A 57671-nucleotide genomic window follows, 5' to 3' on the forward strand; every position below is an offset into this window, starting at 1 on the left:
TGCTCTTCCTCACCGACGGCACCTTCGCCGGCTCCCTCGAACACGGCACGGCCGAACAGATCGCGGCCCACATGACCACCCTCACCTCCCGTACCGCCCACGTCGGCGCCCTGGCGGGTGCGGCGGCATGATCCTCCCCAATGGACTCGCCCGTGCGGCCGTCCGCTTCAGGCCCGCGTCGTTCGCCGGCACCTTCGTCGCGCTGATGATGGCGGCACTGATCGTCACGGCCTGCGGCATCCTGCTCGAGACCGGCCTGCGCGCGTCGGTGCCGCCCGAGCGCTACGCGAAGGTGCCGGTCGTCGCGGCGGCCGACCAGTACGAGTACGTCGTCACGGGCAGTGGCGAGGACCGTGAAGAAGAAGCGGTGCCGCTTCCGGACACCGCGCGGGTGGACGCCGGGCTGGTGGCCGAGGCTGCCGAGGCATCGGGTGCGGCCACCGCCGTCGCGGACTTCACCTTCCCGGTGCGCGCAGCACACGCAGACGCGGGCGCTCCTCCCCGTGACCGTGACGTGCCCGTTCCGGGTGGTGTCCTCACCGCGCACGGATGGGGCTCGCACACCTTCACCGGAACCGCCCTGACCACCGGATCCGCGCCCCACCGCGGCGACGTCGTGCTGGACGCCGGCACGGCCGAAGCCGCGCGGGTCACCGTCGGCGACACCGTCGCACTGGAGACCCTCGCCGGGCAGCGAGACTTCCACGTCTCGGGCGTCGCCGAAGCCGGCCCCGGGGACACCGCCCGGAACGCGGGCAGCACAGGCGGCATCGTCTGGTTCACGGACGCCCAGGCCCCCGCGCTCGCCGGCCACCCCGGCAAGGCCGATGCCATCGCCGTGCTGGCGAAGCACGGCACCGCTGCCGACGCACTGGCCGACTCGGTGGAGAAGGCCCTGGCCGGCTCGGGAGCCCAGGTGCACCTGGGCGACGACCGCGGCGCCATCGAGGACCCGGGTCTCGGCTACGCCAAAGACACGCTCTTCGGAATCGGCGGCTCCTTCGGCGGCATAGCCGCCATCGTCGCGGTCTTCACCGCGGCCGGAACCGTGGCCCTGTCCGTGTCCCAGCGCGCCCGTGAATTCGCGCTGCTGCGCGCCGTCGGCGCCACCCCGCGGCAGATCCGCCGCGCGGTCGCCTCCGAAGCACTGCTCGTCGCGCCACTGGCCGGAATCATCGGCTGCCTGCCCGGCATCGCCCTCGCGCACTGGTGGTTCGGCCAGTTGCAGGACCGCGGTGCCGTGCCGGAAGCGGTGCGGCTGCACGTCTCCGGGTTCCCGCTGCTGGCCGCCGTCGGCATCGGGCTGCTCACCGCGCTCGGTGCCGGCTGGATGGCCGGGCGCAGGCCCGCGAGGATCAAGCCGGGGCAGGCGCTGTCGGAAGCGTCGGTGGAGCGGCTGCGGCCCGGCGTGATCCGTACCGTGCTGGGCGTCGGCGCCCTCGTCGGCGGCGCGATCCTCACCGGTGTGTCCGCCAACGCCGCCGGGGACGACGCGGCCGGCGCCGCCCTCGGCGTCGTCATGCTCTTCATGCTCGCCGTCGCCCTGCTCGGCCCCCTGCTGGCTCGACTGTGCGCGGGCCTCTTCGGCCTGCCGCTGCGTGGCGCCGGTCCGGCCGCCGAATTGGCGGCCGCCAACTCCCGTACCCATGCCCGCCGTCTCGCCTCCGCGATCACCCCGATCGTGCTCGCCATGGCCTTCGCCTCGACGCTCGTCTTCATGCACACGAGCGAGAACCACATCGCGGACAAGCAACTGCGCGCGGGCATCACCGCGGCCCACGTAGTGACCGACCCGGCCGGACTCCCCGTGGACGCCGCGGTGCGCGCCGCACGCGCGCCGGGTGTGGACACGGCGGTCAGCCTGCTCCGTACGCAGGTGCTCGTACCGGTCGGCTCCGGGGAGTTCAAGGCGCTGCAGGGCGCGGCGACCCAGGGCGTCACCGGCTCCGGCGCCGAGCTCGCGAGGGTGCAGGACCTGGACGTACGCGAAGGCAGCCTCGACCGGCTCGGCAACGGCCGCATCGCCATCGACACGACCCTGGCGACGTCGGCGCACGCCGAGGTCGGCGACCGGCTCCCGCTCTACCTCCCTGATGGCACCGAGGCCGGCCCCGAGATCGTCGCCGTCTACGGCCGCGGCCTCGGCCTCGCCACAGTGACCATGGACCGGGCCTCCCTGGCCGGGCACGTCACCTCGGGCTTCGACAGCACGCTGCTCGTACGCGGCGGCTCGGCGAAGTCGCTCACCGCCCTGGGCACGGTCACCGACGCCTCCGGCTACGCGACCGAGCAGAGCCTCGACGCGAAACTGGGCGCATGGTCCAACTACATGATGGCCGCGGTCCTCGGCGGCTTCGCCGCCATCGCCGCACTCAACACCCTGGTGATGACGGTCCTCGACCGCCGCGGCGAGCTGGGCACCCTGCGCCTCGTCGGAGCCACCCGGCGCCAGGTGCTGCGGATGCTCCGCTGGGAGAGCCTGCTGGTCTCCGCGGCAGGCGTTGTCCTCGGCTCCGCGATCGCGGCGGCCACGCTGATCCCGATGATGCGCGGCATGACCGGCGAGGCGCCTTACGTGCCCCCACTGCTGTACGGATCCTTCGCAGCGGCTGCCGGCGGCCTGGCCCTGCTCGCGGTCACCCTGCCGGCACGGGCGGCGCTGCGCCGCTGGTCGTAGCGCAGGCTCACGGGGCGGAAGCCGGCATCACGCCGCTCCGCCCCGTACGACGCCGTAGGTGCTGCGCTGCGCCACCGGAGGCAGGCGTGCAGGACCGGATTCCCCCATCCTCAGCCTGGGCTCACTTCTGATGATGCCCTTCGGCGTGCCGGAGAACTCCGGCGGCACGGGAACTGGCCAGCCAACTGGGGAACTCACCCAGCAACTGGTCGTAGAGGGCGGTGTCGGAGAGCGCGCGCGGGTCGTGTCCCGCATGGAAGAACCCCGCGTTGTCCACGACGCGCCTGCCGGGAACTGCAAGATCGTCAAGCTTGTGCAGGAACGCGAACTCGTTGTCGTCCGGATTGCCGAATCCCACGAACTGCCAGAACAGCGGAAGTTTCGCAGCCTTGCAGACATAGCGTTCGGCCGCGAGCCGGCTCGTCGGTCCGCCATCCGTCTGAAAGATCACCAACGCCGGATCGCGGCTGCCGGAGTCCAGATAGTGGTCGATCACTTCATCCATGGCCCAGTGGTAGTTCGTCCGTCCCATGTGGCCCAGGTTCTGGTGCAGCTTCTCGATGCGGCCCTCGTACCGGTTCAGGCTCACGTCACTGATGCCGTCGACGTCGGTCGAGAAGAACACCACCGGTACGACACCGTCGTCGTCCAGATGCGCGGACAGCCCCAGCACCTGCTCCGCCAGGTGCTGTACGGTCCCGTCCCGGTAGTACGGGCGCATGGAACCCGACCGGTCCAGCACCAGGTACACCGCAGCCCGCACCCCTTCCAGGGCACGTTTGCGCAGACTCACTGCCGCGCTCTTGTACAGACTGACCATCCCGGGGGCCGTCGCCTCCACCTTGGCCAAGCTGATGGCCGAGCCGGTCTCCGGTCGCGCGCCTGTGCTGCTCATTTCGTTGTCCCCCCAGTGCTCCCAGGATCCGGCGGCGGCCGGTGCTCCGGTCGATCAGCGGCGGCCGCTCGCCAGGCACCGATACCACCACCCGTCTACGCCGACCCCGCCCTCTACTCTTCGACGGCGACACCCAGTTCCGCGGCCACGGTGGTGAGGGCCGCTCCCAGAGGCAGTGCGATGCGGGCGACGGCGTGCCGGTCGCCCCGGGTCAGGTCCCGGTTCACGATCAGTACGGGCTTTCCGGCCTGGGCCGCGTAGCGGACGAACCGGAGCCCGGACATCACTGTCAGCGAGGAGCCCAGGACCAGCAGCGAGGCCGCGTCACGGACCAGTTCGCGGCAGTGCTGTACGCGCTGCGTGGGCACCGCTTCGCCGAAGAACACCACGTCCGGTTTGAGGATGCCGCCGCAGACCGCGCAGGGCACCACGTGGAAGTCCCCGACCTGCTCGTCGGTGAGATCGGCGTCACCGTCCGGGTTGATCGCGGCAGCCACCGGGTCGAAGGAGGCATTGGCCTCGTCCAGTCGCCGGGCGAGTTCGCGGCGCGGGAGGGGGGTGCCGCAGGAAAGACAGACGACCCGTTCCAGACTTCCGTGGAGTTCCACGACGTCCCCGCTGCCAGCGGCCTGATGCAGACCGTCGACGTTCTGGGTGATCACACCCGAGAGCAGCCCATGCCGCTCGAACGCGGCCACCGCCCGGTGACCGGCGTTGGGGCGGGCGCGCCCGAAGGTACGCCAGCCGAGGTGGCTGCGCGCCCAGTACCTGCGGCGGGCCTGGGCGTCGGCGGTGAAGTCCTGGTAGGTCATCGGGGTGTGCCGGCTGAGACTCCCGCCCTCGCCCCGGTAGTCGGGGATCCCGGACTCCGTGGAGATACCCGCCCCGCTGAGCACCAGCACACCGCCGATGCTCAGCGCATCGGCGACCGGCTCCAGGTCCGTGATGGCGGGGGGCAGCTCCTCGGTGGGGGCCCAGCTCAGAGTGGGGCGCATGCGCATGCCTCCAGAGTACGGAACGGGCGGGCCTCGTACGGGTCCGGCTCCAGGCCCGGGAGGCCGCGCCGATCCGGTCGGAGGCTGGGCCCGGCGCTGCGCCGACCGCCCCGCCATCCGGTCCCCGAAGCGGCGCGCCTCGGCCGCGGCGGCAGCCGGGGGAGGAGGATCGGCGGGGCGGTGGCTTCGTAGTCGGCCGCCCGAGACAGCCCACCGCGCGGAGAGGCCCGGTCATGAAACCGTTGAACGGCCCGCTGTTCCCGTCCCTCGCCGCCGAGGCGCCGGGATCCACCGAGGAGGGCGCGCCCGGCGTCGGACGGGAGGCGGCGTGACCGCCGCTTCGCGCGGGGGCGCGCCCGGCGACGGCCGCTACGGCGAGGCGTACTTCCGTCCCGAACAGGCGGGGGAGGGCGAGCGCATCGACTTCGGGGCCCTCGCCTATGACGACATCACCATGGAGCGCCTCCGGGAGATCGGTGTGGGACCGGGATGGCGCTGCCTCGACGTCGGTGCCGGCACGGGCACGGTCTCCCGCCGGCTGCTGGACGAGGCCGGAGTGGCGAGCGTGCTCGCCGTGGACCGTGACGTTCGGTTTCTCGTGGAGCGGAGCGTGCCCGGGCTCGACGTACTGGAGGCGGACATCACCGCCCCGGGCTTCGTTTCCGGCCGTTTCCGGCTCGTCCACGCGCGCTTCGTTCTGATGCACCTGCCCGAGCGCGAACGCCTGATCGCGGCTTTGGCCGCACTGGTCGCCCCCGGCGGTGTGCTGGTGCTCAGCGACGCGGTCGACCTGACGAGCGACCGGGCGCCCGGCACGCCGTACACCGCGGTGATGAGGGCGATGTGGCAGGGGCTGGGGACCGCGATCGGCACCGATGTCACCTGGGTCCTGTCGTACCCGCAGTTGCTGCGCGGGGCGGGGCTCAGGGCCGTCGGCGCCGAGATCCATGTTCCGCCGCTGCTGCCGGGGAGTGCCATCAGCCGGTTCTGGGCGGACACGTGGGAGCGCGGCAGAGCGGCGATGCTCGCCACCGAGCTGGTCGACGATGCGGCCATCGACAGGGCGGTCCGGTATCTGGGGTCTGATGACTGCGCCGCGTTGTCGGCCGGAATGCTCACCGTCTGGGGACGGAAACCTGAGGACGGTGCGAAATGAGCGGCCCGCCAGGGCTTCGGGCCGTCGCCTTCCCCGCGCACGGGGCCGGGGTGTGCCGCCTGCGGGCGGGGGTAGGCGACACGACGTCCGGAGCCCAGATGCCGTGAAACAGGAGGATGGCCATGGCGGTACCGAAGGCGAGTGTGCTGGTGCTGGACTGTGCGGAGCCGGAAGAACTGGCCGACTTCTATGCCGCGTTCCTCAACGCGGAAGTCCATGCCGGCCACGAGCCCGACACCGTCGAGGTCGTGGGGCAGGCAGGAGTGCGTCTCGCGATCCGCAGGGACCACGGTTTCGCGCCGCCGAGTTGGCCGCGACCGGATGACTCCCAGCAGGCTCATCTGCTGATCCTGGTGGCGCGTGAGGACATCGACGAGGCGGAGCGCGAGGCGATCGGTCTCGGCGCGCGTCCTCTGGACACGAAGAACAACGGGGGTGTCCGTGACACCCGCCTCTATTCCGATCCCGCCGGACACCCGTTCACGTTGGCCACAACCGGCTGACCCGCCGGACTGGCCGTACGTTCCGCTGTGCGGGCCGGTCTCCTGCCGTCCCGCCAACGTCTTACGCAGCACGCATGAATCCGCGAACCTTACGAAGGAGCCCTGATGTCCTCCTCGATAGTCGAGACAGTCGATATGAAGGCCCCCGTGGCAATCAGCTGGGCCCTGTGGAGCGATGTGACCCAGTGGCCCAAGTTCCTGAGCCATGTCCAGCGCGTCGATCCGCTGGACGAGCGCCGGTTCGCCTGGCAGCTCGCCCTGCCGGGGGTCGACAAGAACTTCGTCGCCGAACTCACCGAAGTCGTGCCGCAGGACCGGATCGCCTGGAAGACGACGGAGGGTGTCCACCACGCCGGTGTTGTCACCTTCCATCGGCTGGACGACGAGTCGAGTCGGTTGACCCTGCAGATCGAATACGACCCCCAGGGATTCGTCGAGTACCTGGGAGCCCTCACCAATCTCGACTCGGTCCTCGCCAACTACGACCTCGGTGAGTTCCAGAAGCTGGCCGAGCGGACCGCCGCGGGCGGAGTGCGCTGAGCGTCTCCGGACGAGAGGGCGGCGCTCCTGGGGTGCGGAGCAGGACCGGGGCAGGTGCCGACGCCCGCCGGTGGGCGGGCGTCGGCACCTGCCCCCGCTCCCCGGTGCTTACCGTGCCCGGTCCGTCGTCGTCGGCCGGCGGGACAGGCCTGTCGCGTCCCGTACGTTCTTGAGCGGACGCAGCCGGTACGTGTACGCGTAGTCCCGGTCGGCGAGCAGCTTGTACGCGTCATGCGTGTGCGCGCCCCAGCTGTTGTCGCCACCGACGCCCATCTGCCGGTGGTTGACCCGCAGGATGACCTCGTCGCGGGGCGTGAGCTGGTAGTCGTGGCGGGCTCCGACGGAGAGGTCTTCCGGTGTGAAGTGGGAGGCGTTCACCTCCAGGAGCCCGTCGCCGCTGACGAGCAGGCCGCGGCCGTGCCGGTCGGTGAGCGCCGCCCAGCGTACGTCGGTCCTGTTCCCGTTCTCCTGCGGCCGCAAGTACGGACTCCACTGCCCGGCAACGGTGCCGGACCAGCGTCCCACGTCCGTACCGTCCTTGCGGTCCCAGTGGTTCTCCTCGGGGCCGCGGCCGTAGTAGTGAAGCTGGTCCAGGGCCGCGGGAAGGCGCAGGATCGTGCCGATCTCGGGGATGTAGGGAAGGGCCGGAGCACCCGGAGCGAGGGTGTTGTCGACCTTGATCTCGCCGTTGCCGAAGATGGTGAGGGTCGTGGTGTACGCGGAGGCGGTGCTCGTCGGCAGTGTCCCCCGGACCGCGACCTCGACCGCACGTCCCTGGAGTGCGCGCACCGTCACATCGGTCACGGTGCGCCGGGCGCCCGCGTCGCGCCAGGTCTGGTTGCGGGTGTGCTGACCGTTGCCGTGATCGTTGTCGGTCGGGGCGCGCCAGAAATTGGGCACCGGGCCGGAATCGAGGAGCTTCGTGCCGCCCGCCTCGTACGACGTGATGACGCCGGTCGACCTGTCGATGACGACCTCGAAGCCGTTGCCGGTGACGGTGACGTCCGTGTCACTGATCCGGTGCGACAGTTTCGGCACCTCGGCCAGTGGTACGGGCGCGGTAGCGGGGCCGGCGCCGGCGAGGGGCAGTTGCACTCGCGCCACCTCGAAGCCCTCATCGGCCCACGGCGTGCGTTCCCTGGTCGTGAAGGACAGCTGGAGGAAGTGTTCGACCCCGGCGGCAGCGTTGCCGGGCAGTTCCACGGGCAGCGTGATGGTCTTCTCCGCCATCGGCGGAACGTCGAGTTGATCGCGGCCGATTCTGCCGCGCCGCACCGTCTCGCCGTCGGCGGAGAGTTCCCAGGTGCCGTTGTACGTCCGCAGGTTGGTGAAGAGGTTCTCGTTCGTCAGGGTGATCTCGCCGGGCGCGGCCCCGTCCGCGCGGGCCGCGCGGATCGTCTGGTAGATCCGTTTGACCTCTGCGGCCTTGCCGGTGTGGCGGCGGTCGGGCAGGACGATGCCGTCCCCGGCGAACGCGCCGTCGTTGGGGTTGTCACCCCAGTCGCCGCCGTAGGCGAAGAACGTCCGGGCCCGGGCCTTCTTCTGCTCGTACCGGGCCGTCCGGGCGTCGAACCAGAAGCGCACGTCGTCGTCCCCGGGGCCACGCCCGTCGTCTGCGAGTTCGGCGGGCGTCAGGGCACGCGCGTACACACGGGCTCGGCGGATCGTGCCGCTGAACTCCCGGGTCGGGTTCTCGACCTCCCCGGCGAGCGAAAGCGACGCGGTGTTGCTGCTGGGCCGCCCTGGGGCGCTCCTCGTGGCCCTGGCCTCGCCGTCCACGTACAGGGTCAGGGTTCCCGCGTCCGCGTCGAAGACGCCCGCGACATGGTGTTCCTCGCCCGTCCAGCCGTCGGCCGGGGTCGTCCAGGAGGCCGCGACCCACTGCCCGTCCGCGTAGATGTAGAACTCCAGGCCGTCGTCGGACTGCTTCAGCGCGTACTGGGTGTCGCCCTTCGCCAGGATCGGCTGGTGGAAGCCGCGGACGTGCGGGGTCAGCCAGGCCTCGAGGGTGAGCGAGCCGGTCAGGTCGAGCCGGTCGTCACGCGCGAAGACGGTGGCGCCGCTCACGCCGTGCGCGCGGTCGAACGAGCCCGAGGGGTTGATGACCTCGCCCTTCAGGCCGGCGGGTCCGGTCTCGGTGAGGAGCTTGCGCGTCGGCGTGGGCCAGGTGAGCGCCTGGTCTGCGAAGTCCCAGATCCAGCCGCCCTGCAGAACGTCGTAGCGCCGGATGAGGTCCCAGTACTCGCTGAAATTGCCGGTCGAGTTCCCCATCGAGTGGGCGTACTCGATCATCACGTACGGGCGGGTGTCGGAGGTGTCCTTCGCCCGGGCCTCCACCCGGCTCGGCGACTCGTACATGCGGGAGCGGATGTCGCTGGTGGCGGGGCCGTCGTCGCCCTCGTACTGGATGACGCGAGTCGGATCGTAGGAGCGGATCCAGTCATGCATGGCGCGGAACGCGGAGCCGGAGCCGGCCTCGTTGCCCAGCGACCAGATGACGACACCGGCGTGGTTCTTGTCGCGGTGGACCATGTTCCGCGCCCGGTCTACGCACGCCCTGGTCCAGTCGGCCCGGTCGGCCGGGTACTGGTCGCGGATGCCGTGCGTCTCGAGATTGGTCTCGTCGACGAGATAGAGGCCGTACTCGTCGGCGAGTTCGAGCCAGAGCGGGTTGTTGGGGTAGTGAGAGGTGCGGACCGAATTGATGTTCAGCCGCTTGATGAGCGCGATGTCGTCGACCAGGTCGGCGCGGCTGAGAGCCGATCCGCGTTCCGGGTGCATCTCGTGACGGTTGGTGCCGCGGAAGGTGACCGGCTTCCCGTTGATGCGCATCAGCCCGTCCGTGAGCGCGAACTCACGCAGACCGACCCGGTGCGAGAGCACCTCGACGACTTTGCCCGAGGGATCGCGGAGCTGGAGGACGGCGGTGTACAGGTACGGGTCCTCGGCGGACCACAGGCGCGGTGAGGGAACGGACCTGGCGCCCCTGACGGTCACCTCACCACCGGCCGGTGAGGCGCGCTGGGCCAGCGGACGCGCCCACACCGCGTGCCCGTAGGCGTCGTACAGCTGTGTCTCGACCGTGTACGCCGCCTCGCCGGCGTCGCCCGCGTAGTCCCGTACCTGCGCGGTGACCGACAGCTCGGCGGTGGTGTACCCGTCGCCGAGCGGGGTGTCGAGCTTGAAGTCCCGCAGGTGGACGCCGGGCGTCGAGTACAGATACACCGACCGGAAGATGCCGCTCAGCCGGATCATGTCCTGGTCCTGGAGCCAGTCGCCGTCGGAGTAGCGGTAGACCTCGACGGCGATCTGGTTGGTGCCGTCCTTGAGGTACGGGGTGATGTCGTACTCGGCCGGGGTGTACGAGTCCTCGTGGTACCCGGTCAGGTGGCCGTTGATCCACACGTAGTGGGCGGCCTTGACTCCCTCGAAGTGCAGGAACGTGCGCCGGCCCGCCCAGCTCTTCGGCACGGTGAAGGTGCGCCGGTACTGGCCGACGGGGTTGTACCGGGTTGGTGCGGCCGGCGGCTGGGCGTCCTCGCCGAGGCCGTTGGGCCCCCACCACGGGTAGGTGATGTTGACGTAGACCGGATAGTCGTGGCCGTGCAGCTGCCAGGCCGAGGGGACCGGGGTGTTCTCCCAGCCGGAGTCGTCGAGGTCGGTGCGGTAGAAGTCCGCCATCTTGTCGGCGGGCCGGTCCACGTACGCGAACTTCCATGGTCCGTCGAGACTCTGCCGCCATGGGGACGTGGTGCGGTCGGCGGCGAGAGCCTGCTTGAGGTTCGCGTACGGCATGAGTGTGGTGTGCGCCGGCTCGGTGCCGAGCCGGAAGACGTCGATGTGTCCGTTCCACTCGTCGCCGCCGGCCGGGACGTCGCCGGCTGCGCCGAACGCGCGGGAGAGCGGCGGGGCGCCGGACAGGGCGAGGCCGCCGAGTACGGCGGCGCCTGCCTCGAGGAGACGGCGGCGGCTCACGTATCCGTGATGCGGGTGGGAGTGGGGGGACGAGTTCGGGTGGGCCATAGCAGGGCCTTCCTAGTGCGCCAGGATGTGCAACGGGTGTGACGGGGACACCTGTTGAGACGCGCCCACCCTAGAAAGGGAACACAACCACCACAATGACAACGTCAGATTTTGTTGTTTTCTGACGGCTGGGTGCCCTGGGTCGGACCGGACCGCCCGGCGCCGCCTCGACCGCTTCGGCCACGGTGGCAGCAACGGCCCGGTCACCGCCCGCAACTCGGCGTCCATGATCCACGGTCGAGTTCCATGCCAGGCGAATGGCCGAATCGGAACATGGGCGATACCCGGCCGGGCGGGCAGGACGGATGACGGCAAGGGCGGCCCTCCGCAGGAGCAGGAGCTGCCCGGGCCGAGGTCCGGTCACGACAGCGGGCGTGCCGACGGGCCGGAATGCGCCAGGGCGCCCACTGGTAAACTGGGGGCACGCTTCACAACCGTTGGGGCCCGTACCGAGAGGTACGGGCCCCGGCGCGTTCCGGGCGCCAGGCCGAGGAAGGTTCCCCCATGAACGCGAAGCAGCCCGCCCCGAAGGGCGAACGCACCACACCGCAGACGGCTGCCCCTGAGCTGCTCCCGGTCGAGTCCTTCGAGGCGCTGGGGCTGCCGTCGGAGCTGACCGCGACGATGGCCCGACTCGGTGTGACGGAACCTTTCCCGATCCAGGCGGCGACCCTGCCCCACGCGCTGGCCGGCCGTGACGTCCTCGGCCGTGCGCGGACCGGCTCCGGCAAGACGCTTGCCTTCGGGCTCGCGCTGCTGACGCGGACGGCGGGTATGCGCGCGGAGTCGAAGCGGCCGCTCGCACTGGTCCTGGTGCCGACCCGGGAGCTGGCGCAGCAGGTGAGCGACGCGCTGGCACCGTACGCACAGGCGCTGAACGTGCGGCTGGCGACGGTGGTGGGCGGGCTGGCGATCAACCGGCAGGCGGCGCTGCTGCGGGCCGGCGCCGAAGTGGTCGTGGCGACGCCGGGGCGGCTCGCCGACCTGGTATCGCGTCGGTTCTGTGATCTGCAGCAGGTGCGGATCACGGTGCTCGACGAGGCGGACCAGATGTGTGACCTGGGGTTTCTGCCGCAGGTCTCGGAAATCCTGGACCAGGTCCGCTCCGACGGCCAGCGGCTGCTGTTCTCGGCCACGCTCGACCGTCATGTCGACCAGTTGGTGCAGAACTACCTGCACGAGCCGGCAGTGGCCTCGCTCGACCGCGTGGCGGGCTCGGTCACCACGATGGAACACCACGTTCTGAACATTCATCCCGCAGACAAGTACGCGACCGCGACCGAGATCGCCGCGCGGGACGGCCGGGTCCTGATGTTCCTGGACACCAAGGCCGGCGTGGACCAGTTCACCCGCCATCTGCGGGCCAGCGGTGTACGGGCTGCCGCCCTGCACAGCGGGAAGTCGCAGCCGCAGCGCACACACACGCTCGCCCAGTTCAAGGACGGCGAGATCACCGTGCTGGTGGCCACCAACGTCGCGGCGCGGGGCATTCACATCGAGGCCCTCGACCTCGTGGTCAACGTCGACCCGCCGGCCGACGCGAAGGACTACCTGCACCGTGGCGGGCGTACGGCCCGCGCCGGGGAGTCGGGGAACGTGGTCACCCTGGTGACTCCGAACCAGCGGCGGGACGTCAACCGGATCATGAGCGAAGCCCGGATCCGGCCGACCGTCACGCAGGTGCGCTCCGGCGAGGAGAAGCTGACCGCCATCACCGGAGCGAAGCGCCCGCCGATCGAAGGCAAGGGCACCGGCAATGCCCCGTTCCGAGGTATGGGCACCCGGCCCGGCCGCCCCAAGGAGTCCCGCAAGGCGACCGACGCCCGCAAGACAGCGGAAGCACGCGCGGCGGCCCGGGTGCGCAAGGGCCGTTGACCCGGACGGCGTGCCGGGGTACGGGGCCGAGCACTGCCTCCACACGGTGGAGCGCGGCGATCCGCTGCGGCCGAGCAGGACATCAGCGGCTGCCGGAAGAGCCGGTCAAGCGATGTCTCGTTCCCTCGGCCCCGGCGGAGAAACCCGCGATTTCGGATGCATGAGAAGAGGTGGTCAGGGCACTCGATGTCCTGGAGGTTGATTCCTATGGTTCCCCTGCTTCTCGTTCTCCTGCTCGCGCTCGTTCTCTTCGGTGCCGGATTCGCACTGAAGGCCTTGTGGATCGTGGCTGTGATCGTGCTGGCTGTCTGGCTGCTCGGCTTCGTCATGCGTTCCGCCGGAGCGGGCGGCCGCCGTGGTCGCTGGTACCGCTGGTAGTCGTCGACAAGTCAGCAGTGCGGGGTGGGGGCGCCCCCCGGGGGGGGCCCCCCCCCCCGGGGGGGCCCCCCCCGCCGGGCGGGGGGGGGGGGGGCCCCCCCCCCCCGCCCCCCCCCCCCCCCCCCACGTCTGCGCGGCGGCGCAGCCGCAGGGGTGCGTACACGGCGAGGGCTACGACGAACGCGACGTAGTAGGCGAGGTCCGCGCCGTGCAGTGCCGCAGCCACCGGTCCCACGTACAGGCTCGTGTCCATGAACGGCACCGCCGCGCCGAAAGCGACGACGAACGCCACGAGAGCGGGCCACGACGGCTGTGGACGGTCGCTCTCGGAAGTCAGCTCGAACGGTGCTTTCCCCCTTTCCCTGGCGCGTGCGAACCAGTCGACGGCCACCACCGCCACGAAACCGGGGATCCAGTAGCCGACGAACAGCAGCACGTTCTGGAAGCGCGCCGTCGTGTCCGCGGCGTGCATCCACAGCACCAGTGGGAAGCCGAGTACGGCAGACAGGGCCGCCGCCGCCGGCCGGGGGATCGGCACCCCGGCCGTCTGCAGGGCCAACGAGCCGCTGTAGTCGTTCATCGCATTGCTGCACAGTGCGGCCAGCGCGACGGCCAGCAGCCCGAACGCGCCGAGCGCGCCGCCCCCCAGCAGTTCGTCGACCCCCTTCGCGGTCTGGTCGGTGAAGGCCGATGCCCCCCACAGCCCGAGCGCCTGCACGGCCACGAAGGAGACCGAGATGCCGAGAAGCGCGTACCAGAACATGCGGGGGCGGGAAGCGGACCGTGGCAGATACCGACTGAAATCGCTGGCGTAGGGGGCCCAGGACAGGGCGAGGCTGAGCGCGATGGTGCTGGTGAGCACGAAAGCGCCGGCGCGGTCGGCGCCGTGCACCGTCCCGGTCGTGGTCGGGTGGACGCCGTGGAGGAGTCTGACGGCCAGCGCGGCGAAGGCCGCGGCCAGCACGAAGGTCATGATCTTCTGCAGTCGGTGTATCGCCTCGTAGCCGAGCACACCGAGTACGCCTTGCCCCAGCATCATCGCGAGTACGCCCAGCCAGAACGGCCACCCGAACAGGCGAGCCAGCGCGTCCCCGCCGAAGAGGCCGATGAGCGCGTCCCACGCGATCGACGACAGCCACTGCAGCACGCCCGGCACGGCAACGGCCCGGCCGAAAGCGAGGCGGGCCAGCGGCAGTTGCCCTGCCCCCGTGAGACCGCCCCAGGTCCCGAGGTACGCGGTGGGAACGGCGCCCACGAGGGTGCCGAGCACCACAGCCACCAGCGCCGTGGTGAAGTCGAGCCCGAGAACGATGCCGATCGTGCCGGTGAAGACGCCCGTCATGGTGAGGTTCGGAGCGAACCAGACGGTGAACAGCCGCCCTGGACCGCCGTAGCGGTGCGAGTCCGGCACGGGGGCGATCCCGCGGGTCTCGATGCGCAGGTGGCCGACGCCGGAGGGAGCCCGTCCCTCGAAAACGGACGGGGGGCGGGTGACCGCCGGGCCGCTCGGCGCAGGTGGAAACGACATGAATGACATCCCTCCGCCAGTGCTAACTGGTTCAGGTTCGACGGGTGTGATCTCAGCCCCGCTGGTCGGGGCACCCCGTGTCGGATTGCGTCGGCAAGGCTAACCCACGCGTGCGGGCCCGGACGACAGGGCTCCGCCCCTTCGCTGACGGCCGGCTCCTGGCGTGCTGATGAGCCTGGTTGAGCTATGTGGGTGCTGCGAGAGGCTGCCGTGGGGAGGCGGCGCGGCCGCCGAAGCCGGCCACGCGACCGACTCCCGCGGCGCGACGACGCGAGTGCCGCGGGCCGTGACCGTCAGCCCGGGGAGGTGGGCCGGTGGCCGGGGGGCACGGTGATCTCCACGGTGGAGGTGACCCGGACGACCGAAGGGTCGCGGGGCGCCGAACCGAACCCGAAGGTGACCGGCGGGTCCACGGGAGCGAGTACGCCGAGATCCCGCCCGCCGAGGATGGCGGTCGCCGCTCGAACACGGTGCAGGTCCCGGGCCCCGTACCACTCGCGGCGGTCCGGACCCGCGCTCCCCAGCGTACGGACACCCGGCAGCAGGCGGGCCGGTACGTCGCAGACGGCGGCCCAGGAGCGGCTGCGGGCCAGGGGCGCGGGCACCGCGCACAGCAGTCGGCCCAGGAGTGTCCGGGAACCTGTCACGAGGTCCAGCACGAGCGGCCCCGCCCTGACGGACCAACGGTTCCCGTCACGCCTGACCTCGACCGGCACCACCTCGACGTGCTCGAACGTGTAGGTGCCCGCGACGAATTCGGCGATGTGGCGGGAGGGGGCGAGCAGACGGCGCTCTCCGTCCGGGTGCTCGATCATGACGTCGCTGAACGCCCCGAAGGGCGACCGTGGCCAGTGCCCGCATACGAGCCGTGTCCCCGAGGCCGTGCCGACGGCTCCGATCCATCCGTCGAAGTGCAACCGCTGCTTTGCCATGGCGACAGTCTGGCCTGCCCGGGCCGAGCCGGCCGGCACCGCCGCCCGCCCGGCCACGAACGAGGCAACGGACCGCGCGTGCGGTCGCACGGCCGGCGTCGGCGGAAGCCGGAGGGATGGCGGGTCCGAAGACTCCGGGCGGCCCGCCCATGGGTCACCGCTCAGGAGCGTCCTCGTTCAGTTCGGGTTCAAGGCCCTCGGCCACCGTGCTGCGGCTACGGCCGGAATCGGCGCGCCACGCCTCGAAGGCCCAGGTGGTCGACGCGACCACGGCCAGGCCGAGGAGCCAGCCGCCGACCACATCGCTGAACCAGTGGACGCCCAGGGCGACCCGGGTGAAGCCCACGCCCAGCGCCGAGAACACCGACACGCTCCAGCAGAGGTGTCTCGGCCAGCCACGGGGCACCAGCGGGAGCAGCACGAGGACCAGCACGGCGAACGAGGTGGTGGCGGTCATCGCGTGGCCGGAGGGGAAGGAGAAGCCCGGTGCCTGCGCCACCGGGTCCGCCAAGGAGGGCCTGGCCCGCTCGACCACGGTCTTGACCAGCAGCCCGGTCAGCGCGCCCGCCACAGCCGTGACGCCGGACCAGGCGGCCAGCCGCCAGGCGCGGCGCCAGAGCAGCCAGGCCGTCAGCAGGGCGACCACGACACGGAGCGTCGCCGGATCCCAGACCCAGTCCGACAGGAAGCGGAGTGTGCTCGTCCACGCAGGGTGTGCGAGGGCGGTCTCGTGCAATCGCCGCGCCGCACCCGCGTCCATGACGCGGAGCGGGCGCCATCGGCCCTCGACGAGGACGAGGAGGAGACCGAAGGGCACAGCGGAGAGCGCGGCGACGGCGACAGCGCCGAACAGCCGGACCCCGAATCTGCGGTCGGCAGCCCGAGCTCGGGGCCGACGACGCAGCGGACCGGACACTCGTACCACCACTCACGCTCCCGGATCGGGGTGGATGGGCCCCGGCCGCCGGGCACGTGCGGCTTCGAGCTGCGCGGCGAAGGACAGACCGAGGAAGAGGGCGATGGACGTCAGATAGGCCCAGAGGAGCAGCGACATGAAGGCGCTGAGCGGGCCGTAGACCGTGTCGAAGGACCCGCTGACCGAGAGGTAGAGACTCAGCAGCCACGTCAGCGCCGTCCACAGCACCAGGTAGACCGCAGCCCCGAAGGCCAGCCAGGTGTAGCCGGGTTGTTTGCGACGGGGGGAGCGGCGGAAGATCGCGCTCGCGGAGATGAGCGCGAGCAGCAGCCCGCAGGGCCAGCGCAACAGATCCCAGGAGTTCCCGGCGTCGTCGCCGAGACCGTAGACCGTCACGGCGGCGGCGGCCAGGTCGCCGCCCACCACCATCAGGATGAACCCGATGCCCAGCGGGATACCGGCAGCCAACGCCATGACCAGGCCCCGGGAGTACTTCAGGTGGAAGGGGCGGTCACGCTCCACCCCGTAGATCCGGTTGGCGCCGCGTTCGATCTGGCACATCGCCGTGGTGACGTTCACCAGGGAGAAGGCCAGACCGAACCAGAGCGTGAGCTGCGAACCCTCGCCGGCGTTCCGGCGGCTCCGGGCGAGGGCATCGTCCACCACCTCCGCGCTCGGACCCGCGGCGATGCGGTGGATGGTCAGTTCCGCCAGCCTCCCCACATCCTCCGTATGCAGCGAGGCGGACAGTCCGACGAAGGCGATGACCAGGGGTATCACCGCGAGAACGGTCTGCAGGGCGAGCGCGCGCGAGTGGCTGAAGCCGTCGGCGTAACGGAAACGGATGAAGGAGTCACGCACCAGCGGCCAGCGGCCGTAGCGGCGCAGAGCGGCCAGCGCCTCGTCGGCGGACAGTTCGTCACCCGTCATGTCCCTGGTCTGCGGAACCCGGGTCGCGGTGCCCATTCACGCACCTCCCGACGGCAGGAGCACGGTCAGGGCCCCGGGTTCGACTTCGGCCACGAGCAGCCGGCCCGGCCGTACCGGATCTCCGTCCGCCTCGCGCGGCTGCACCGAGGTGAAGCGAAGTTCGGCGCGGCGGAAGGGGAAGTACTCCACCGGGGTGCCTGTGTTCTCCCCACCGGCATGAGGGAAGCTGCCCCGCGCACGGGGGTGAGGCGGTTTCGACCGTCCGCGCAGCAGTATGCCGAGGGCGCGCAGCCAGCCGGTCGGCCCGTGCGGGTCGAAGACGGCCAGATCGAGCAGGCCGTCGTCGGGCTCCGCCGCGGGGACGAGGGCGGCGCCGCCCTGCACCCGGCCGACGTTGGCGAGGAGCACCATACGGGCGGTTCGGTGCAGTACCGGCCCGTTGTCCAGCCGGATCGATACGGACATCCGGGGGGCCCGCAGGCTGCTCACACCGGCCACCACGTACGCGGGCCAGCCCCACGCGGACTTCGCGCGGTCCCCGGTGTTCTCCAGCATCGCGGCGTCCAGTCCTGCGCCGGCCATGGCGGTGAAGCGCCTGGCCGGGAGGGAGTCGCCCTCGATCCGCCCGATGTCGATGCGGCGAGGACCGCCCGACAGTGCGGCAGCCAGGGCGTCCGCCGGTTTCAGGGGCAGGCCCAGGTTGCGGGCCAGCAGGTTGCCGGTGCCGCAGGGCACCACGGCCAGCGGAACGCCGGAGCCGGCCAGGGCGTCAGCCGCCGCCCGGACGGTTCCGTCGCCTCCGCAGACCACCACGAGCGAAGCGCCGGCCACGATCGCCGCGGCGGCCTGGCCACCGCCGGGGTCCTCGGCGGTGGTGGAGACGAACTCTGCGGCGTGATGACCGTGCTGCTCCAGGACCAGCCGCAGACTGTCGCGCTGCGCGTCGTCCGTGACGGTCGGATTGACGATGACGACGGTGTGGCCCGCAACGCGTTCGGAGCGTTCTGCCGCGGTCTCCAGCGCGACCTCCATGGCGTTCGACGGCGGGGGAGTGGGGCTGCCGTCGGCCAGGAGGTGGCGACCGACGATCAGGAGCGACAGGCTGCCGTTCAGCAGTCCGCCGATGACGTCGCTGGGGTGGTGCATCCCCCGGTAGAGGCGTGCGACCGCCACCAGCAGCGGTATGAGCAGCAGCAGCCCGCCGACCGCTTTGCGCCAGGGGCCCCGGATACGGGAGAGTGCCAGCACCGCGAGGCCGCCGTAGAGCGCCGTGGCGGCACCCGTGTGGCCCGAGGTGTAACTGGCCGTCGGCGGCGAGGCGTCGAGACGGTCCACATCGGGCCGGTCACGGTCCACGGACGTGCTGATGACCAGGAACACGAGCGCCTGGAGCGAGACGGAGACGGCGAGGAACACAGCCTCCCGCCACCTGGGCAGCCGGGGTATCAGGATCAGTCCCAGACAGGCCAGGGCGGTGATGATGACCACCGTGGCGGTGTTACCCGCCTCCGACGCGATGAGCGACACGTCGCTGAGAGACCCGTTGCGCAGGTGCTCGAAGCCCTCGTTGACACGGTCCTCGACGGTCAGTGGGTACAGTCCACCGGCGGGTCCGATGATCAGCAGGCCGAGCCCCACCATCAGCGCGGCCTGGCAGATGGTCAGCGCGCCGATCCGGGCAGCGGCCGGCCCGCGGCCACTGGTCAGGGCGGGCGACCGGCCGGGGCGGGAGAGAGCACTGGGCTCCGTGGTCCGTTGGTCCGGTCTTTCCGGCAGGGCGGTAGGCATGACGCTCCCCGTGTTCGGCACTGCGCGACGGCAGTCGGAGTCGGGCGCGGGCTCGGCCCGCCAGGTGTTCCGCCGTCTGCCCCGAAAACCGCCCGTCAGGCATGCCCGATCACACGGGGGCGGGCTGGGCCCCGATCCCCTGGGCTGTCGCCCGGTCGCCCGGGCTGTCGGCTCTCCCTGCCGGGCTGGACAGAACGTGGCCACGATGTTTCCTGCCGGCAGGTCGGCAAGGTCCGCCCCGTCTGCTCAGAATTTCCGACGTGCGAGTCCAGGTGCCGGTCGGCTCATCGTCCGGTCGGGGGCACGCTCATGGCCAGGAGCGCGGTGTCGTCGTCGAGTCCTTCGCCGAACGAGTCCAGGAGTGCGGTGAGGGCCTCGACGGCGCCGGTGGCCGAGGCGGGCGCGAGGTCCCGGGCGAAGTCCAGGAAAGCTGCGTCGCCATAGCGTTCACCTGTGTCCGGGGTACGCGCCTCGGTCAGGCCGTCGGTATACAGCAGCAGGGTGTCACCCGGACCCAGATCCACGGTGACCGTGGTGAACTGGGCGTCCACGACCACTCCGACCAACTGGCCGCCCGGCGTGGGCCGGTAGTCGGCGCTGCCGTCGGCACGCAGCAGCACGGCAGGGGGGTGCCCGCCGCCGGCCATGACGATATGGAATCCCGTGTTGTTCTCCCCGGGGGTCAGCAGACCGAAGATCACCGTGCAGAACCGCGGTTCGTCGTCCTGTGCCTGGTGGTTGAGAGCGGTGTTGAGGTTGGCGAGCACCGTCGCCGGTACGGGATCGGAGACCGCTGCGGCCCGCAGGGTGTACCGCGCCAACGACGTCACCACGGCCGCGTCAGCCCCCTTGCCGCGTACGTCTCCCATGAAGAAGCCCCAGCGGCCATCGGCCAGCGGGAAGAGATCGTAGAAATCCCCACCCACCTCGTCGGAGGAGGCGAAGTGGTAGTGCGCGGCGACGTCCAGGCCCGGAACCGGTTCGAGCGCCGGCGGGATCAGAGTGCGTTGCAGCGTCGTGGCGAGGCGTTGCAGGCGTTCGCGGTCGCGGTCCGCCTCCTGACGGGCACGCAGGAGTTCCCGCTCGTACGTACGTCTGTCCCGGGCGTCCAGGAGGGTGGTGCGGATGAGCAACGGTTCGCCGTCGCGGTCGTGCTTGACCACGGAGGTGACCAGGACGGGCAGTCGGCTGCCGTCTGCGGCCTTGAGCTCCAGCGCGATGCCGCTGATCTCGCCCTGCATGCGCAACAAGGGTGAGAAGTGCGTCTCGTGATAGAGCTTCCCCCCGATGGTCAACAGGTCGGCGAACCTCTTGTGGCCTATCAGTTCCTCCCGGCGGTAGCCGAGCCATCGCAACAGCGTTCCGTTGACCTTGGCGATCCGTCCGTCCATCAGTGTGGAGAGGTAGCCGCACGGCGCGTTCTCGTACAGGTCCTCCGCACTGTCTTCGAGCAGCGCGGAGAACGACAGCTGTGCCTGCTCGCGGTCACCTGCCGCCCACCATGCGTCGGTCTCCTCGCCGCCCGGGTGCACCGTCACGGCCCCTGCACGAAGGCGATGATCGCCTCGGCCGTCTCCTCGGGGGCGCTCAGCTGGGGGCAGTGGCCCGTCGAGTCCAGGGTGACCAGTCGGCTGTCGGGAATCTGCGCCTGGACGAAGGCACCCACCTCACGCGGGGCGATCGTGTCGCGCGCACTCTCGGCGATGAGCGTGGCCACGGTCACCTTGGCGAGATCCGCGCGGTTGTCGGAGAGAAAGGTGGCGCGCGCGAATGCACGGGCCATCTCAGGATTCGTTCGGCAGAAGCTGTTGGTCAGCTCCTCACCCAACTCGGGGCGCTCCGGGTTTCCCATGATCACCGGCGCCATCGTCGCGGACCAGCCGAGGTAGTTGCTTTCCAGCGACTCGAGCAGTTCGTCGATGTCCTGCTCGCTGAATCCGCCGTGATAGTCCCCGTCGTCGATGTACGACGGGGATGGGGTGAGAAGGACCAGCTTGTCGAAAAGCGAGGGCTCCCGCACGGCGGCAAGGACGCCGATCATGGCACTGACCGAATGCCCGACGAAGACCACCGGCCCGAGGCCGAGCTCCCGGCACATCTCGATGACATCCTCCGCATAGCCATCCAGAGTGGAGTACCGCTTGGGATCCCAGGCGGACGGGTCCGAGCGCCCAGCCCCTACGTGATCGAAGAGCACCACCCGGAAGTGCTCCTCCAACCGGGGCGCGACCAGACGCCACAGGTTCTGATCGCATCCGAACCCATGGGCCAGCATCACCACCGGTCCGCCGTCCCGGCCCGTCACCGATATGCGGTTTCTTGTCCGGACGTCCATAGGAACATCCTGACACTCCCCGCACGTGACGGCCTGCTCAGCCGGAAGGGCGGCTCTCCGGCATGCCCCCGCAGCCTCCCCGGTCGTTCGAGGTCGATTACCTGTTGGTCGAACGGACGGAAATCTGTGTCGGCCAGGCTAGACATTGGGTGGCGTCGTAGTTATGGTTTCTCTCGTAGCCAGAGAGACGGCAAGGCCCGGGCAGGGATGAACTGCCGGGCGGTACGTGCGGTAGAGGTGGCTGCGGTTCGCAGGACGGTTCGGTGGTGGAGTTCCGGAGCCAGGGTTGGTGCAGGACGGCGACGGGGCTGGCGGCCGGACCGGGTGGCCCGTGGATCAGGGGCCGCCGTGCAGCAGTATCCGCAGGTGCGGTGTGCAGTACCCAGCAGTACAGCGTCAGGTAAGTGATCGATCCCAGAGGGAAGAAACGGAGGAGCTGGGCGCCATCTGGATCGCCCGGGCGGAATGACAGAGCCCGGGTACCGCAGGACATCGATAGTGAGGTGGTCTCCGGTCAAGCAACCGCGATCCCCGCACCCCGCAGGCAACACACTCGGGCATGCGGACACGAAAAGCCGGCAGAGCATCACGTGCCGGCAGATGGTGTAGCTGTTCCTTCGGGGCCCTGGTGCCATGTGGCACCAGGGCCCCTCCACGCGTTCCACAGAGAGGTGCGATGACAGCAGATGACTCGTTCGGACGTCTCGACGACGACGACTACCCCGCTTACACCATGGGCCGGGCCGCCGAAATGCTCGGCACCACGCAGGGTTTCCTCCGTGCCATCGGCGAAGCCCGCCTGATCACCCCGCTCCGTTCCGCGGGCGGCCACCGCCGCTACTCCCGTTACCAGCTGCGCATCGCCGCGCGTGCCCGGGAACTCGTCGACCAGGGCACCCCCATCGAGGCCGCCTGCCGCATCGTCATCCTCGAGGACCAGCTCGTAGAAGCCCAGCGCATCAACGCCGAATACCGCGAGGGTGTCAGGCCGGCCGGCACGGCGAATGCCTGATCGGTGACCGGCACGTACGCCCTCCGCGTCCGCTGACCACACGGGAAGAACTACTTCGATGGCCCGATCGGCTGACGCAGGCCCCCCCGAACGGGCTCCGGTGCCGTGATCGCCGGCCCTCGACCAGTCAGAAACCGCCCTCGGCTTCTGCTGCGGGCTGTTGGCCCCACGCAGAGGCGATCGTGTCCGCGGCGATGGTCGCGGGCAGACCCGTGAGCGCCTTCAACTGAGCGGGCTCGTAGGGAGTGGGGCCGTGCCACTCCAGGATCATCACGGTGGCGTCGTCGTTGAGACGGCCGCCGTGGTAGTCCAAGTGGTGCCCGATCAGCCGCCGTAGGGTTTCCGGCACCGGGAGGCCGTCGGAGTGGTGGCGGATGAGGAAGTCGGTCAGGCCGTCGAGGCCGAATTCCTGCCCCTCGTCGTTGCGCGCTTCGGTGATGCCATCGGTGTAGAACAGCAGGCGGTCCCCGGGTTCGAGCTGGTCGCGGCGCAGGGTGCCGCGCACGCCCAGCCCGGTTCCCAGCGGAGGCGCGGGCGGGCAGGACAGATGTACGAGGGTGCGGTTGCCGCGGATGACCACCGGGGGATGGTGGCCGTAGTTCGTCCAGGTCAGTACACCCGTGGCCAAATTGAACTCGGCCATGATGCTCGTGGCGTAGCGGCTGCCCGCGAATTGTTCGGTCAGCGCCGCTCCCACACCTTCGGCTGTCTGCAAAAGACCTTCACCCTGACAACGCTGGACGCGCGCGGCGGCCAGCGCAAGATTCGCGGTCAATCCGGCGGCAGTGTCATGTCCCATGGCGTCGAAGACGGAAAGATGCATGGTCTCGCCTGCCAGGGCGTACTCGAAGGCGTCTCCGCTGACTTCGTAAGCCGGTTCCATGACGGCGCTGATCAAAAGCCGATCGGTCGCGAAGGTCCGCGGCGGCATCAGCCGCCATTCCATTTCCGCTGCCACTTTCATCTTCCGGCGGCGCACCAGCCTCGAGTACAGGTCGCTGGTTCCACGCTTGCTCTCCAGGAGCAGGGCGACGAGTCCGGCGAGTCTGTTCAGATCGTCATCCGGCTCGACCTGCGCGCCCGGCATACCGACCCGGAGTACGCCCAGGCGCTCGGTTCCGTCCAGCAGGGGCACCCACCACTGCCCCGTCGAGGAAGCAGAGGCCGGTGAGATCTTTCCGAGTTGGAAGGCTCGCCCGGCCACCGTTCCTTCAACGGCCAACTCGGCCGGCGCGTCGACCCCACCGGGGCTGATGTCGATATTCCCTGCGAGCAGACACAATTGTTCCTGCCGCAGATCTGCCACATAGATGAGCACGTGCGGCCAGCCCGCCCGACCGGCATGCGACGCGACCGTACCGGGCAGCTGCTCCAGGGTCATCAGATGGCTCGCAGCGATCAGCTCTCCCAGCACGCATGCACGCGCCACATCCGTGCCGCTCATCAACGACACCCTCCTTACGGCCCGGAGAACTACGTCACGGTCAACCATAGCCGCGGGTGGAGAACCCAGCCGAGAAGCGGACGCGGATACGAGGAAGAGTGACGGGACGCCATCACGCATGACCCGACGTGCCCGGGCAGGAGCGGGTGGGGGCCCGGCCCCGCGCGACGCCGCCGCGCGCCCGGAGTCGACAGATACGAGTGATCACGCCGACGGGCGTGGCGGGAACATGGCCCAGCGAATCGTGGCGGTCAGTGCTCGCCCGGTCGGGGCCACACAGGCCTCGGACATGCCGAAGAGCCGCGGTAGCTCCAGCGACGTACGGGCCCACCGCGGGAGGGTGGCGACGGAGTTCGCGGCAAGCACGGCATAGGGGGCGCGGGCAGCCCAGGGCAGGGGAGGGTGCAACAGGATGAAACGTGCGGCCTCGCGCGCTTCCCTTGTCGGGCGGAGTTCATCGCGGTAGGCCGCGAGGCGGGCGGCGAGTTCCTTGCGGTCACGCGGAGGATCGATGACACCGAGCGCTTCCGCCACCCGCGCAGTGTCGGCGACGTAGCCGTCGCACCCCGCCGCGTCGAGCGGATCCACGCCGTATCGCTGGTGAGCGAGCAGAAAACTCTCCACCTCGGCCACATGCACCCACCCGAGGAGGTGGGGGTCAGCGGCGCAATACGGCTCTCCGCGCGAAGTCGTTCCGCGCACCCGGCTGTGCACGGCCCGCACGCGGTCGACCGCCTGCTGTGCGTCGTCCGCTGTTCCGTATGTGGTGACGGCGAGGAAGGTACTGGTGCGCTGGAGCCGCCCCCAGGGATCCCCGCGATAACCGGAATGAGCCTCCACGGCAGCCATGGCCAACGGGTGCAGGGACTGGAGCAGAAGCGCCCGCAGTCCGCCGATGAACATGGACGCATCGCCGTGGACCGTGCGAATCGGCCGGTCCGGACCGAACCAGCGCGGGCCGGGCGCTCCGTGGATACGGGCGCGGTTCTTCGGCCCCGCCGGACCGGCGACCTGGGCGAAGATGGCGCTGCCCAGCCGCTCCCGCAGGCCGAGGACGGTACGCGTGGACGAGTCCATACGGCCAGTATGCGCGCACAGCCACTGCGGGCGGGGCGCAGCGCCCCGCCCGCAGTGGGACAGCGGCTGAGAGCGACGCTCGACCTCGCACCGCGTGGGAAGGCTTGCGCCTGCCGGGCCCCGTCAGTCTGCGAGCACCGGGCTGCCAGGTCGGGGACGGGGAAGTGCCCGGCGGGGCTTCAGCCGGACAGTCACCCCGTGGCCACAGGTCTCAGCGGCCCATCAGCCGCAGCAACCGGCTCTGCCGAACCTCCTCGGCCGGGGGCGTAGCCCCTGGGGCGGCGAAGAAGCGGTGGCTGGTGCCGGAGGCCGTGGGCGACTCCGGCAAACCGGCGTAGATGTCTGCGAGATTGTCCTCGATCCAGGCGACCAGCCCCTGATCCAGGTCCTCCGCACCGTCGACGGCTCTGGCCAGGTCCCAGGTGTGAATGACGGTGTCCGTGGTCCGGACGGTGAGAGCCTGCTCTCCCGTCACCGGGCCGAGTGGGTAGTCCAGGGTCTGCTGGAGGGCACCGGGTCCACGGAACGCAGCGGCGCACTCCCGCACCGAGCGGCGGTACGCGTCGACTGGATCGGCGCCCAGGGCATCCTCGTCCCGGAGCCGCAGGAAGTCGGCGGCCGAGCCGCCGCCGAGCAGCAGGACGTAGTTGAGGTTTCCCCGGGTCACGTGATTGACCAGGTGGCGGACGTCCCATTCCGCGCAGGGGGTGGGTGCCGTCCACTGTTCGGGCCGCACCGAGCACAGCCTGCGGGTGAATCCGGAGCCGGCCAGCAGATAGCGGTCGATGATGTCTGCGAAGCGGTATGGCATGACACCAGCGTGGGGGATGCCGGGGGCGGAGAGCTGGCGGAAAGCGGACACCGACCCCACGGGCGCCCCGACTGAGGTCCGGCAACCCGTCACGCCGTCACCACACCGAGTCCGGGGAAGCAGGCGGTGCTACGGATGTGGGCACCGGAAGTCCGCCGCGATCAGTTCAGGCCTTGGACCTGCTGGTCTTCTTGGCGGTCCGCTTCGCGGCGGGTTTGCGAACTGCGGCCGTGGCGGCCTGCTGCTCCGTCTCGGCCCCCGTCGTGGACAGGGAGCCGCCCGCGCCTTCCAGGTGGGCCCGGACGAACCACTGGAACTGCTCCAGGGAACGCAGGTGCTCGATGAGGAGATCCTCGGTGACGGGATCGATGTCGGCGGCCTTGGACGCTGCGGACCTGTGCTCCGTGATGATGCCGGTGTAGACGAGGTCCAAGGCGCCCAGGTGGGCCAGGGCGTCCGCGCGGCCGAGGCTGTAGTCGTCCCACGTCCGTTCGGCGACCAGGGCGCCGGGTGTGCCGTGGGGTTCGCCACCGAGCGCGGAAATCCGCTCCGCCGTGTCGTCCGCCATGGCCCTGACCGCGACCGTCTGAGGGTCGAGCATTTCGTGAACCGCGATGAAGTGGGGCCCCACCACGTTCCAGTGGATGTGCTTGAGGGTGAGCGCCAGGTCATTGAGAGCGTGCAGGCGCATGTTCAGGAGCGAAATGATCTGCTTACCGTCCTTGGTGCTGAGACCCGGAACGGTGTAGCGAGGGCTGCCGACTGCCATGACTCTCCTTCGTGGGATGAATTCCGTGGGATGAACGCGCGCCCTTTTGTGTGCCCTGTCGCCGACGATCCATAACCCGGATCGCGCAAGTGGAGTCAGGCTGTGCCCGCGACAACCCGTGTGCCGAATCCCCTCGCTGGGCGGCGATCCAGACTTCCCGGCCAACGCACGGGTTGATGACGTAGCCGGCTGACTTCTTCGGTGGATGAGCCCGGCCGGGAGGGCACTGTTATGCGAGAGGGGAACGCGCGTATGCCTCGGACGGCGACGGGTAGGCGGCTACTCAGCCGGTCAATGACAGGAGGTGACCCGTGGCTACAGGACCAGACACCGAAAAGCAGAGCGGGCAGAGGAGCGTCGTGGGCAGGGTGCGGATGTATCAGCCGGCCCGGACAGAGCCAAGGGCAGGGGCTGAGGCGAGCTTGGGCAAGCAGACGGAGCCGCATATCGTGCGCGGCGAAGACTGAGGAAACGCTGCAAGGGCGTCGCGTCGCGTCCTGCGCACCGGAATGGCACGGTGACCGGCGTTGGCTCCGCACTCCGTGCGGGGGACCTCTTCGCGACGACCGCCCGCAGGAATCCGTGCAGGTGCGCTTCCTCTGCAGATGCCGGACGGATTTCACCTTCCATGGCGATTCTCGCGCACGCTCGTACGGCCAACTCCTGAGTGCCCGTTGGTGGGAGTGCGTCCGCCGCGTTCAGAGCCTGCCGCACATCGGTGACGTCGGTCATGACGCACGAGGTGTACGCCGTGGCTTCGCCTCGCTGACGGAGCGCGGGGTAAAACCCGCCGCTACCGATCCAGCAGAGGCGCTCGGCGTGGACCCTTTTCGCGGGGCCCTGCGGGGCGGTGTCCCGCGAGCGTCGCCGCGGCCTGGTTGACGGGACCGCCGTCCGCTGAGGCCCGGCCTTCGCGGCCGGGCCCCGGCGGGCGTGCGCTGCCCCTCACCCCGTCGACTCATCCGGGGTGGGGTGTTCCGCGTGGGTGCCGGCATTGCGGGCGGTGCTCCGGCCCGAGCCGGCCTCATCGGGGTCGGGCCTGTCGTGCTCCGCATCCTCATCCCGATCCTCGGCATTCGGGGGGAGAACGACGTCGAGGGCGTCCTCGCCGTCCTGAGCCTGCTGGTCGGGCACGTCGGCGGGTATCGGCGGCGGACTGCCCGTCGCTCCCGTGTACGCGGTGCCCTCGGGCCTGCGGTCGGTCATGGTCGTGCTCCCGTCAGTGCGCGTCCGCCCCCGAGCGGGGCGGACTCGTGCTGCACCCCGCGTACCCCCGTCCTCCGACGCGACGCACGGCAGCTTGCCGTGCGCTCACCTGGGTCACGGGGGCGACGTAGTGGCCAGAGACAATTCCACGTCGTCCGCGAGCCGAGCGCATCCGCTCACACGATCTCTTCGGAGGTTTCAACGCCACGGCTGCGAGCGGAGCGCACAGGGCGGCGGTGGCCCTGCGGCGCAGCTCTTCCCGGCGGAATGGTGCCACGCCGGGAAGGAGGTGTGGGGGAGGGGCAGACGCCTCGCCCCGGCCGGCCTTTCGTCGCCCGGGGCGGGCGTGTCGCGCCCTGTCAGGAGAGGGTGCAGGTCACTGTCGGGACGCCGCCGGAGCCCGGCGTTCCCTGGAAGCCGAAGCTCGTGTGCGCACCGGGCGCGAGGCTTCCGTTGTACGGGGTGTTCGTGACGCCGACCGCGGGTCCGGTCTGGGTGTAGGCCGCGTTCCACATGTTCGTGACCTTCTGGCTTCCTGCCCAGGTCCAGCTCACCTTCCATGCGGCGGCGCCCGCGGTGCCCGTGTTGGTGACGGTCACGTCCACGCCGAAGCCGTTCCCCCAGTCTCCGCTGACGGTGTAGGTGGCTGTGCATCCACCGTTGCTGCCGGAGGTGCCGGCGGTGGTGGCCGGCACGGATGCGGAAGCCGCGGACGTGTTGCCCGCCGCGTCGCGCGCCCGGACGGAATATGCGTACGACGTCCCGGCCGTCAGACCGGAGTCCGTGTAACTGGTTCCGGTGGCTGTGCCGACCTTGACGGAGCCGCGGTAGACGTCGTAACCCGTCACCCCGGTGTCATCGGTCGCCGCCGTCCACGAGAGCGAGACCGAGGCGCTGGTGGTTCCGGTGACAGTGAGCCCGGCCGGAACAGAGGGGGCCTGTGTGTCGCCCCCGTCACCTCCGTCACCTCCGCCGCCGAAACCCGGGGCCTTGATGCTCGCCAGGTAGCCGTCCTTCACAGTGTCGACGGTCGCCCAGTCATCCTTGAGGATGCCCCCGGTGTCTCCGGAGTTGGGGTTCCAGGACCAGAAGGTCCAGGAGAAGCTGTCACCGCCGTACTGGCCCGTCGGCCGCAGGTACTCGGCCAACGCCTTCAGCCACTTCTGGTCGGTGACCGACTGGAGCGTGGTGCCGAACTCGCCCACCCAGACCGGCGCGATGTTCTGCTTGAAGATGTAGCCCCAGTACTTGTCCCAGACGCCGGGCATGTTGCCGGGGAAGGCCGCGTCGCTGAACCAGGGTTGCTGGGCGACACTGGTCGCGTAGTCGTGCGCCGAGTAGACCACCCGGTGCGCCACGTTCAGCTCCACCGGATACTGGCCGACGCCCATAAGGTTTCCGCCCCACCAGCCGGACACACCGTTGAAGGTCTGGACGCCCTCCACGAAGATCAGCAGCTCGGGGTTGGCGGACAGTACGGCGTTGCCGCCGCGCTGTGCTGCCAGCCGCCAGTCCTTCGTGGTGTCGCCGCAGCCCCAGCAGGCGGGATCGTGCGGTTCGTTGTGGAGGTCGATCCCGATCACGGCGTCGTTGCCGGTGTAGCGGCCGGCCAGGGCCTTGAGGTTGGCCAGCCAGGTGGCCTCCGGAACGGACGCGGTGTACCAGAGCGCCGACTGCCCTGCGGAGTCGGGCCGGTGCCGGTCCAGAATGACCTTCATGCCGACGTTGCCCGCGTGCTCCACGATCCGGTCCATCACGCCCAGCGAGTCGAGGCCCTGCAATTCGCTGTTCATGCCTGCGGAGTAGTTGATGCTCGTGGGCGCGGTGCCGGTGAAGATGTCGTCGCTGTAGGGCAGCCTGATGGTGTTGTAGCCCAGCGACTTCATCTGGTCGATCATGCTCTTGTAGTCGCGGGACCACAGGCCGTGCGGCACGTAGTTGGACGTCTCGAAACCGAACCAGTTGATACCGGCGACGCGGACCGGCCGGTTGGCGGCGTCCAGGAGCTGACGGCCGCTGGTGTGCCAGTAGCCGGCCCCCGGTGTGACGTCGGCGGCGGTCGCCGCCTGAACACCCGCGAGGGGGAGCAGGAGGGCGGCGGCGGTGATCGCGGCCGTTCTGACCGCGCGTCGGAGAACGCGGAGAGGGTGAAGCACGGTGCTGGGTCCTCTCTCGGGAGCAAGGTCCGTCGACACGCGTATGGGAGCGCTCCCAAATCCGTGTCGCGCACCCAGCCGCTGATGGTGGGAGGGATGGTGGCGTCGTGGACCATCGTCGCTTCCGGCCCGGGGCTGAACTCCGGTTGCCGGACGTGGAAGCCGATGGCTCGCGGCCCGGCGCCATAAAAGCGATAGAGCAATGGGCATGTCAATGGGCTGTGCAGTGTTCATCACTTGAAGGCGTGCTGTCCGGCCGCGCGCCGGCCCCGGCAACGGCCCGCAACAAAAACCGGGCGGCGACGAACCCGAGTCCGGCCTCGCTGCCGAGGACCGACCTGGCCGTGCGTCCTGCACGCTCGCACGACCCGCCACGGCCGTCTCCCCGGTTCTGATCCCTATCGGATGAAACGCCACCGGATACCCGTGTGGCGGAGGAGACGATTCCCCACGCTGCTCCTGTGTACAGGATGATCAAGGATCAGGGCCGGCGCCGAAGCGAGCACGGCGTCCGCGTGGGCAAGCAGAGACAGCCACCGAGCACACCGGCCTCCGTGTCACGCCCGGCGCGGGGGACGCCGCCGACACGGGCTCCCTTGTACGAGCGCGCCCGGTACTGGTTCGACAACACGTTGGCCAGGGGGGTGACCGTTCTCATCGGATGGCTTGCCGTCGCATGCCTTGCTGTCGTGGTCCCGGTGAGCGCGCTTCTGGTGTGGACGGACGACCGGGCTCCGGACACGGCACGCGCCAAGACGGCGGCGGTGTGGCGGAGCGTCGGGCAGACCCTCAGGCTGGGAGGAGAGGTCGGCTCACCGCTGCGCGTCATCCTGTCGGTCCTGCTGGCCCTGATGGCACTCTTCTACGTCTCCACCATCGTAGGTCTCATCACCACGGCGATCACCGAGGAGCTCATTGCCCTGAGACGTGGCCACTCCACGGTGCTGGAGAGCGGTCACACTGTCGTGCTCGGCTGGTCGGACCAGCTCTTCACCGTTGTGGCCGAGCTCGTCGCGGCCAACGCCAATCAGGGCCGGAGCGCCATCGCGGTCCTGGCCGACCGGGACGTGACGGAAATGGAGGAGGAACTGCGCACCGAGGTGGGGGACGCCGGCCGGACGAGGATCGTCTGCCGCAACGGACGCCCCACTGATCCGGCCGCGCTCGCGCGCGTCAGCCCGGCCACGGCGGACGTCGTCCTGATCCTGCCGCGTGACCATCCGGACGAGGACGCGGAGATCGTCAAGAACCTGTTGGCCTTGCGGACCGCGGTCGACGAGGAGAGCCGGGTGCGTACCGTGGCGGTGGTGCGAGATGCTCGATACCGCCTCGCCGCCGAACTCGCGGCCGGCCCGGACGCGGTCGTGCTCGAGATCGACGACGTGACCGCCCGGCTCGTGGCGCAGTGCGCCAGGCAGCCCGGCCTGTCCCTCGTCTACCAGGAGTTGCTCGACTTCGCCGGGGACGAGTTCTACGTCGTCGACGCCCCGGACCAGGCAGGCCGTGCTTTCGCCGAGGTGCTGAGGGCATGTCCCACGTCCAGCGTGGTCGGGGTCCTACGGGTGGACGGAACCCTTCACCTGAACCCGCCGGCCGCCTCGGTCCTGAGCCCGGGCGACCAGCTCGTCGTGATCGCCGAGGACGACGACACCACGGTCACCACCGACGAGCCCGCCGCATTCGACGAGTCGGTGATGGTGAACCGGGAAAGGACGCCGGCGCGCGCCGAACGAGTGCTTCTTCTGGGATGGAACGGCCGCGCCCGGCACATCGTCCGTCATCTCTCCGGCCATGTCGCTTCCGGTTCCGTCCTTCACGTCGTGGCCGACGGAGGTGAGAGCCTGGCGACGGAGGTACGGGCCGCCGCCGCGCAAGCCGCTCCTACGCTGAACGTCACCTTCGGTCCCGGTGACCCCACCCTTCCGGGCACGATGAGCGACGTGGACCTGTCCGCCCACGACGGCGTCATCGTGCTCGGCCCTGATCGCGGGCCCGGCCATGACTCACCGGACGACCGGACCCTGGTCACGCTGCTGCTCCTGCGTGACCGGGAGCGCACATCGGGAATCCCGGTCCGGGTGGTCACCGAGATGACCGACGACCGCAACAGAGCCCTCGCCCCCGTCGGCGTCGGCGCCGACTTCATCGTGAGCGGAAAGCTGGTCGGTCTTCTGATGGCTCAGATCTCACAGAACTGGCACCTCGCAGGCCTGTTCGCGGAACTACTGGCTCCGCACGGCAACGCGATCCACCTCAAGCCCGTCGGCGACTACGTACGTGGAGGGGAGCGGGCATCCTTCGCCACGGTCGTCGAGGCCGCCTCGCGCCGCGGGGAGTGCGCCCTCGGATACCGCAGTAGCGGCCTCGCACGCGTGGGGACCGATTACGAGGTGCGGCTCAACCCGCCCAAGGCCGAAGTCCGGTACTGGAGCGCGGACGACGAGGTGATCGTGATGGCTGAGCACTGACGTGGTGGCGGGGCACAGTCCGGTGCCACCGAGACCGGTGAACCGTACGAGGAGGCGGCCGCCCGGGAACGGGCGGCTGATGTGCTGCAAGTCGCGTGGCACGCCTGGCTCACCGAGCCGGAACGGGAGGCGCGGTCTCCACTGCCAGGTCATCGACCTGAAGGTCCACGTGCGCGTCTGCTGGGTGCCCGCTCGCGGGGGAGCGGGCGTGGATGCCGGGCAGCGGGGTATCCGGGTGTTTCTCCCGCCGCAACCTCAGTCAGCGTGACTGTCTCGTTCGTCTGCTTGCGGCCCGGAACGACAGAAGGGCTGGGACCGGATGACGTTGGCGCACGGCATATACATGGCAGCAGGCATTGGCATCCTTTTGGCCGCCGCCCTCCCTCCGGTGGTCCATCGACGTCCCTTTTCCCTGCCGATGGTGTTCCTCGTTGCGGGAGCGGCCATCGCTCTGCTGCCGCTCGACGTGCCCGTCGTGGACCCGGTACGTGACCGGGTCTGGGTCGAGCACGTGACGGAGGTCTGCGTCATCGTGTCGCTGATGGGCGCTGGGCTGGCCATCGACAGGCCGTTCGGATGGCGTGCGTGGGCAGGAGCCTGGCGCTTCCTGACCCTCGCCCTTCCGCTCACCATCGCCGCCATGGGGGTGCTGGGCTGGTGGCTCATGGACTGGCCTCCGGCGGTGGCCCTGCTGCTGGCGGCGGCGCTGTCACCCACCGATCCGGTGCTTGCCGCGGAAGTGCGGGTCGGGGAGCCCATCAGCGGTGAGGACGAGGCGGACGAAGAAGAGGTGCGCTTCACGCTGACGTCCGAGGCCGGTCTCAACGACGGTCTGGCCCTGCCGTTCGTACTCGCCGCCATAGCACTGGCGACCGCGGCCGGTGATGGCTGGTCCGCGGACTGGATCGGCCACTGGCTGCTCGTCGACGTACTGCTGAGGGCAGTCGTCGGGGTGATCGCGGGAGTGGCCGTGGGCCGCCTCCTCGGCTGGCTGTTCTTCCGCTCCCCCCGCGTTCGCCTTTCGCGACAGATGGAAGGTTTCACCGCGCTCGGCGCCACCTTCACCGCCTACGGGATCACCGAGTTGGTCCACGGATACGGTTTCCTCGCAGTGTTCGTCGCGGCCTGCACCATCCGGGCCGCCGAACGCAGCCACGGGTACCACCAAGTACTGCACGGCTTCAGTGAACAGATCGAGCGTCTGCTGACCGCTGTGCTGCTCTTCCTCCTCGGTGGCTACCTGGTCGCCGACGGTTTGTCGGTCCTCGGTCCGCGAGACGTTCTCATGGGGATCGCCCTCATCGTCGTGATCCGTCCGCTCGCCGGTGCTGCCGCCCAACTGGGGTTCCCGTCGGGGCGGCGCGAGCGAGCGGTCACGGCGCTGTTCGGCATTCGGGGGATCGGGTCGCTCTTCTACCTCGCGTACGCACTCGGGGAGGGGCCCTTCGCGCGGTATGCCGACGAGCTGTGGGCAGTGGCGGCATTCACGATCCTCGCCTCCGTGCTCCTGCACGGCACGACCGCCACGCCCGTGATCCGGTACCTGGACCAACGGCGTTCCCGGACCCCGCGGACATAGTCCCGGGTATTGGCGAGAGGGACCATACTGATGGTGACAGCCGCCTGTCCGCCGAGGGGTCACGCGCGTACCCGGTCCGGCTGGGCGGTACGTGTTTTTGTCGATGCCTTTGAGGGGGTCATCCATGACCACGGCGAAAGACCTGTTCATCATCGCCATGGATCCGGACCACTCCGTGGGACAGGGCGATCTGTCGCTCGCACTTGCGGGAGCCGAGCTGATCGATCTCGTCGGGGCGGAGGCGGTCGTGGTGGACGGCGACCACATCGTGCCGGGTGGATCCGCCGCGACGCCGGAGGACCGGCTCATGCGGGCGGCTGTGGAGGGGCTCATTCCGCGGGAGCCCTACGAGCGGATCGAGGACTGGCTGTGGCGCCGTGGCCGAGACCTCTCGGCCACGTACCGGGCGGCCCTGGAAGAGGACGGTGTGCTGACGCGGAAGCGAACAGGCCGGTTGCCCTTCGGGGCGGAACGTGTGGAACCGGCCGATACACCCGCGCGCACCCGGGCGGCCGAGCGTTGGGCGGAGAAGGAACCCGTCCTTGCCGCTCTGACCTCGGTCCTGGGCGTCGAAGACGCACGGTCCGACGACGAGCCCGGCTTCGACGACGAGGCGGTGACGACCGTGATGGCTGCCGTCCATGACGCGGTGATGGAGCTGGAAGCCGTACGTCAGAGGCGGAACATCGAGAACGCGGCCTTTGCCAACGTCTGGCGTGGGCCGTGAGCTCAGTCCGGGTGAGCCGGTGCGGCCGAGTCCGGTGGCGGGACTGACCGGCTGTCTCACGAGCTTGATCCCATCCGGTAGCCCCTTCGCCTGCTGCGAAGCCGTACGCCGGTCACCCGCCGGGCCCCCGCCCTCCGCGTGGCGTCGTCCGGCGGTCGTGCAACCAGCTCGCCGTGCGCGACGGCATGACGATCCGGTTGCGGCCCGAGGGCCACGCGGTCGTGTCCGGCACGGTGACCGACGCCAACGACGGCGAGCCGGTCACCGGCGCCACCGTCACAGTGTCGCCCGCGGCGGCACGGCCGTCGCCACCGCCGCCACCCGGGCCGACGGGGCGTACCTGACCCAGGTACCGGCGGCCGCGGCGGCCGACCACGGGTGCGGTTCGGGTGGACCAGGCGGCCGGCCGGCAAACTGGTCGTGCCGGTGGGGGAGCCCGGTGGGGGAGCGGCGCGAGCGTACGCCGACCCTCACCACGCTCGGCGCGTGCGGGCAGCAAAAGGTCTCGCTGACGTTCGACACCGCGGCCGCCAAGCCCGGCACCGTCTACTCTTCGCCGAGCCGGCGGGCGTGAAGCCGGGACAGCGTGTCTTCGACGTGACGGCCGAAGGCCTGGAGAAGGTCGCGGACGTGGACGTCCGGCTGGAGTCTGGCGGCGCCCGGACCGCGCTGTCCAGGACGTTCACGGTCAAGGTCACCGACGGCCGGCTGGAGGTGGGCTTCAAGGCGGTCACCGGCACGACGTTGGTCAACTCGATCCGGGTGACGCACCGCCCTGACCTGACGAGCTGATCCAGCACGTCGACAGGCGCACGTGGGCCCGCCCCGGCAACATTCCGTGGCGGGCCCACTGCGTCGTGCGGAGATCGTCGCCGCGTGTCGGTCGCCGAAGCCGGCGCCGAACGGGACTTCTGTGATGCCCGGTGGGAGACGGAACACCGGCCGGAGCCTGCTCAGGCATCGGCGAGGACCTGCGCGGCCGGGGCGAACTCGATACCGAGCAGTTCCTCCACCGGCGCGTACACCTCGGGCATGTACATCGTCCGGGAGAGCAGGAGGTTCTCGGCCGGGGCGACCAGGACGCTGACCTGCTTGCCGACCTCGATGTCGGCGGAGGCGAGCGGCTGCCCGGCCTCGTCGAACGTGGTGATCAGATCGGGGAACGACGCCCGGCGGGCACCTGCGACGTCGAGAGCCATGTACTCGTTGACGATGTAGAGGGTGGTGCGTGCCGCGTCGTCCAGAACCGCGACGCCGACGTCCAAGCCCTCCCGCTGCTCGCAGCGGTAGTCGCGCACCGTGCCGGTCACGGCGATCTCACCGCCGAGGTGCTGTGCGGCGCCGAGCACCCCGCCCGCCAGGAAGCGGCGGCCCAGTTCGATGGCGAAACCGATCGCGCCCGGTGCGCCGTGCCGCACCGCGTAGCCGACCTCGACGGGGTTGCGGGCGACGCCCACCCAGCCGCCCGCCTCGACGGATGCGCGCCGGACCACGTTCGACGTGGCCTCCAGACCGCCGGAGACGGAGCCCTCGACGTAGGCGTACGGCTTGCCGCCCGCGTAGCCCTGGGAGGAGAGGTAGTTCTCCTCCTGGTGCAGTCCCATCGCGCCCATCACGCTGGAGGGGTGGGCGCGGCCGTTGCAGGCCAGGTCGATGACGGGCAGGCCGGTCATCGCCGAGTGGAACCAGCCGTTGATGGTGGTCTCGGCGCCGTTCTCGTTCGTGTGGATCGCCACGAGCGGGCGCGGCAGGTCACGGCGGAGCAGTTCCAGGGCGCGCAGCAGGTGCGTGGGCAGGACCTGCGGATCGGGTGCCGCGGGGGCGCCGACCAGGGCCACCGTCGCGGTCAGGTCGTCGGCCGCGAACTCGTCGGCCGACCACAGCTCCGGCACACCGATCTGGAGCGCCAGTTCGGCGGTGCGCAGACCCCGCTCGACGAATCCGCCGCCGCCTCCGCCCAGCACGGCACCGCCGTACACGGCTGCGCGGATGTCGTCATGGGTCAACTGTCGCTTCACGGGAACTCCCAGGGTGGTTCTGTGCAGAGGGGCGAGAGGACGTACGGGCGTCCGGCTACTTGGCGGCCTTGAACACGCCGTTGCCGAACGAGTAGAGGGCGTCACCGGCGATCGCACCGCCGGCGAAGACCTCCAGGTCGTCCTTGGCCTTGGGGCCGAGGACGCGCGGGGCGAGGATGCGGACGGCGACGCCGGCGGCGACCATCCAGCCCGCCATCGGTGTGGTGATCAGCAGTCCGGTCGCGAGCAGGATGCCGAGCTGGCGCTTCGAGCCGCCGATCAGCTGCACGATCGCGCCGGGGATCGCCCACAGGGCGAGGTCCCGGGCGGTCTCCGCGGACGGGCCCGCCTTGATCGCGGCGACGTACGCGGCGTCGATCGGGGCGGTCTGCCCGTTGTCGAAGAACATCCGGTACGAGACCAGGACGACGACGATGGCGACGCCGAAGCCGATCATTGCGGCGATCAGCTGCTGACGGCGGCCCTCCAGCTCGAAGGCCGGGTCGGCGTTCTCGCCACGCAGCAGGTAGCCCGCCTTGAGGTCGTACCCCATGTCGGCGAAGGCCGGGCCGGTCGCGGCGGTGAAGCCGGAGAGCACGACGAGCGCCTCGGGCGGGAAGCCGATGAGGATGCCGAGCAGCAGGGTGATCAGGGCGATAGCGAAGGCGGGGAACCAGCCGGAGTGCATTGACGCGATACCGACGAGCAGTTCGTGCAGGAACGCGGCGACGGAGGCGTACAGGAGGAAGCCGATCAGCATGCCCGGGCTCATGTGCGTGGCGGCACCGGTGCCGAACGCCAGCAGGACCGAGATCACGAGGTAGGCGCCGAAGCCCAGCCGCATGGAGCGTCCCAGACGTCGGGCGCCTTCCGGTGCGCCTTCCGGTCCGGCGGTGCGGGTCTCGTCCGCCGAGGTGCGCCGGGCCTTGACGATGGTGAGGCAGACCTGGACCAGGGCGACCAGGCCGGCACCCATCATCATGCCGTGCGGCAGGTACATCCCGCCCAGGTCGAGGCCGAACAGCGGGTCGGCGTACTGGTTGAACAGCAGGCCGATGCCGAAGGCGGCCATGGCGCCGAGCCCACCGATCAGGGCCACGCCGAACGCCGACATGGGCAGCGTGAACGCGGCGCCGACCAGCCCGGTCAGCAGACCGAGGCCGAGCACCTTGGCGCGGCGGCCGCCCTCGTCACCGGCCTTGATGGCCTGAGCGGCGGCGAGCCCGGGCGGCCAGGGGTTCTTCGCGGGGAAGGCCGGGGTGTCGTACATCCGGTAGAGCAGCCAGGCATCGACCAGCATCGCGGCGGAAACCCCGATCAGCATCGGGATGATCATGTTGTCCATCCCGAAGAGGAACGGAATGCCGATCGGCAGGAACAGGCTGTTCGCGGCGCCGAACGTGGCCGAGGAGATGCTGGTCTGCGCGAGGTTCTGGGCGTGCACCGAGCGGAAGCCGCGGAACCAGACGAGCGGTACACGGGCCAGCGTCATCGCGGCCAGCGCGCCGATCAGCGAGGTGCTGGGGGTGACGCCGAGCGTGGCGAGCAACTGGACTCCCACGATCGCGCCGAACACGCTGAGCACCACCGTGAGGATCAGGTTGCCGGGGGCGAGGGCGCGGGGGTGGCGTCGGTCCTCACTCGCGGAGCGCGAGGTCTCTGCCTGGGGAGGGGCGTCAGTGCTCATGGGTCTTTGGTGCTCCCGTGCGGGTGAACGCCTTGTCAGGCGCCTGGAGAAGTTCTAAAATCTGGAACAGCATCTGAATATGTGGATATCACTGGATCATCCACATGGCGCAGTCCGCCGTCAAGATCCCGGCCGGGGTTCTCGGTATGTGGGCGGTGCCTACCCGTGGGCGAGGGGCGGTCACGAAGACGCGCGGGTGCCCTTTACGATCGGACGACACGACTCGGGGGAGCTCGGGGGAGGCGGGAGCACGGTGAGCACACTCGCCAACGCGCGCGATGTCCTGCGGTTGATGGCACGTCTGCAGCGCGATCTGACCGTGACGGACGTCGCGGGGGCACTGGACCTGCCCAAGAGCTCCGTGTCGCGGACGCTCAGCATGATGGCCGAATACGGCTTCCTCGACCGCGACCCGATGAGCCGCGCCTACCGACCCGGCGTACTCGTCATGGAGGCCTCGTACCACTTCCGTGCCTCGCGCAGCACGGCCTCCCTCCTGGAGGAGGAGCTGGCCAGGCTGGTCGCCGACATCGGGTACACGGGTTACGTGGACGTGCTCGACGGGTCGGAGTCGCTCGTGCTGCACATGAGGCTCGGAACGACCGGCGCCCTCCAGGCGTACACCCCGGCCGGCACCCGGGCGCCGGCCTATGCCAGCTCCATGGGGCGGGCGCTGCTCGCCCGCCTGGACGACGCGCAGGTGCTGCGACTCGTCGACGCGCGCCTCGAGCAGAGCACGGGCTCGGCGCCGCGCACCCCCGGCGAGCTGACCTCCTGCCTGGCCCGGGTCCGCGCCGACGGCTGGGAGTCCTCACGCGGTGAGTACGTACCGAACGTCGCAGGCGTCTCCGCCGCCGTGCTCGACAGCGACACCGGACAGATCTTCGGCATAGGCGTCGCGCTGCCCGCGCCCGAGCTGCACGACGGGAACGCGGCCCGTTTCGGCCGGGCGGTACGGGACGCCGCCCTGCGCGTCGGCAAGCGCATCGGCGACCCGTACTGGCTGCGGTACGTCGAGAGCGATACCGGCCGCTGAGGCGCTCTCGGCCCAGCAGGGGCAGAGCGGCGCGCCCACCACCGCGCCGGGCGTCGGGACAGGCACCGTCGCCGGCCGCGCGCAGCGCCCGACGGTGCCGAGACCCGCAGCCCATCCAGTCGAGCAGCAGTGCCTCCGCGCCCGCGTCGACAGGGCTGCGAGCGGCCGCGTTCAGACCCGCATCGTCTTCGGCGTCGGGCGAGACGTACGTGAACAGGGGGTGGTGGCCCGCCACTCCTCACACGCGCGGCGAGCGGTCACCGGGAGGATGTACCTCGATGGCTTCGGGCAGGTGACCGGTCGGTGAGCGGGGCCTGACCGATGGTCAAGGAGGTAAGCACATGCACGACACCTCGTCCCCGGGAGTTCCAGGTAATGGATGCAGGTCCAGAATCTAAGTAGTCGGCGGCGCCGGGTGCCCCAGGTGATCAAGTTGGCGAGCGGTAGGGCACGCAGGGGATTTCGGAGGCGGCGGGGGCAGCATTCTCCGGCCTGGCCCACGGGTGGCCATGTCCCTCACCATCCCATCGGCAGGCTCTTGACGAACACGGCAAGCCGGTCGGCGATCACCCGGTCGTCGTGAGCCGAGGTGTGCCCGTCACATCCGAGGAAGTCCAGGCCCGACTGATCGAGGAACCAGTAGTGGACCCCGCTGTCACCGGCGTCGTTGCGCGCCTCGACCACCTGCCGCACATGCTCGGCGTTTCTGTCGAAGCCGACGGCCACGAGGGTGGTCCCGGCACCGTTGCGAATCCGGATTTTCCGAAGGAACTCGCCGTAAGCGGCGCGGTAGGCGGCCGCCAGACTGTCGGGCGTCCACGGTTCACCGGGGGTGAGGTCGGAGAAGTCGTTGGAGCCGAGGTTGACCACCACGACCTGGGGGCGCCACGTCCCCGGGTTCTGCCAGACGTCGCCGTCCACGTTCAGCAGGGCGCGGTCGTAGTAGGTCCGGTACGTGACGTCCGGGCAGATACCGGCGACATTGCGCACCATGCCGAGGCCGGAGAAGCCGTTGATCTGGTAATCGGCGTCCAACTGCCGGGCGGTGAGGGCTCCGTGGCTCACGTCGCTGTTGGTGTTTCGCCCGACCTGCTCCGGATTGCAGTCCCGGGTCCCCGACACATTGCCGTAGCCCACCGTGATGGAGTCCCCGATGAACTCGATCTGGCGATCCCGGGGCGCCGGCTTGCCCAGTACGGCACCCCCGGGCGCGGCGACGAAGCCTCCGAACGTGCTGGTGTCCCCCGGGGTGTCGTTGCGTTTGACGACCCGGACCGTGTGCTCGCCGTCTTGCAGGCTGTTGATCCAGTGCGTGGTGTCGCCGGGTGTGACCAGGGTGGCGACGGTGACACCGTCGACCTGGACGTCGTAGTCGGCGGCCGCGCAATCGAGTATCACCCCGAGCCCGGTCCCGCGGAAGCGGCCCTCGAAATACACCCCGGGCCAGCTGAACTCCACCGTCTTCCCACAGTCCTTGACCCGCCCTGCGGTATGCACCTGCTCCGAGACGCTCTTCGCGGGGACCAGTTGCCTCAGCTCGTACCGCGAGCCCGCGTCCACCACGGCAGGCGCCGCCGGCCGCCTCCCGCGCCCCGCCTTCGGGTTCCCTTCTCTGAAAGTCATCAGCGTGCCATCTCTCCGGCCGGGAAATGTCCGGCCATGCGGTATGACGCCTTCCCCTCAGCGCATGGATTGGATCCAGCGCCAGCCACCCTCGCCGATCGAGACGGCTGGTCCGAAGCCGGTACCTGCCGCATCGCCTGGGCGAGACAGCAGGTCACCAGTGCTGGTGTCCTGGGGTGTGGTGGTGAGCAGCAGATCGGCGCGTCCGTCGTCATTGGTGTCCCCGACCGTACTGGCGAGAGGGTACTGGGTGCTCGGCACGGAGCCGATGAGAGTGGATGCGGGAAGCGCCTGCGCCCCGCCGGACAGGAACTGGCGAAGCTGCCCCTCTGCGGAACGGGCCCACAGATCCGCGCGGCCGTCCGTATTTACGTCGCCGGGGGCAAGGATCTCGGGCAGGTCGGCGGGCTTCCACTCCGGGCCTCCCAGAAGCACGGCGTTTTGCGGCAGCGTTGGGTTGGTCCCCACGCTGCCGCGGTGCAGGTAGAGGCCGTTGGCGCTGCGGCCCAACAGATCGGGTTGCCCGTCACCGTCGATGTCCCCCACGGCGAGGACGTCGGCGTGCGCCCAGCCGGTGTGGCGTTCACCCATCGGGATGCGGTCGCCGAGGTGGCCGAGGCCGATGTTCGGGTAGACCCACAGCTCGTCGCCGATCCGTGCGATGACGTCCTCGCGACCGTCGCCGTTCCAGTCGCCGCGGTGACTGACGTCGGCACCCGCGAAGCCGCTCCCGCCGATGATCTGGTACGGGGCGAAGTGTCCGTCGCCGAGCCCGGGGTAGAGCCGCAGCGAGCCGTCGTTCTGGACCGCGAGCAGATCCCGGATACCGTCACCGGAAAGGTCTCCGGCCACGGGCGACCGCTCCCGGAACGCCGCCGCCGAGCGGACCAGCAGGTGGTCCTTCACCTTGGTGAAACCAGTTTCCACGGTTTCGCTGCGCAGGTCGCGGAAATCCTGATGTCCGAAGAAGGCGAAGTCGAACTTCGAGACGTATTTCGTACCCGTCTCGTTGTCGACGAGAGTGGGAGCGCCGGAGCGGCAGATCGTGGCACCTGCCCCCTTGCATGCGTCCGTGAAGTACTGCTGGTCGGTGCCGTCTGCCTCGTCGAAGGACAGGGTCCCCGGACGGCCCGCATACACCGGATCCATGTGCGCGTAGTCGGGGCGGGCGTTGAAGTCGCCGGCCAGGATGACTGGCAGGCCGTTAGCCCAGGTCTCGATCCGCTCCAGCAGCTCCGGGGTGTCGTTCTTTGTGGCGTCGTCGCGCCGAAGGTGCGTACTGCAGGCCAGGACGGCACGCCCGTCGACCGGGGCCTTGGCACAGACCACCGAGCGCTTCTCCCCGGTGAAACCGGGCGGTGTCAGGTTCGCCGACATCCCGGTGACCTCGCTTGGCGGGGCCTTGATCAAAAGCGCCTGGCCGAAGCTTCTGTCGTCACCCCACTTGGAGCAGCCGTCCGAGGTCTGGGTGCTGGTCCATACGCCCGCGTAGCTGGGCAAGGCCTGCCGGAGTCGGTCGTACTGGCCCTTGCACATCTCCTGAAGCATCACCACATCGGTGTCCCAGTCGGTGATGTGACCCTGGAGGCCTTCGGCCCAGGCGATCGGGGACATGTCGCTCTGACACTTCGCCGCATACGCGCCGCAGACGTTGTACGTGATCGTACGGACCGGGGGTGTACCCGCCGGCGCCTCGGCAGACACGGCCGCCGTCGACGGCACGCTCGCGAACAGACCGGCGGCCAGAACGAACCCCGCGACTATGCCCCGAAGTGGTCTTCCCTTGGTCAACACATTGCCCGCCCTGGTGAGAATCAAGCAAAGAGGGAAAGGGTAGATCACGTCGTCGGCCCTTGCCGCGGGGAGATGCCGTACTCGGTGCGGCACAGCCTACGAGTGTGGGAGGTGATGAGGACCAGCGCATCCCGACTCCGGTCAGCCGGCCACCCGTTCCGGAGCAATCTCGTGATGCACGGGTTGTCGACCCTTGCACCGAGCTTCACACCGTCCGGACGACCCTGGAGTCGACCGGACACCAACTAGCCGATGCCACCCGCCGCAAGCCGCTTCCCTGAGCGGCGAGCGGCATCCGGTAACCCGTACACGTTCGCATCAAACTTCATGCAAGGTGGCCGACCAGCGGACCAGGCAGTCCACCTCGATCAGGCCAGGGCCCGGAAAGCTCCACACCGACAAAGGCTGCGACGCCGCCCGCCTGCGACGTGGTTACGCCGGCGCGGCATCCAGCAGCGCATTGCGAGGAAAGGCGTCGAGTCCTCACAGCGGCTCCGCCGCCACCGTTGGGCGGTCGAACGCACCATGTCCTGGCTCGCCGGCTGCCGCCGGGCCGGTGGTGTCCGCTCGTGCTCCAGCCCGCATCTTTCCGACCGGTGGCACGGCCGTGGTGTGGGCGACACCCGGGGCCAGGGCCCGCGCCCGGGAGCGGTGCTCGCTGCGGGGGCCCGTGGCTGCGGGCGGACCTCGTACGGGACAGCTCTTGGCTGCCTGTCGTGAAACTCAGGCGAGTATTCGGGGAAAGATCACCGCCCCATGCCTCCATATGACGCGAAACACCAGACGAAGATAAGATGGGACAGGTCGTTACACCCTCCGATTACAGGCCGCTTCACGGGAGCAGTCATGGTCGACGTCGTTTTTGCCAGCGGTGACAATCCAATAACCCCGAGCATATCGATCATCCATGACGATGAATCGTTCCGTGTCGAATGGGTGGCCTTCAACGCCGGCGCCCAAGACCTTCCGTCCTTCGTCGACCGTCTGCTCGTCGAGAGGATTCCGGAAGGCTGCCCCGGTTCCGACGACACCGAACATGAGGCCGTCTTCGACAGCGACGTGGACGGGGACCCGGCGGACTTCACCGAACCGGATCTGCTCGCGGGCGACACGGGCCCGCTGATGGAGCCCCAGGTGGGGCCGTTTCCGGTCGGGGACTACCGGCTCACCGTGACGCTGGCCAACGACCTCGGAGTGGGGCACACGACGTTCCTCTGCGTTCCCGTCGTGGCCGCGGTCTGAACCGGCGGACAGGCGTGGGCAGAGGCGGTACCAAGGGCGGAACGGGACAACCGGTCCGGTGATACGCACGAGCCGAGGAGAGATCATGCCGTACGGCGGAGCAGCCGCGGGCCCCACGTGCCCGGGAGCGGCGACGGCGGACACCAACGTTTCGCTGAGCAGTTCCCATTGGTACGAAATTGTCAATGACACGGACGACCCGATCATCGTGGAAATCGTCTGTGAATTGTCTGATTCGGAAGGGAATACCGCGTCCGAGGTCCGACGCGAGTCGATAGCGCCGCAGAGCGACACGACCGCCACGCAGACGCTGTATCTGGTCGCCGCCTATCCCTCGCCGGGCCCGGTGACCGTCACGGCCACCACGACGCTGTCGGGCGATGTGTCGACAAGTGGGTCCAACATGTGCACCTTCAGCGTTTCGGAGGACGCACTGTTCACGAGGCCCCTCACCGTGAACGCGGGCGGCCCGCGGCTCTTCCGCCGTGTGCGGCGGACCCACGCGTCGCCCAGAAATCGTCGTCTGGCCTCCGCCGCGGCCCGCAGGAGCCGCTCGCTGGGAACCGGGGCCCAACCCTCGGGGTGAGTTCCCCAGTCCCGCGAGTGAATTGACGGCCCTTCAAGCGAGCTGGTGGCATGCGCCGCCCGGCGTCGGCTCACCTCCCGCTCTCAACAGGGAGATGTCAGCGTCGTGACCGATTTCGATCGTTCGGCCTTCCACCATCGGGTGGCCGTGCTTCCCTGGGATCTCGGTGAGTTCACCGCTTTCGTCCGCGGGGACGACGGCACGGTGGAGCATTACGAGGTCTTCGAGGGCGTTGTCATGGCCGGCCCCGAGCCGCTCGGAGGCCATTTCGACTCCGACCCGGTGGTGACCGTAGGCGATGACGGACGTCTGCACCTGCTCGGCCGGTCGGGGGTCAGGATCGTCGACTGGTCCTGGCCGGACGCGGGGCGCGTCCAGTTGCTGGGACCGCCCACCGAGGAGACTCTGCCAGGTTTCTGCGTCACCGACCCGGAGATCGTCCACGCCGGAGGGCTCCAGCTCTTCGCCCTCGGGGCCGAGGGATGCATCAGGCAGTGGACGCTCGGTGTTCGTGGCTGGAGCTCCCCGCGGAGGCTGACGCCGGACGTGGCGACCTCCGGGCCGACGGCCATCAGCCGCGCTCCGGGCGCACTCGACGTGTTCGCCGTTGACGGCGACGGCGCGCTGCGGCACTGGTGGTGGGCGGAGAACCGCTGGAACACCGAGGCGAGGGGCGGTCAGTCGCTGTCGGGCAGGCCCACCGTGGCCTCGTACGATCCCCGACGGCTCGACCTCTTCGCGGTGCGGACCGACGGGGTGCCAGTGCACTGGGGCTGGGACGGCGTCCGATGGTTCGACGCCGAAGAACGGCTGGACATGGAGCTCACCGCTTCCAGGAGGATCGCCGCCCGGGATGTGCAGCTCGTCACGTTCGGCCCCGAACTTCTCCTGCTGGTTGCCGGCACGAAGAACGACGGGACCGTGCGCTGGGTTCTGGAACCCGCGGCTCCGGGACGCCCCGCCGCCTGGCGCGGCCCCACCGAGACCGTGACCTCCCCCTTCCCACCCACCGCCTGGTCGACCGGGGAACACGCCGAGGTACTGGTGCGCGCTACCGACGGCGGCTTCAGCCGCGAGGACTTCACCCTCGACCCCGAGGGCGGCATGGGGGAGCCGGTGCCGCTGACCGGGGAGTCGGAGGGGCTGTTCCCCACCGAGCCGGCACCCGTGCCGCAATTCATGACCGCCCTTCCGGCCGATCCCGACATGCTGCTGATCAGACCGGACGACCTGGTCCTCCTCGGAGTGCGCTGGAACGGCTTCGAACTCCGGACCCCGGCGGGCGAACCGGCCGAACTCGTGCCGGGCCCGGCGGCGGAACTGACCGTCCTGTTCCCTCCGCAGCACGTTCTCGAGGAGGTCGTCGCGAGCGGAGGGCCTGCCGTGCCCACGGTGGACCCGTCCCTGACGGGCGGATTCCCCACCTGGCAGGCCGCCCTGGCGGGGGCGAGCCGGCTCGTGGTGGGATTCCGGACGGACGATCCTCCGGTCCGGCTGACGGCCGAGGGCGTCCTGGACGCCGTACGCCATGGCCGTCTGGTGCCGGCGAACGGCGTCCAGGACGAGAAGACGGCGATCGAGATCCCCTACGGGCTGGTGCTCTCCCCGCACCCGCCGGAAGGGCTGGACGTGCGTGCCACGCATCCGGCCGACGCCGTCAGGTCGGGGTCGAGCACGGTCGGCCTCTGGCAGACGACCGTCGCGGCGCAGGACACGGCCGCGGGCGCACCGGCCGGCCTGATTCTGCGCCCGGTCGACATGACCTCCGACGATCCGTTCCCCGTGGCGTTGCGCGGGGGTTCACGCGCCCGGATCATGCTGGAGGAGCCCACCGCGCGGATCGACCGACTCACCCTGAGCTCACTGGGCGGATCGCTGACCGCCGCAGGGTCCTGGGACACGTTCGAATGGGAACATCTGGCCGCGCTAGGCCGCGACCGGTACGTGCGTACGGCGACCAAAGGGGTGCTGTACCCCTTCGGGCACCGGGCCGAGTTCGTCGAGCTGACGGAACGCGTCTTCGAGGGAACCCGCGACGGGGCCGTGGCACATCTGCGGAAGTCGACGATTCTCAAGGTCACCGAACCCGTCCGGAGTGAACCGGCCGACGACGCACTCCGGGCGGCTTTTCCCTTCCACGAGGTGGAGATCGAGCGCACGTTCTACGAGGGGCTCGACAGCGAGCCCTGGGGGACTCAGGACTTCCCGGTGCCCGAACTGACCGGCCTCCTGGAGACCCGGGACCACTGGTCGGACCTGGCCGGTGACCTGTACGAGAAGTTGTACGGCGACATGGGGCCGGACGGGCGCAACCCCCCGGTCGAGGACCTCGCGGACGGTGTCACCCCCGACGCTGACGAGCCTCTCGACGACGCGGTCTTCGACCCCGACGATCCGGAGCCTCCTGTCACCCGCTCCTCGGCGGCGCGGCACTACCTGGATCTGCGGAATCAGGTCGCGCACATCGACGCGAAGATCGACGCCCTGCCGCACGGTGGGGTCGCTCCGCTCCCTGTCTACATCGTGCCGCGGGTCGGCGGTGTACCCGTCGACTTCCCGGTCCGTGCGGCGGGCCGGGCGGGTGACGTCCACCTGGCGATGCCCCTGGTGTTCGTGTCGGACATCGACCGCCCTCAGGGACTGCTCACACCGCCCTTCAACTCCCTCACCGACAGCGACATCGCGCGCAGGCTGGCGGAGACCTACCGGGATGTGGGCGACGGGGCCGTGGCGGCACACGGCGCCCGGATCGATCTCGTACGGTCGAGCGCGCCCGTGGAACAGGACGTCTGCGAGGTGGAGCGCCTGCATGTCGTGGGGACCCCGCACAAGGGCGGGTTCCGCCCGCGGCTCGGGGCGGCGCCCGGGCCCGGCGAGCAGCGTCGGCCGGGCGTGGACCGCTGGGCGTTCGACACCGCGCTTCCGGCGGTACGGGCGCTGGTCGGCGCGGACCGTCCACCGATGCGGCTGGCCCTCAGCGCTGCCCTGCTCGACTCGGCACCCGACCTGAAGGTCCCGTTCGAGGTACCCGAGGGGGCGGATGCGCTCGTCACCGACTTCGCCCGGAACAGCGCGCGCAGCGGCGGCATCGTGGCGCCCGACATCGTCGCGGACGGCATCTCCCGTCTGAACGGACCGGTCAACGTGGCCGGTCTGCTCGACCGGGCCGGCGGCCACCTGGACCCGAAGAAGATCCTCGGCGACGGAGCGACCCTCCTCGGTTACCGCTTGTCCGACCTCATCGACGCGACCGCGCTGAAGGAGCCGCCGACAATCCTGAGCGACGCCGCGGCAGGCGGCCCTCCGCGCATCACCCTGCAATGGCACGGCGTGAAACTCGCCACCGACGACGGATCGTTCGTCACCGGCGACGACTCCGTGCTGGACCTCGACGTCATCATGGCGCCGGAGGAGCAGACCATCAGCTGCACGGTGCGGAACGTGGCGCTGGCCCTTCCCGACCGGAGCGAGAGCGGCAAGCTCCTGGAGGTGAGCTTCGGCAGCATCACCTTCCTCCAGAGCGGCGGGCAACCGCCCACCCTCGAAGTCGAGGATGTCGGGGCGCAGTTCTCCGGGCTGCTGAACCTGCTGAAGGAGTTGCAGGAGGGCGTCGACCTCGGGGGCGCCGGGCCGCACATCGAGGCCTCGTCCGGCGGGGTCTCGGCCTCCTACAGCCTGCCGGTCCCGGACGTGACCGCGGGAGCCTTCCAGTTGACCGGGCTGGTGTTCCACGCCGGGATCGACGTTCCCTTCGACGACCGGCCGGTCACGGTCTCCCTGGCGTTCGCCAGCCGGGCAGCGCCGTTCAACCTTGCCGTGCTGATGTTCGGCGGCGGTGGATACGTCGACGTAGTACTCGACCGGACCGGACTGAGAAGGCTGGAGGCCGCGCTGGAGTTCGGCGCCTCGGTCGCGGTGAACTTCGTGGTCGCCTCCGGCGAGGTCCACGCCATGGGCGGTGTCCACCTCCTGAAGAGCGGAGACCAGTTCGACCTCAGCGGCTACCTCCGGCTGGGCGGCCACGTCAGTATTTTCGGGCTGGTCACCGTGTCCATCGAAGTGAGGATCACCCTCACCTACCGGAGCGGAACGAACGAGCTGGTCGGCCGGGCCACGCTGGTGCTGGAGATCGACCTGACGCTGTTCAGCGAGTCCGTCGAACTCGACACCGGCGACTGGGTACTGGCCGGCGGAGAAGGCCGGCGGCAACGCACAATCGCGCCGGTGGGACCCGGCCCGCAGCCCCCGCCCGTCGAGCCGGCCGAGCCGGCCGGTCCGGCCGCAGAGGAGTGGCGCGGCTACCGGTCCGCCTTCGGGGAAGGACCCACGTCATGAGCGCACTCGGCTGGATCGCCGTACCCGGGGGCCGGGTCGGGACGGAGGGCGCGCCGCTGCGCGTACTCGTCGTTCCCCGGCTGACCCGGCAACTGGCCGGCACGCCGATGGAGGACTGGCCCAAGACCGTCAACGCGGCGAACCCGCTCGTCGAGATCCGCGAGCCCGGACAGGCCGGACGCGCGGTCCCGGCCACGTTGCACCGCGACGCCCGCAGCGACACCTGGCAGGGCTTCTTCGGCCACGGAATCAAGGTCACCCCCTGGCAGCCGCCCGAGGGGTACCGGAAACCGGAGGTCAGCCCGACCCTGCGGGACCACGACGCCCTGATCGCCACCTACGCAGCCGCGGCGAGCAGCCCGGGCGACACGGAGGTCGTCCGGGACGAGTTGCGGAACTGGCGCCCGGGCCGCCCACCGGATCCCGCCTCCGACGAACAGCCGGTCCGAGAACCGGACTTTCCGACGCTCGACTTCCACCGGGCCGTCTCCTTCCTGCGGGACCACCCCTACGTACTGCACGCGCTCGGGCTGGTCGTCCGGCTGGACGTGCCGGCCGGCGCGCTGCCCACGAGCACCGAGCCGCCATACCCCTGGATCCGGGTGAGCTGGCCGGATTCACCGGTCACCGTCGAGTCTCCGTGGACCGCCTACGAGTTCGACGGCACCCACTTCCTGCCGGCCTCCGGCGGCGACATCCGGTCCGGATTCGTCGACCTGTCGGACTCCGACACCTGGAAGGTCGTCACGGTCGACGTCGACGGCGGAGTGGACAGACTCCGGGACACCGCCGGCACGGCGCTCGACGACGACGGGGGCACGGCGGACGAACCGCTGGTACTTCCCACACTGAAGTCCGCCGGGCTCCTGCTGGCACGTACCGACCGCGAGCAGCAGCTGACGGACCGCAGCGAGCGCGGACGCTCCAGCGCCCGGAACGGATCGCTCGCCGACCGGGTCCTCGGCGCGGAGGACCTGGTCCTCGGATACCGTCTCGACGTCCGGCCGCAGGACAGCAACACGTGGTTCTCCCTACAGGCCCGCATCGCCCGGTACACGGTCGACGGCCACCCGGTGGGTCCGGAGACCGACGTGCCGGAAGAGGGCCACCTCAAACCGAACATGATGGTCAAGAAGGAGGACGGCCTGCACACGGATCAGATCGTGGCCGGCTGGACTGGCTGGAGCCTGGCCGTCCCCCGCCCCGCCCTGGACGGTACGCAGCCGACGTCCACCCCCTCGGCACTCGCGGCCGAACGCATCCCCTACCGGTTCGTCGCGCACGTCGAGGTCGCCAAGGGGAGCCTTCCCGAACTTCGGTTCGGCCGCGCGTACCAGCTGCGCGCACGCGTGGCCGACATCGCGGGCGGCGGGCTCCTGCCGGACGACCGTCTCGCGGCCTCGCGCCCGACCGACGAGATCCCCTACACCCGGTGGGAGCCGGTCCCACCCCCGGAAGTGCTGGTCCCCGACGGCCTGCTCGTCGAGGACCCGCGGCACCCGGGCAGGTTCCGCGTGAACCACGAACTACTGGGACCGGGCGGCACCCTGGAACGGCTTGTCGTACGTTCGTCGCCCACCCCCGACGGGGAATTCCGTCCCGACGAGTTCGAGGGTGACCCCGCGTACCCCGAGAATGACCACCGCTCCTTCTCACCGCCCGCGACGACCTTCCAGCTCGCCGAGCAGCACGGGGTCCTCAGCGACCCGGCCGAGGACGGTCGCGACCGGGCCACCCGCGCCCTCACCGCCGCACCTGGCACGGGGCTCCCCGACCCGGCCGCCCTCGGAGCCGCCGCCACCGTCATGCCGGAGCCCGCCGGTCCGCCCCGCCGCCTCACCGACGCCCGCCCCTGGGCCGGTACCTGGCCCGACCACCAGCCCAAACACGTCAAACTCGTCCCCGCCGGCGACCGCGACGACCCGGCGAGCGTGAACTGGAAGACCCCGCAGGGAACGCCGGCCGCGGAGTCCTCGACGGTGTGGATCTCCGTGCCGCCCGGGCAGCGCGTCAAGGTGGAACTGACCTCGACGATCCTGCAGGACAAACTCGACTGGTTCGAGATCAAGCGGCTGGTCACCGCGGACACCGACGGCGATACGGACGGGAACGGTGTGGCGGACTCCGACGACACCGGCGACCTCGACGCGGGCAGGGCCGCACTCAAGGGCCGGCATCCCATGCTGACCCCGCCACGCCGGCTCGAACTCGTCCACGCAGTCCGGCGCCCGCTCAACGCCCCGTCGGGATCCCTGACCTCGTCGAGGCCCCCCGGCAGCACTCATGCCGTCCTCGAACCCCACGACGGGATCTTCGGCGTGCACACGCCGAGCACCGCCCAGCTGGACATCCGCGCGCACTGGGACGAATGGGGTGACACCGACGCCCCCGCCCCCACCTCGGTCCCCCTGCCCCCGCTCACGGTGTCCCGCGGGGCACGTGCGCTGGCCGAGATCCGCCCGGAGTTCGGCGACACCAAGCACCGGAACATCCGCTGCTCCGTCACCGCGATCAGCCGCTTCCGCGATTGCTTCGCACCCACCGACGACGAGGAACAGTTCCGCGCGAACACCGTCCTCGGCCCGGTGTCGGTCAAGAGCAGCGCGCTGCCCCCGCCACCCGTGATCGTGTCCGCCGTCCCCGCATTTCTCTGGTCGGACGAACCCGGCCCCGAGGGGGGAATCGTACGGAAGCGCTCCGCCGGCCGGCTGCGCGTCGAACTCGGCCGGCCCTGGTACACCACGGGCGAGGGGGAATGCGTCGCCGTGATCGTCCTGCCCGGCGACGAGGACTCCGTCCTCGACGAGGACCGACCCCTGGTGTCCTGGATCAACCGCGACCCGATCCATTCGACACCCTCCCCGAAGGCGCTGGCCGACCCGTCCATGTTCGCCGGTGCCGTTGCCCCGGTCGACGTACCGCTCGTGGAGACCGGCCACGGCGTCCGGGTCCTTCCCTACCCGGTGTTCCGCGACGAGGGCCGCTGGTACGCCGACATCGAGATGCCGGGGGCGGCCTCCTCGTCGTACTGCCCCTTCGTGCACCTGGCGCTGGCCCGCTACCAGCCGGAGAGCCTGGACGGCCTGAGCCTCTCCCGTGTCGTCCGCACGGACATGGTCCCGCTCCTCCCGGACCGTGCCCTGGAGGTCCGGGAGGAACCCGACGGCCTGCGGATCGCCCTCACCGGCCTGAGTCGCGGGGGAAACCGGCCCAACCGCGTCTTCGCGTCGGTCGAACGGTGCGACGCGCCGGATGTACCGGGCGCACCCGTCGACCTCACCTCGCTCACCGGAACACCGCCGGGCTTCCCTGTGTGGGAACGCGTCGCCGGTGCGACGGTCTCCGGCCACACCGGTGAGCCGCTGCCGCCCCTCACCGCTCCGGCCGGCCCCGGCCGTCTGAGGGTCCTCGTCCGAGAGGTCGAGGACATCACCCCTTCCTTCGGCGCGGCCGTCGGCACCACCCGCGAACTCGCGGACCGTACGGTGTACACGGCCGTCGTGCCGCTGCCGTTGATGTGAGGACGGCCGGTCCCGAGAGGGAAGAGCCTCGGACCGGGAGCCGCTCAGGGGGTTCGACCGCGGGTGGCTGTACCCGACGGGACGGCCGTGGCGGCGCGGCCCTGACTCGTACGCACGAGCTGATCGTCGCAGGTGAAGCCGGCGACCGAACAGTCCTGGTGCAAGGCGATTCCCTTCGACCAGGCCCGGGCGCCGTCGCGTCTCGCCGTCTCCCGCGGCGGAGTCCGATCCGCCGATGCAGGGGCGGCCAGGGTGGCGCTGGACGTTGGTGTACTGGTCTGTGCCGTGGCGGCTACGCAGTCAGAGAGCCCAACTGCGCCAGGAGGCGTTCCTTGCCCGATCGTTCCAGCCAGGTGCCGAAGTCCATGAGCTCGGGGAGGGCCCTGCGCATGGGCGCGAGGTCGATGTCGTAGAAGCTCTCGTTGGCCCAGGCCATCACCTTCGCCACCTCCGGGGCGTGCTCCCGCAGCACGTCGAGCGGTACCTGCGTGTGGGGGATTGAGCGGCCGGCCGCCCTGCCCAGTGCGTCGGCGATCTGCGGGGCAGTCAGCTGGTCGCCGGCGATCTCCATCGTCCGGCCCGCGTAGGTGACGGGGTCGGCGAAGGCCAGCGCGGCGAAGGCGCCGACGTCGTCGATGGCGATCAGTTTCATGACCACGTCGTCGTGCCAGGGCACGTTGAGCGCGCCGTTCTGGAAGAACCGCGCTGGGCTGGTGAAGTCCTCCATGAACGCGGCGGGACGCAGGATCGTTGCGGGGATGGCCAGTGTGCGGAGGTGCTGCTCGATGTGCCATTTGTCGATGGCGCCCCAGCCCTGCTCCACGTAGAAGCGGTTCTGCTGCTCCACGCCACCGACTGAGGAGTACACCAGGTGCTGCACTCCGGCGGACTGGGCGGCCTCCGCGATGTTCTTCGCCTGGGTGGTCTCGTCGGGGTTGTCGGGCTGGACGCTGTACGCGCCGTACGCCCCGCTCATCGCCGCGTCGAGGGAGGCGCGGTCGTCCAGGTCGCCGTGGACGAGTTCGGCGCCGGCGGCGGCGAGCGCTGTAGCAGCCGGGGCGTGGTCGTCCCGGACGAGGGCCCGGACCCGCCAGCCGGCGGCGAGCAGATGGCGGGCGGTCGCGCCGCCCTGGTTCCCGGTGGCGCCCGTGACGAGCACGGTTTTGGCGTGAGCGTCCATGGCGATCTCCTCTGCAACCCTGAATTGTTCTTGCATTTGATGCGAGTATGCACTGAGTGCAAGTTAGCCGTCAATGCATTAACCTCTACGTCATGGCCAGACATGAGACCGCCGCCCCGGAGCCCTCCCTGCGCGAACGGAAGCGGGCGCGCACGCGCCGGGCGCTTATCGACGCCGCCGCGGAGCTGTTCGCGCGCCAGGGCTATGACGAGACGACCGTCGCCGAGATCGCGGCGGCGGCGGAGATCGGCACCCGGACCTTCTTCGGGTACTTCGCCAGCAAGGAAGACCTCCTGTTCCCCGACAGCGACGCCCGCGCGCGGGCCACGATCGCGGCGATCGTCAACCGCGACCCGGCTGAGGGCCCGGTGGACGTGCTGCTGCGGGCGCTCGACTCCATCGCCGAGAGCGATGCCGACATGGTGAGCCCGATGGCCGACGTGCGGATGCGGCTGTTCCACACCGTCCCCGCGGTGCGGGGCAAAGCGCTGCAGGTCCAGCTCGCGGCCCAGCGGGAGATCGCTCGCGAGCTGCAGGTGGCGTTCCCCGAGGAGCTGGACCGGGTGACCGCGGCGGCGCTCGCCGGAGGGCTGACGGGAGCGGTGAGTGGCGCACTTGACGCACTCATCGGCGAGGACGGCATCGACGGCGCGGACGCCGACCACTTGCGGACGCGGGTGCGGCAGGCGACAGAAGTGGCGTTGCGCCCGTGGCGTCAGACCGCCGGGGAGTAGTCCGTGCTTCGACCATGTCGAGTTCCCGATCGCTGAGGCCGGGTCCGATCTCATCGTTGGAAGGGCGTGACACATCCAGGTCTGGACCCGGACGACTTCTCCGATGCGGTGCTCGCTCGGTACCCGGGGCTGTCGGAGCGCGGTGCGGCAATGTGGGCGAAGGCCCGCGAGGCGCTTGGGGGCATCCGGTGGGGGAGCGGAGGACCCGCCGCTGTCTCGCTGAGCCACGGCCGTGTGCCATGGGATGGCTTTGCGCTGGGAAGACGAGAAGACATGAACCTCACGACATTCACGCATCGATCGCGATGGGCAGCACTGTTGGCCGCCGTTCCCTTCCTGGCCGCGTGCGGCGGGGGCCCCGGCGCAGGGCTCGATGGGGCACCGTCCGACCTGGGCCGGGGATCGCATCTGGTGATCACGACCGACAACGGCGTGCGTCTGCGGCCGGCCGAAGGCGACGGGGCGGTCATCGAGGCCCGGATCGACAGCCGTTGGTCCCACCGCGACGACACCTGGGTCCTCGACCTGTCCTGCCCCGGGGACGAGGAGCCCGCGCCCGACGAGCAGGGTGATCATGAGGACGGGCAGTGCCCCCGCATGCCCGTGGTCGGCATCCCCGTCGGCGTCCCGGTCACGGTCACCGCCAGGAACGCGGGCATTGATGTGGTTGGCGTCGCGACGGCGCTGGACCTGACCACTGTCAACGGGGACGTGACGGTCGCCCGGTCCGGCCTCGACGACGCCACCGTCCGTCTGGTCACCCACAACGGCTCCGTGCGCGCGGGAACCCTGAGTTCGGCGCGTCTGCACGCAGAGACCGTCAACGGTGACGTGACGCTCGGCAGCACCACCTCACCGGCCCGTCTTGACGCCGCCACGACCAACGGCTCCGTGCGGGTGTCGCTGCCCCGCGACGCGCCCGAGTACGCCGCCGACGCGACGACGCGGAACGGCCGGACCGCGGTGGCGTTCCCCTTCGCCACGGAGCGGAACGGGCACAACATGACCCTGACCACGGTGAACGGTGACGTCACCGCCACGCGCGGCTGAGCGCGATCAGGGATGTTCACCCGGCCCCTCGGCGTGCGGGGCGAGACGGGTGGGCGAGAGAGCGGTGTCCTCCTCGCCCGGTTCCAGCAGGGTGGCGGCCGGGCCCACGACGAGGGGGTCCGGCTTGCCGACCGCCTCGTCGCTCTTCGCCGTGTAGTCGATGCGGGCGAGCAGACTGCGCATCGCTTCGAGGCGTGCCCGGCGCTTGTCGTTGCTCTTCACGACCGTCCAGGGCGCATGCTCCGTGTCGGTGGCGCGGAACATGTCGACCTTCGCAGTGGTGTAGTCGTCCCAGCGATCAAGGGAGTCGATATCCGTGGGCGAGAGCTTCCACTGGCGGACCGGGTCGACCTGGCGGATGGCGAAGCGTGTGCGCTGCTCGGCGCGGGAGACCGAGAACCAGAACTTGACCACGATGATGCCGTCGTCGACGAGCATCTTCTCGAACTCCGGACACTGCCCGAGGAAGAGCTCGTACTCGGACGGAGTGCAGAAGCCCATGACGCGTTCGACTCCGGCCCGGTTGTACCAGGAGCGGTCGAAGAACACGAGCTCGCCGGGCGCCGGCAGATGGGCCACGTAGCGCTGGAAGTACCACTGGCCGCGCTCGCGGTCCGTGGGCTTGTCCAGGGCCACGATGCGCGCACCACGTGGGTTGAGGCGCTCGGTGAACCGCTGGATGGTGCCGCCCTTTCCGGCCGCGTCCCGCCCCTCGCAAACCACCACGACCCGTGCGCCGGTGCTCTTGGTCCACCGCTGGAGCTTGAGCATCTCGATCTGCAGGATGCGCTTGATCCGCTCGTACTCCCTGCGGTGGATCTTGCGGTCGTAGGGGTAGTTCTCGCGCCAGGTCCTGATCGGCCTGCCCGCTTCGTCGAGCAGAATCGGCTGCTCAGGCCGGCTGGTATCGACGGTCAAACCGTCCAGCAGCTGCTTCTCCATCCGGTCACTATCCACCTGATCAAGCCTGTCACCCGTGCGGGCGTAGCGCCACCAGGCGGTTGGGGCGGTGAGCGAGAGCCGCCCGCGCACCCCTCCTTCGAGCGTGCGGCGCATCTTCTCAACCTGTTTCTTCATCAGGTCGTCGGAGCGCATGTCGTGCCAGATGGTGCCCTCCCACGTGAAGTACTGAGGGTCGCGGTCGCGTAGGAGGACGGGCTCGAGGTGCCCGTTGTCGGCGTACAAGTGAACGTGGCTCTGGCAGGATTTTCGTGGCCGGAGATCATCTCGGGGACTGTAGGGCTGGCCGGTCCACGTAGCGTCGACGGAGGTGGGCGATCAGGACGACGCGGTGGGGGAGAAGGGAGACGCCAGCGCGCGCGTCCTACATGAGGCGTTTCTGCGGTTTGACGTCAGTGATGCGACCTGCGTCGACCCCGGAGTTGAAAGGGGTGGTGATCCCCTGGGCGACGGCATGTCGGTCTTCGTGCAGGGCTCGGGCAAGGCCAGGCGCGGGTGGGTACCTTCACGCTGTGGTCATCATCATTCCGGGTGCCGAACCGATGTGACGCCGCCGTCCTGCCCAGGACGGCGGCGTCCTGCTTCCCGAGATCGGCTCAGCCGACGTGCCTGCGGCTGTCTGCCGCTGGCGGTTCAGCTGGCGTCATCTGCGCTCAACTCGCCCTCCGGGAAGCGCCGCTCCCTCACGACGTTCGCGCGACGTCTGGCCGAAGAGGGTCGCCGCCACGGCGCGTTCGACACCGAAGTACGAGCCGGCTTCGCACTGTCATACCGCACTCTCTCTCCCACCGCGGCACGTGTCTTCCGCGGTCAAGGACTGGTCGCCGCCACTTCCCTCAGCGTGCCCTGCGTCGCCGCCCTGACCGGTCTCGGCGAGGACGACGTGGAAGACGCCCACGACGAACTGTTGGATGCCTACCTTGCCGAGCCGTCGGGCCCGGACGGCGACCGGTTCCATCTCCACGACCTGCTACGGCGTTTCGCCCGGGAACAGGCCCGGGACGAGGACGGCGAGCAGGAGTGCGCGAGGGCCATGGCCCGGCTGCGCGCCTGGGCCGTCGCCCTCGCCACCGACAACATCCAGGCGCTGCACTCCCCGGACACGGCGGAAGCCGGCCGAGCCCGCCGACAGTTGGACGCGGAAGGAACGGTCCTCGTCACTGTCGTGGAACAGTCGACACCGCA

Annotated in this window: 43 protein-coding genes, 1 pseudogene and 1 riboswitch (1 of these 45 running past the window's edge); of the genes and pseudogenes, 21 read left to right on the forward strand and 23 right to left on the reverse strand. The window is 70.0% G+C overall.

All coding sequences use genetic code 11. From position 1 onward, the window contains the following. Window positions 1-127 precede the first annotated feature (127 nt). Complete coding sequence (locus ACFYPA_RS28350) at window positions 128-2677, forward strand: FtsX-like permease family protein (protein ID WP_359317991.1); 2550 nt, start codon at window positions 128-130, stop codon at window positions 2675-2677. Window positions 2678-2798: 121 nt separating this feature from the next. Here ACFYPA_RS28350 and ACFYPA_RS28355 read toward each other — a convergent pair whose 3' ends face one another. Together ACFYPA_RS28355 and ACFYPA_RS28360 are read right to left on the reverse strand one after the other, a co-directional pair. Then, on the reverse strand, window positions 2799-3572 hold the full coding sequence (locus tag ACFYPA_RS28355; protein WP_359317993.1) for a VWA domain-containing protein: 774 nt from the start codon (window positions 3570-3572) through the stop codon (window positions 2799-2801). A 113-nt stretch (window positions 3573-3685) separates the two neighbouring features. Further along, the gene (locus ACFYPA_RS28360; protein WP_359317994.1) at window positions 3686-4573 is read right to left on the reverse strand and encodes an NAD-dependent protein deacetylase; all 888 of its coding nucleotides are present in this window, start codon (window positions 4571-4573) and stop codon (window positions 3686-3688) included. Between the two features lie 322 nt (window positions 4574-4895). Here ACFYPA_RS28360 and ACFYPA_RS28365 point away from each other — a divergent pair, with 322 nt between their 5' ends. The 3 genes from ACFYPA_RS28365 to ACFYPA_RS28375 all read left to right on the forward strand — a co-directional run bounded on the left by ACFYPA_RS28365 (window position 4896) and on the right by ACFYPA_RS28375 (window position 6766). Next, window positions 4896-5723 carry a methyltransferase domain-containing protein gene (locus ACFYPA_RS28365; protein ID WP_359317995.1) on the forward strand — a complete coding sequence of 276 codons (828 nt, stop codon included), beginning with the start codon at window positions 4896-4898 and terminating at the stop codon, window positions 5721-5723. A 122-nt stretch (window positions 5724-5845) separates the two neighbouring features. Beyond that, a complete protein-coding gene (locus ACFYPA_RS28370; RefSeq protein WP_359317998.1) occupies window positions 5846-6226 on the forward strand; it encodes a VOC family protein in 381 nt (126 codons plus the stop codon). A gap of 105 nt (window positions 6227-6331) precedes the next feature. Beyond that, window positions 6332-6766 carry an SRPBCC family protein gene (locus tag ACFYPA_RS28375; RefSeq protein ID WP_359087084.1) on the forward strand — a complete coding sequence of 145 codons (435 nt, stop codon included), beginning with the start codon at window positions 6332-6334 and terminating at the stop codon, window positions 6764-6766. A gap of 108 nt (window positions 6767-6874) precedes the next feature. Here ACFYPA_RS28375 and ACFYPA_RS28380 read toward each other — a convergent pair whose 3' ends face one another. Then, window positions 6875-10789 carry a glycoside hydrolase family 2 TIM barrel-domain containing protein gene (locus ACFYPA_RS28380; protein WP_359318000.1) on the reverse strand — a complete coding sequence of 1305 codons (3915 nt, stop codon included), beginning with the start codon at window positions 10787-10789 and terminating at the stop codon, window positions 6875-6877. Window positions 10790-11293: 504 nt separating this feature from the next. Between ACFYPA_RS28380 and ACFYPA_RS28385 the strand changes: the two genes are divergently transcribed. Then, window positions 11294-12664 carry a DEAD/DEAH box helicase gene (locus tag ACFYPA_RS28385; protein WP_359318002.1) on the forward strand — a complete coding sequence of 457 codons (1371 nt, stop codon included), beginning with the start codon at window positions 11294-11296 and terminating at the stop codon, window positions 12662-12664. A gap of 207 nt (window positions 12665-12871) precedes the next feature. Continuing rightward, complete coding sequence (locus ACFYPA_RS28390; RefSeq protein WP_136326944.1) at window positions 12872-13042, forward strand: hydrophobic protein; 171 nt, start codon at window positions 12872-12874, stop codon at window positions 13040-13042. Here ACFYPA_RS28390 and ACFYPA_RS28395 read toward each other — a convergent pair. The 7 genes from ACFYPA_RS28395 to ACFYPA_RS28425 all read right to left on the reverse strand — a co-directional run bounded on the left by ACFYPA_RS28395 (window position 12990) and on the right by ACFYPA_RS28425 (window position 21471). Then, window positions 12990-14579, reverse strand: a complete 1590-nt coding sequence (locus ACFYPA_RS28395) for a purine-cytosine permease family protein (RefSeq protein ID WP_389134940.1) — start codon at window positions 14577-14579, stop codon at window positions 12990-12992. The two genes, ACFYPA_RS28390 and ACFYPA_RS28395, sit on opposite strands and share 53 nt — an antisense overlap. Then, window positions 14562-14658: riboswitch (TPP riboswitch) on the reverse strand. Its footprint overlaps the gene before it by 18 nt. 205 nt (window positions 14659-14863) lie before the next feature. Further along, window positions 14864-15502 (reverse strand): hypothetical protein, encoded by a 639-nt coding sequence (locus ACFYPA_RS28400; RefSeq protein WP_359354462.1) that lies wholly within the window; start codon window positions 15500-15502, stop codon window positions 14864-14866. Window positions 15503-15656: 154 nt separating this feature from the next. Next, on the reverse strand, window positions 15657-16430 hold the full coding sequence (locus ACFYPA_RS28405; protein ID WP_359354459.1) for a phosphatase PAP2 family protein: 774 nt from the start codon (window positions 16428-16430) through the stop codon (window positions 15657-15659). Further along, entirely contained in the window at window positions 16431-17384 is a 954-nt protein-coding gene (locus ACFYPA_RS28410; RefSeq protein WP_359087143.1) for a YihY/virulence factor BrkB family protein, read from the reverse strand. Further along, window positions 17385-19136 (reverse strand): diacylglycerol kinase family protein, encoded by a 1752-nt coding sequence (locus tag ACFYPA_RS28415; RefSeq protein WP_389134944.1) that lies wholly within the window; start codon window positions 19134-19136, stop codon window positions 17385-17387. A 284-nt stretch (window positions 19137-19420) separates the two neighbouring features. Then, on the reverse strand, window positions 19421-20674 hold the full coding sequence (locus ACFYPA_RS28420; protein ID WP_359318015.1) for a SpoIIE family protein phosphatase: 1254 nt from the start codon (window positions 20672-20674) through the stop codon (window positions 19421-19423). Beyond that, entirely contained in the window at window positions 20671-21471 is an 801-nt protein-coding gene (locus ACFYPA_RS28425) for an alpha/beta fold hydrolase (RefSeq protein ID WP_389134947.1), read from the reverse strand. The genes ACFYPA_RS28420 and ACFYPA_RS28425 overlap by 4 nt, the downstream gene beginning before the upstream one ends. A gap of 676 nt (window positions 21472-22147) precedes the next feature. Between ACFYPA_RS28425 and ACFYPA_RS28430 the strand changes: the two genes are divergently transcribed. Beyond that, the gene (locus ACFYPA_RS28430) at window positions 22148-22483 is read left to right on the forward strand and encodes a MerR family transcriptional regulator (RefSeq protein ID WP_359354453.1); all 336 of its coding nucleotides are present in this window, start codon (window positions 22148-22150) and stop codon (window positions 22481-22483) included. A 127-nt stretch (window positions 22484-22610) separates the two neighbouring features. Here the strand turns inward: ACFYPA_RS28430 and ACFYPA_RS28435 are convergent, their stop codons facing one another. From ACFYPA_RS28435 to ACFYPA_RS28465, 7 genes are all read right to left on the reverse strand, one after another. Continuing rightward, window positions 22611-23927 carry a PP2C family protein-serine/threonine phosphatase gene (locus ACFYPA_RS28435; protein ID WP_359354450.1) on the reverse strand — a complete coding sequence of 439 codons (1317 nt, stop codon included), beginning with the start codon at window positions 23925-23927 and terminating at the stop codon, window positions 22611-22613. A gap of 204 nt (window positions 23928-24131) precedes the next feature. Next, entirely contained in the window at window positions 24132-25004 is an 873-nt protein-coding gene (locus ACFYPA_RS28440) for an oxygenase MpaB family protein (RefSeq protein ID WP_359083018.1), read from the reverse strand. A 211-nt stretch (window positions 25005-25215) separates the two neighbouring features. Next, window positions 25216-25815: a TIGR03086 family metal-binding protein gene (locus ACFYPA_RS28445; protein ID WP_389134951.1), complete on the reverse strand. Its 600-nt coding sequence runs from the start codon at window positions 25813-25815 to the stop codon at window positions 25216-25218. Window positions 25816-25981: 166 nt separating this feature from the next. Next, window positions 25982-26584 (reverse strand): Dps family protein, encoded by a 603-nt coding sequence (locus ACFYPA_RS28450; protein WP_389134954.1) that lies wholly within the window; start codon window positions 26582-26584, stop codon window positions 25982-25984. 315 nt (window positions 26585-26899) lie between these two features. Further along, complete coding sequence (locus tag ACFYPA_RS28455; protein WP_389135292.1) at window positions 26900-27385, reverse strand: DUF5133 domain-containing protein; 486 nt, start codon at window positions 27383-27385, stop codon at window positions 26900-26902. 144 nt (window positions 27386-27529) lie between these two features. Next, the gene (locus ACFYPA_RS28460; protein WP_359318030.1) at window positions 27530-27790 is read right to left on the reverse strand and encodes a hypothetical protein; all 261 of its coding nucleotides are present in this window, start codon (window positions 27788-27790) and stop codon (window positions 27530-27532) included. Between the two features lie 359 nt (window positions 27791-28149). Continuing rightward, the gene (locus ACFYPA_RS28465) at window positions 28150-29946 is read right to left on the reverse strand and encodes a cellulase family glycosylhydrolase (RefSeq protein WP_389134957.1); all 1797 of its coding nucleotides are present in this window, start codon (window positions 29944-29946) and stop codon (window positions 28150-28152) included. A 554-nt stretch (window positions 29947-30500) separates the two neighbouring features. Here ACFYPA_RS28465 and ACFYPA_RS28470 point away from each other — a divergent pair. The 5 genes from ACFYPA_RS28470 to ACFYPA_RS28490 all read left to right on the forward strand — a co-directional run bounded on the left by ACFYPA_RS28470 (window position 30501) and on the right by ACFYPA_RS28490 (window position 35512). Beyond that, window positions 30501-32414, forward strand: a complete 1914-nt coding sequence (locus ACFYPA_RS28470; protein ID WP_389134960.1) for an NAD-binding lipoprotein — start codon at window positions 30501-30503, stop codon at window positions 32412-32414. Between the two features lie 319 nt (window positions 32415-32733). Beyond that, entirely contained in the window at window positions 32734-33993 is a 1260-nt protein-coding gene (locus tag ACFYPA_RS28475; protein WP_359083024.1) for a cation:proton antiporter, read from the forward strand. 124 nt (window positions 33994-34117) lie between these two features. Beyond that, a complete protein-coding gene (locus ACFYPA_RS28480; protein WP_359318037.1) occupies window positions 34118-34720 on the forward strand; it encodes a GPP34 family phosphoprotein in 603 nt (200 codons plus the stop codon). Between the two features lie 173 nt (window positions 34721-34893). Continuing rightward, window positions 34894-35064 carry a hypothetical protein gene (locus tag ACFYPA_RS28485; protein ID WP_359083026.1) on the forward strand — a complete coding sequence of 57 codons (171 nt, stop codon included), beginning with the start codon at window positions 34894-34896 and terminating at the stop codon, window positions 35062-35064. A gap of 226 nt (window positions 35065-35290) precedes the next feature. Then, window positions 35291-35512, forward strand: a complete 222-nt coding sequence (locus tag ACFYPA_RS28490) for a malectin domain-containing carbohydrate-binding protein (protein ID WP_359318040.1) — start codon at window positions 35291-35293, stop codon at window positions 35510-35512. 161 nt (window positions 35513-35673) lie between these two features. Here ACFYPA_RS28490 and ACFYPA_RS28495 read toward each other — a convergent pair whose 3' ends face one another. Beyond that, window positions 35674-36738 carry a DUF917 family protein gene (locus ACFYPA_RS28495; protein WP_389134965.1) on the reverse strand — a complete coding sequence of 355 codons (1065 nt, stop codon included), beginning with the start codon at window positions 36736-36738 and terminating at the stop codon, window positions 35674-35676. A gap of 55 nt (window positions 36739-36793) precedes the next feature. Continuing rightward, window positions 36794-38425, reverse strand: coding sequence for an OPT/YSL family transporter (locus ACFYPA_RS28500; protein WP_359318045.1), 1632 nt, complete (start codon window positions 38423-38425; stop codon window positions 36794-36796). 253 nt (window positions 38426-38678) lie between these two features. Between ACFYPA_RS28500 and ACFYPA_RS28505 the strand changes: the two genes are divergently transcribed. Next, window positions 38679-39461 (forward strand): IclR family transcriptional regulator, encoded by a 783-nt coding sequence (locus ACFYPA_RS28505; RefSeq protein WP_359318048.1) that lies wholly within the window; start codon window positions 38679-38681, stop codon window positions 39459-39461. A 516-nt stretch (window positions 39462-39977) separates the two neighbouring features. Here ACFYPA_RS28505 and ACFYPA_RS28510 read toward each other — a convergent pair. Next, the gene (locus ACFYPA_RS28510; RefSeq protein ID WP_359083030.1) at window positions 39978-41084 is read right to left on the reverse strand and encodes an SGNH/GDSL hydrolase family protein; all 1107 of its coding nucleotides are present in this window, start codon (window positions 41082-41084) and stop codon (window positions 39978-39980) included. Between the two features lie 57 nt (window positions 41085-41141). Beyond that, window positions 41142-42971, reverse strand: coding sequence for an FG-GAP-like repeat-containing protein (locus ACFYPA_RS28515; RefSeq protein ID WP_359318051.1), 1830 nt, complete (start codon window positions 42969-42971; stop codon window positions 41142-41144). Between the two features lie 277 nt (window positions 42972-43248). Here ACFYPA_RS28515 and ACFYPA_RS28520 point away from each other — a divergent pair. The 5 genes and pseudogenes from ACFYPA_RS28520 to ACFYPA_RS28540 all read left to right on the forward strand — a co-directional run. Further along, window positions 43249-43430 (forward strand): annotated as a pseudogene (locus ACFYPA_RS28520) (IS5/IS1182 family transposase); the annotation flags it as partial. 294 nt (window positions 43431-43724) lie between these two features. Continuing rightward, complete coding sequence (locus ACFYPA_RS28525; RefSeq protein ID WP_359318054.1) at window positions 43725-44120, forward strand: hypothetical protein; 396 nt, start codon at window positions 43725-43727, stop codon at window positions 44118-44120. A gap of 85 nt (window positions 44121-44205) precedes the next feature. Next, window positions 44206-44706 (forward strand): hypothetical protein, encoded by a 501-nt coding sequence (locus ACFYPA_RS28530; RefSeq protein WP_359083033.1) that lies wholly within the window; start codon window positions 44206-44208, stop codon window positions 44704-44706. Between the two features lie 105 nt (window positions 44707-44811). Then, window positions 44812-49041 carry a hypothetical protein gene (locus ACFYPA_RS28535; RefSeq protein WP_359318056.1) on the forward strand — a complete coding sequence of 1410 codons (4230 nt, stop codon included), beginning with the start codon at window positions 44812-44814 and terminating at the stop codon, window positions 49039-49041. After that, on the forward strand, window positions 49038-52562 hold the full coding sequence (locus tag ACFYPA_RS28540) for a hypothetical protein (protein WP_389134970.1): 3525 nt from the start codon (window positions 49038-49040) through the stop codon (window positions 52560-52562). The genes ACFYPA_RS28535 and ACFYPA_RS28540 overlap by 4 nt, the downstream gene beginning before the upstream one ends. A 292-nt stretch (window positions 52563-52854) precedes the next feature. On the opposite strand, the gene ACFYPA_RS28545 is transcribed toward ACFYPA_RS28540, so the two are convergent. After that, the gene (locus tag ACFYPA_RS28545; RefSeq protein WP_389134972.1) at window positions 52855-53742 is read right to left on the reverse strand and encodes an NmrA/HSCARG family protein; all 888 of its coding nucleotides are present in this window, start codon (window positions 53740-53742) and stop codon (window positions 52855-52857) included. A gap of 92 nt (window positions 53743-53834) precedes the next feature. On the opposite strand from ACFYPA_RS28545, the gene ACFYPA_RS28550 reads away from it, so the two are divergent. After that, complete coding sequence (locus tag ACFYPA_RS28550; RefSeq protein ID WP_359083037.1) at window positions 53835-54476, forward strand: helix-turn-helix domain-containing protein; 642 nt, start codon at window positions 53835-53837, stop codon at window positions 54474-54476. Between the two features lie 411 nt (window positions 54477-54887). After that, the gene (locus tag ACFYPA_RS28555; protein WP_389134975.1) at window positions 54888-55526 is read left to right on the forward strand and encodes a DUF4097 family beta strand repeat-containing protein; all 639 of its coding nucleotides are present in this window, start codon (window positions 54888-54890) and stop codon (window positions 55524-55526) included. A gap of 6 nt (window positions 55527-55532) precedes the next feature. Here the strand turns inward: ACFYPA_RS28555 and ppk2 are convergent, their stop codons facing one another. Then, complete coding sequence (gene ppk2, locus ACFYPA_RS28560) at window positions 55533-56468, reverse strand: polyphosphate kinase 2 (RefSeq protein ID WP_359083209.1); 936 nt, start codon at window positions 56466-56468, stop codon at window positions 55533-55535. An 859-nt stretch (window positions 56469-57327) separates the two neighbouring features. Here ppk2 and ACFYPA_RS28565 point away from each other — a divergent pair. Beyond that, window positions 57328-57671, forward strand: the 5' end (the start) of a protein-coding gene (locus ACFYPA_RS28565) for a tetratricopeptide repeat protein (RefSeq protein WP_389134977.1). It continues 1024 nt past the right edge of the window; 344 of the gene's 1368 nt are visible here — the first part of the coding sequence; the start codon lies at window positions 57328-57330; the stop codon falls past the right edge of the window.

It is taken from the genome of Streptomyces sp. NPDC005775, assembly GCF_042871565.1.
In the GTDB taxonomy this organism is placed as follows: Bacteria; Actinomycetota; Actinomycetes; order Streptomycetales; family Streptomycetaceae; genus Streptomyces.

Excerpts from the sequence above, each read along its gene's own strand:
- ACFYPA_RS28350 (WP_359317991.1), top strand. The coding sequence starts at position 128 with ATGATCCTCCCCAATGGACTCGCCCGTGCGGCCGTCCGCTTCAGGCCC.
- ACFYPA_RS28355 (WP_359317993.1), bottom strand. The coding sequence starts at position 3,572 with ATGAGCAGCACAGGCGCGCGACCGGAGACCGGCTCGGCCATCAGCTTG.
- ACFYPA_RS28360 (WP_359317994.1), bottom strand. The coding sequence starts at position 4,573 with ATGCGCATGCGCCCCACTCTGAGCTGGGCCCCCACCGAGGAGCTGCCC.
- ACFYPA_RS28370 (WP_359317998.1), top strand. The coding sequence starts at position 5,846 with ATGGCGGTACCGAAGGCGAGTGTGCTGGTGCTGGACTGTGCGGAGCCG.
- ACFYPA_RS28375 (WP_359087084.1), top strand. The coding sequence starts at position 6,332 with ATGTCCTCCTCGATAGTCGAGACAGTCGATATGAAGGCCCCCGTGGCA.
- ACFYPA_RS28380 (WP_359318000.1), bottom strand. The coding sequence starts at position 10,789 with ATGGCCCACCCGAACTCGTCCCCCCACTCCCACCCGCATCACGGATAC.
- ACFYPA_RS28385 (WP_359318002.1), top strand. The coding sequence starts at position 11,294 with ATGAACGCGAAGCAGCCCGCCCCGAAGGGCGAACGCACCACACCGCAG.
- ACFYPA_RS28390 (WP_136326944.1), top strand. The coding sequence starts at position 12,872 with ATGGTTCCCCTGCTTCTCGTTCTCCTGCTCGCGCTCGTTCTCTTCGGT.
- ACFYPA_RS28395 (WP_389134940.1), bottom strand. The coding sequence starts at position 14,579 with ATGTCATTCATGTCGTTTCCACCTGCGCCGAGCGGCCCGGCGGTCACC.
- ACFYPA_RS28400 (WP_359354462.1), bottom strand. The coding sequence starts at position 15,502 with ATGGCAAAGCAGCGGTTGCACTTCGACGGATGGATCGGAGCCGTCGGC.
- ACFYPA_RS28410 (WP_359087143.1), bottom strand. The coding sequence starts at position 17,384 with ATGGGCACCGCGACCCGGGTTCCGCAGACCAGGGACATGACGGGTGAC.
- ACFYPA_RS28415 (WP_389134944.1), bottom strand. The coding sequence starts at position 19,136 with ATGCCTACCGCCCTGCCGGAAAGACCGGACCAACGGACCACGGAGCCC.
- ACFYPA_RS28425 (WP_389134947.1), bottom strand. The coding sequence starts at position 21,471 with ATGGACGTCCGGACAAGAAACCGCATATCGGTGACGGGCCGGGACGGC.
- ACFYPA_RS28430 (WP_359354453.1), top strand. The coding sequence starts at position 22,148 with ATGACAGCAGATGACTCGTTCGGACGTCTCGACGACGACGACTACCCC.
- ACFYPA_RS28435 (WP_359354450.1), bottom strand. The coding sequence starts at position 23,927 with ATGAGCGGCACGGATGTGGCGCGTGCATGCGTGCTGGGAGAGCTGATC.
- ACFYPA_RS28440 (WP_359083018.1), bottom strand. The coding sequence starts at position 25,004 with ATGGACTCGTCCACGCGTACCGTCCTCGGCCTGCGGGAGCGGCTGGGC.
- ACFYPA_RS28445 (WP_389134951.1), bottom strand. The coding sequence starts at position 25,815 with ATGCCATACCGCTTCGCAGACATCATCGACCGCTATCTGCTGGCCGGC.
- ACFYPA_RS28450 (WP_389134954.1), bottom strand. The coding sequence starts at position 26,584 with ATGGCAGTCGGCAGCCCTCGCTACACCGTTCCGGGTCTCAGCACCAAG.
- ACFYPA_RS28460 (WP_359318030.1), bottom strand. The coding sequence starts at position 27,790 with ATGACCGACCGCAGGCCCGAGGGCACCGCGTACACGGGAGCGACGGGC.
- ACFYPA_RS28475 (WP_359083024.1), top strand. The coding sequence starts at position 32,734 with ATGACGTTGGCGCACGGCATATACATGGCAGCAGGCATTGGCATCCTT.
- ACFYPA_RS28480 (WP_359318037.1), top strand. The coding sequence starts at position 34,118 with ATGACCACGGCGAAAGACCTGTTCATCATCGCCATGGATCCGGACCAC.
- ACFYPA_RS28500 (WP_359318045.1), bottom strand. The coding sequence starts at position 38,425 with ATGAGCACTGACGCCCCTCCCCAGGCAGAGACCTCGCGCTCCGCGAGT.
- ACFYPA_RS28510 (WP_359083030.1), bottom strand. The coding sequence starts at position 41,084 with ATGACTTTCAGAGAAGGGAACCCGAAGGCGGGGCGCGGGAGGCGGCCG.
- ACFYPA_RS28525 (WP_359318054.1), top strand. The coding sequence starts at position 43,725 with ATGGTCGACGTCGTTTTTGCCAGCGGTGACAATCCAATAACCCCGAGC.
- ACFYPA_RS28530 (WP_359083033.1), top strand. The coding sequence starts at position 44,206 with ATGCCGTACGGCGGAGCAGCCGCGGGCCCCACGTGCCCGGGAGCGGCG.
- ACFYPA_RS28540 (WP_389134970.1), top strand. The coding sequence starts at position 49,038 with ATGAGCGCACTCGGCTGGATCGCCGTACCCGGGGGCCGGGTCGGGACG.
- ACFYPA_RS28545 (WP_389134972.1), bottom strand. The coding sequence starts at position 53,742 with ATGGACGCTCACGCCAAAACCGTGCTCGTCACGGGCGCCACCGGGAAC.
- ACFYPA_RS28550 (WP_359083037.1), top strand. The coding sequence starts at position 53,835 with ATGGCCAGACATGAGACCGCCGCCCCGGAGCCCTCCCTGCGCGAACGG.
- ppk2 (WP_359083209.1), bottom strand. The coding sequence starts at position 56,468 with ATGGAGAAGCAGCTGCTGGACGGTTTGACCGTCGATACCAGCCGGCCT.